Origin of the sequence: Microbacterium sp. MYb64 (assembly GCF_002979495.1) — a bacterium.
In the GTDB taxonomy this organism is placed as follows: Bacteria; Actinomycetota; Actinomycetes; order Actinomycetales; family Microbacteriaceae; genus Microbacterium; species Microbacterium azadirachtae_A.
Window position 1 is genome coordinate 109,572 of record NZ_PCOW01000007.1, and the last position, 56,521, is coordinate 166,092.

Annotated in this window: 51 protein-coding genes (2 of these 51 only partly in view); 31 read left to right on the forward strand and 20 right to left on the reverse strand. The window is 70.6% G+C overall.

Features of this window, described 5'->3' with window-relative positions; all coding sequences use genetic code 11:
- A protein-coding gene (locus CQ044_RS08790; protein WP_105688121.1) for a dihydrolipoamide acetyltransferase family protein crosses the window boundary here: on the forward strand, positions 1-760 show its 3' portion. Its footprint begins 644 nt before the window's first position; only the last 760 of its 1,404 coding nucleotides appear in the window; its start codon lies beyond the left edge, outside the window; the stop codon is at positions 758-760.
- 47 nt (positions 761-807) lie between these two features.
- Here CQ044_RS08790 and CQ044_RS08795 read toward each other — a convergent pair whose 3' ends face one another.
- The 3 genes from CQ044_RS08795 to CQ044_RS08805 all read right to left on the reverse strand — a co-directional run bounded on the left by CQ044_RS08795 (position 808) and on the right by CQ044_RS08805 (position 3,852).
- A complete protein-coding gene (locus CQ044_RS08795) occupies positions 808-2,148 on the reverse strand; it encodes a type II toxin-antitoxin system HipA family toxin (RefSeq protein ID WP_105688122.1) in 1,341 nt (446 codons plus the stop codon).
- Positions 2,148-2,567, reverse strand: a complete 420-nt coding sequence (locus CQ044_RS19820) for a helix-turn-helix domain-containing protein (protein WP_258133221.1) — start codon at positions 2,565-2,567, stop codon at positions 2,148-2,150. Before CQ044_RS19820 ends, CQ044_RS08795 begins: the two co-directional genes overlap by 1 nt.
- Positions 2,568-2,640: 73 nt before the next feature.
- Positions 2,641-3,852, reverse strand: coding sequence for an ROK family protein (locus tag CQ044_RS08805; RefSeq protein WP_105688123.1), 1,212 nt, complete (start codon positions 3,850-3,852; stop codon positions 2,641-2,643).
- A gap of 149 nt (positions 3,853-4,001) precedes the next feature.
- Here CQ044_RS08805 and CQ044_RS08810 point away from each other — a divergent pair, with 149 nt between their 5' ends.
- From CQ044_RS08810 to CQ044_RS08825, 4 genes are all read left to right on the forward strand, one after another.
- A complete protein-coding gene (locus tag CQ044_RS08810; RefSeq protein ID WP_258133222.1) occupies positions 4,002-5,306 on the forward strand; it encodes an ABC transporter substrate-binding protein in 1,305 nt (434 codons plus the stop codon).
- A complete protein-coding gene (locus CQ044_RS08815) occupies positions 5,303-6,214 on the forward strand; it encodes a carbohydrate ABC transporter permease (protein ID WP_105688124.1) in 912 nt (303 codons plus the stop codon). The genes CQ044_RS08810 and CQ044_RS08815 overlap by 4 nt, the downstream gene beginning before the upstream one ends.
- Positions 6,214-7,125: a carbohydrate ABC transporter permease gene (locus CQ044_RS08820; protein WP_045271455.1), complete on the forward strand. Its 912-nt coding sequence runs from the start codon at positions 6,214-6,216 to the stop codon at positions 7,123-7,125. Before CQ044_RS08815 ends, CQ044_RS08820 begins: the two co-directional genes overlap by 1 nt.
- A 64-nt stretch (positions 7,126-7,189) precedes the next feature.
- Positions 7,190-8,866, forward strand: a complete 1,677-nt coding sequence (locus CQ044_RS08825; protein ID WP_105688125.1) for a glycoside hydrolase family 13 protein — start codon at positions 7,190-7,192, stop codon at positions 8,864-8,866.
- A gap of 104 nt (positions 8,867-8,970) precedes the next feature.
- Here CQ044_RS08825 and CQ044_RS08830 read toward each other — a convergent pair whose 3' ends face one another.
- The 8 genes from CQ044_RS08830 to mshB all read right to left on the reverse strand — a co-directional run bounded on the left by CQ044_RS08830 (position 8,971) and on the right by mshB (position 20,395).
- Positions 8,971-11,763, reverse strand: coding sequence for a sugar-binding protein (locus CQ044_RS08830; protein WP_105688126.1), 2,793 nt, complete (start codon positions 11,761-11,763; stop codon positions 8,971-8,973).
- 184 nt (positions 11,764-11,947) lie between these two features.
- Positions 11,948-12,826 (reverse strand): ROK family protein, encoded by an 879-nt coding sequence (locus CQ044_RS08835; RefSeq protein ID WP_181158242.1) that lies wholly within the window; start codon positions 12,824-12,826, stop codon positions 11,948-11,950.
- 20 nt (positions 12,827-12,846) lie between these two features.
- Positions 12,847-14,352, reverse strand: a complete 1,506-nt coding sequence (argH, locus tag CQ044_RS08840; RefSeq protein WP_105688128.1) for an argininosuccinate lyase — start codon at positions 14,350-14,352, stop codon at positions 12,847-12,849.
- Positions 14,353-14,387: 35 nt separating this feature from the next.
- On the reverse strand, positions 14,388-16,130 hold the full coding sequence (locus tag CQ044_RS08845; RefSeq protein WP_045271459.1) for an iron ABC transporter permease: 1,743 nt from the start codon (positions 16,128-16,130) through the stop codon (positions 14,388-14,390).
- Positions 16,130-17,215: an ABC transporter ATP-binding protein gene (locus CQ044_RS08850; RefSeq protein ID WP_105688129.1), complete on the reverse strand. Its 1,086-nt coding sequence runs from the start codon at positions 17,213-17,215 to the stop codon at positions 16,130-16,132. The genes CQ044_RS08845 and CQ044_RS08850 overlap by 1 nt, the downstream gene beginning before the upstream one ends.
- 8 nt (positions 17,216-17,223) lie before the next feature.
- Positions 17,224-18,321, reverse strand: coding sequence for an extracellular solute-binding protein (locus tag CQ044_RS08855; protein ID WP_052680119.1), 1,098 nt, complete (start codon positions 18,319-18,321; stop codon positions 17,224-17,226).
- 71 nt (positions 18,322-18,392) lie between these two features.
- A complete protein-coding gene (locus CQ044_RS08860) occupies positions 18,393-19,511 on the reverse strand; it encodes an ROK family transcriptional regulator (protein WP_181158243.1) in 1,119 nt (372 codons plus the stop codon).
- Positions 19,511-20,395, reverse strand: a complete 885-nt coding sequence (gene mshB / locus CQ044_RS08865) for an N-acetyl-1-D-myo-inositol-2-amino-2-deoxy-alpha-D-glucopyranoside deacetylase (RefSeq protein WP_181158244.1) — start codon at positions 20,393-20,395, stop codon at positions 19,511-19,513. Before mshB ends, CQ044_RS08860 begins: the two co-directional genes overlap by 1 nt.
- A gap of 154 nt (positions 20,396-20,549) precedes the next feature.
- Between mshB and CQ044_RS08870 the strand changes: the two genes are divergently transcribed.
- The 3 genes from CQ044_RS08870 (at position 20,550) to CQ044_RS08880 (ending at position 23,235) form a co-directional block, all read left to right on the forward strand.
- On the forward strand, positions 20,550-21,482 hold the full coding sequence (locus CQ044_RS08870) for a metal ABC transporter solute-binding protein, Zn/Mn family (protein WP_105688132.1): 933 nt from the start codon (positions 20,550-20,552) through the stop codon (positions 21,480-21,482).
- Between the two features lie 62 nt (positions 21,483-21,544).
- The gene (locus CQ044_RS08875; RefSeq protein WP_258133225.1) at positions 21,545-22,351 is read left to right on the forward strand and encodes a metal ABC transporter ATP-binding protein; all 807 of its coding nucleotides are present in this window, start codon (positions 21,545-21,547) and stop codon (positions 22,349-22,351) included.
- Positions 22,348-23,235: a metal ABC transporter permease gene (locus tag CQ044_RS08880; protein WP_045271465.1), complete on the forward strand. Its 888-nt coding sequence runs from the start codon at positions 22,348-22,350 to the stop codon at positions 23,233-23,235. Before CQ044_RS08875 ends, CQ044_RS08880 begins: the two co-directional genes overlap by 4 nt.
- A 30-nt stretch (positions 23,236-23,265) precedes the next feature.
- Here CQ044_RS08880 and CQ044_RS08885 read toward each other — a convergent pair whose 3' ends face one another.
- On the reverse strand, positions 23,266-23,952 hold the full coding sequence (locus CQ044_RS08885) for a DUF899 family protein (RefSeq protein WP_105688134.1): 687 nt from the start codon (positions 23,950-23,952) through the stop codon (positions 23,266-23,268).
- 113 nt (positions 23,953-24,065) lie between these two features.
- Between CQ044_RS08885 and CQ044_RS08890 the strand changes: the two genes are divergently transcribed.
- The 12 genes from CQ044_RS08890 to CQ044_RS08945 all read left to right on the forward strand — a co-directional run bounded on the left by CQ044_RS08890 (position 24,066) and on the right by CQ044_RS08945 (position 35,103).
- Entirely contained in the window at positions 24,066-24,647 is a 582-nt protein-coding gene (locus CQ044_RS08890) for a TetR/AcrR family transcriptional regulator (protein ID WP_105688135.1), read from the forward strand.
- Between the two features lie 253 nt (positions 24,648-24,900).
- Positions 24,901-26,217: a cell division initiation protein gene (locus tag CQ044_RS08895; RefSeq protein ID WP_181158245.1), complete on the forward strand. Its 1,317-nt coding sequence runs from the start codon at positions 24,901-24,903 to the stop codon at positions 26,215-26,217.
- 110 nt (positions 26,218-26,327) lie between these two features.
- Entirely contained in the window at positions 26,328-26,729 is a 402-nt protein-coding gene (locus tag CQ044_RS08900) for a Fur family transcriptional regulator (protein WP_045271468.1), read from the forward strand.
- Positions 26,730-26,823: 94 nt separating this feature from the next.
- On the forward strand, positions 26,824-27,810 hold the full coding sequence (locus CQ044_RS08905) for a permease (RefSeq protein ID WP_105688169.1): 987 nt from the start codon (positions 26,824-26,826) through the stop codon (positions 27,808-27,810).
- A complete protein-coding gene (locus CQ044_RS08910) occupies positions 27,803-28,618 on the forward strand; it encodes a TIGR03943 family putative permease subunit (RefSeq protein ID WP_105688136.1) in 816 nt (271 codons plus the stop codon). The genes CQ044_RS08905 and CQ044_RS08910 overlap by 8 nt, the downstream gene beginning before the upstream one ends.
- A complete protein-coding gene (locus tag CQ044_RS08915; RefSeq protein WP_105688137.1) occupies positions 28,608-30,389 on the forward strand; it encodes a hypothetical protein in 1,782 nt (593 codons plus the stop codon). Before CQ044_RS08910 ends, CQ044_RS08915 begins: the two co-directional genes overlap by 11 nt.
- Positions 30,389-31,222, forward strand: a complete 834-nt coding sequence (locus tag CQ044_RS08920) for a DNA-3-methyladenine glycosylase (protein WP_105688170.1) — start codon at positions 30,389-30,391, stop codon at positions 31,220-31,222. Before CQ044_RS08915 ends, CQ044_RS08920 begins: the two co-directional genes overlap by 1 nt.
- 136 nt (positions 31,223-31,358) lie before the next feature.
- Positions 31,359-31,595 carry a 50S ribosomal protein L28 gene (gene rpmB / locus CQ044_RS08925; protein ID WP_045271470.1) on the forward strand — a complete coding sequence of 79 codons (237 nt, stop codon included), beginning with the start codon at positions 31,359-31,361 and terminating at the stop codon, positions 31,593-31,595.
- Positions 31,595-31,765 carry a 50S ribosomal protein L33 gene (gene rpmG / locus CQ044_RS08930; RefSeq protein ID WP_045250846.1) on the forward strand — a complete coding sequence of 57 codons (171 nt, stop codon included), beginning with the start codon at positions 31,595-31,597 and terminating at the stop codon, positions 31,763-31,765. The genes rpmB and rpmG overlap by 1 nt, the downstream gene beginning before the upstream one ends.
- A 3-nt stretch (positions 31,766-31,768) precedes the next feature.
- Positions 31,769-32,074 (forward strand): 30S ribosomal protein S14, encoded by a 306-nt coding sequence (gene rpsN, locus CQ044_RS08935; RefSeq protein ID WP_045250847.1) that lies wholly within the window; start codon positions 31,769-31,771, stop codon positions 32,072-32,074.
- A 321-nt stretch (positions 32,075-32,395) separates the two neighbouring features.
- On the forward strand, positions 32,396-32,683 hold the full coding sequence (locus CQ044_RS08940) for an HU family DNA-binding protein (RefSeq protein WP_045250850.1): 288 nt from the start codon (positions 32,396-32,398) through the stop codon (positions 32,681-32,683).
- Between the two features lie 263 nt (positions 32,684-32,946).
- Complete coding sequence (locus CQ044_RS08945) at positions 32,947-35,103, forward strand: cytochrome c oxidase assembly protein (protein ID WP_374954852.1); 2,157 nt, start codon at positions 32,947-32,949, stop codon at positions 35,101-35,103.
- Between the two features lie 85 nt (positions 35,104-35,188).
- On the opposite strand, the gene CQ044_RS08950 is transcribed toward CQ044_RS08945, so the two are convergent.
- The gene (locus tag CQ044_RS08950; RefSeq protein ID WP_105688138.1) at positions 35,189-36,307 is read right to left on the reverse strand and encodes a hypothetical protein; all 1,119 of its coding nucleotides are present in this window, start codon (positions 36,305-36,307) and stop codon (positions 35,189-35,191) included.
- Between the two features lie 188 nt (positions 36,308-36,495).
- Here CQ044_RS08950 and CQ044_RS08955 point away from each other — a divergent pair, with 188 nt between their 5' ends.
- The gene (locus CQ044_RS08955; protein ID WP_105688139.1) at positions 36,496-37,878 is read left to right on the forward strand and encodes an ATP-dependent RecD-like DNA helicase; all 1,383 of its coding nucleotides are present in this window, start codon (positions 36,496-36,498) and stop codon (positions 37,876-37,878) included.
- Between the two features lie 46 nt (positions 37,879-37,924).
- Positions 37,925-38,950, forward strand: coding sequence for an endonuclease/exonuclease/phosphatase family protein (locus CQ044_RS08960; protein WP_105688140.1), 1,026 nt, complete (start codon positions 37,925-37,927; stop codon positions 38,948-38,950).
- Between the two features lie 10 nt (positions 38,951-38,960).
- On the opposite strand, the gene CQ044_RS08965 is transcribed toward CQ044_RS08960, so the two are convergent.
- Both CQ044_RS08965 and CQ044_RS08970 read right to left on the reverse strand, forming a co-directional pair.
- Positions 38,961-39,332 (reverse strand): type II toxin-antitoxin system death-on-curing family toxin, encoded by a 372-nt coding sequence (locus tag CQ044_RS08965; RefSeq protein ID WP_219844943.1) that lies wholly within the window; start codon positions 39,330-39,332, stop codon positions 38,961-38,963.
- Positions 39,329-39,535 carry a ribbon-helix-helix protein, CopG family gene (locus CQ044_RS08970; protein WP_105688141.1) on the reverse strand — a complete coding sequence of 69 codons (207 nt, stop codon included), beginning with the start codon at positions 39,533-39,535 and terminating at the stop codon, positions 39,329-39,331. Before CQ044_RS08970 ends, CQ044_RS08965 begins: the two co-directional genes overlap by 4 nt.
- Before the next feature lie 93 nt (positions 39,536-39,628).
- Between CQ044_RS08970 and CQ044_RS08975 the strand changes: the two genes are divergently transcribed.
- The gene (locus CQ044_RS08975; protein ID WP_181158247.1) at positions 39,629-41,494 is read left to right on the forward strand and encodes a sensor histidine kinase; all 1,866 of its coding nucleotides are present in this window, start codon (positions 39,629-39,631) and stop codon (positions 41,492-41,494) included.
- Here the strand turns inward: CQ044_RS08975 and CQ044_RS08980 are convergent.
- Positions 41,412-42,065 carry a response regulator transcription factor gene (locus tag CQ044_RS08980; RefSeq protein WP_105688143.1) on the reverse strand — a complete coding sequence of 218 codons (654 nt, stop codon included), beginning with the start codon at positions 42,063-42,065 and terminating at the stop codon, positions 41,412-41,414. The two genes, CQ044_RS08975 and CQ044_RS08980, sit on opposite strands and share 83 nt — an antisense overlap.
- A 127-nt stretch (positions 42,066-42,192) precedes the next feature.
- On the reverse strand, positions 42,193-43,233 hold the full coding sequence (locus CQ044_RS08985; protein WP_105688144.1) for a hypothetical protein: 1,041 nt from the start codon (positions 43,231-43,233) through the stop codon (positions 42,193-42,195).
- Positions 43,234-43,569: 336 nt separating this feature from the next.
- Between CQ044_RS08985 and CQ044_RS08990 the strand changes: the two genes are divergently transcribed.
- The 6 genes from CQ044_RS08990 to CQ044_RS09010 all read left to right on the forward strand — a co-directional run bounded on the left by CQ044_RS08990 (position 43,570) and on the right by CQ044_RS09010 (position 50,241).
- Complete coding sequence (locus CQ044_RS08990; RefSeq protein ID WP_181158248.1) at positions 43,570-45,078, forward strand: HNH endonuclease signature motif containing protein; 1,509 nt, start codon at positions 43,570-43,572, stop codon at positions 45,076-45,078.
- 77 nt (positions 45,079-45,155) lie between these two features.
- A complete protein-coding gene (locus CQ044_RS19550) occupies positions 45,156-45,728 on the forward strand; it encodes a hypothetical protein (protein WP_181158249.1) in 573 nt (190 codons plus the stop codon).
- Positions 45,725-47,014: a sensor histidine kinase gene (locus tag CQ044_RS08995; RefSeq protein ID WP_181158250.1), complete on the forward strand. Its 1,290-nt coding sequence runs from the start codon at positions 45,725-45,727 to the stop codon at positions 47,012-47,014. Before CQ044_RS19550 ends, CQ044_RS08995 begins: the two co-directional genes overlap by 4 nt.
- The gene (locus tag CQ044_RS09000; protein ID WP_105688147.1) at positions 47,011-47,748 is read left to right on the forward strand and encodes a response regulator transcription factor; all 738 of its coding nucleotides are present in this window, start codon (positions 47,011-47,013) and stop codon (positions 47,746-47,748) included. The genes CQ044_RS08995 and CQ044_RS09000 overlap by 4 nt, the downstream gene beginning before the upstream one ends.
- A 120-nt stretch (positions 47,749-47,868) precedes the next feature.
- Positions 47,869-49,149, forward strand: a complete 1,281-nt coding sequence (locus tag CQ044_RS09005; protein ID WP_105688148.1) for a serine hydrolase — start codon at positions 47,869-47,871, stop codon at positions 49,147-49,149.
- Positions 49,150-49,224: 75 nt separating this feature from the next.
- Complete coding sequence (locus tag CQ044_RS09010; protein ID WP_105688149.1) at positions 49,225-50,241, forward strand: magnesium and cobalt transport protein CorA; 1,017 nt, start codon at positions 49,225-49,227, stop codon at positions 50,239-50,241.
- 6 nt (positions 50,242-50,247) lie between these two features.
- On the opposite strand, the gene CQ044_RS09015 is transcribed toward CQ044_RS09010, so the two are convergent.
- Positions 50,248-51,288, reverse strand: a complete 1,041-nt coding sequence (locus tag CQ044_RS09015) for a YeiH family protein (RefSeq protein ID WP_258133223.1) — start codon at positions 51,286-51,288, stop codon at positions 50,248-50,250.
- Between the two features lie 97 nt (positions 51,289-51,385).
- On the opposite strand from CQ044_RS09015, the gene CQ044_RS09020 reads away from it, so the two are divergent.
- Positions 51,386-52,378, forward strand: coding sequence for a LysR family transcriptional regulator (locus tag CQ044_RS09020; RefSeq protein WP_181158251.1), 993 nt, complete (start codon positions 51,386-51,388; stop codon positions 52,376-52,378).
- Positions 52,379-52,405: 27 nt separating this feature from the next.
- Positions 52,406-53,698 (forward strand): cation:proton antiporter, encoded by a 1,293-nt coding sequence (locus CQ044_RS09025; protein WP_105688152.1) that lies wholly within the window; start codon positions 52,406-52,408, stop codon positions 53,696-53,698.
- A gap of 17 nt (positions 53,699-53,715) precedes the next feature.
- On the opposite strand, the gene CQ044_RS09030 is transcribed toward CQ044_RS09025, so the two are convergent.
- Both CQ044_RS09030 and CQ044_RS09035 read right to left on the reverse strand, forming a co-directional pair.
- Positions 53,716-54,036, reverse strand: coding sequence for a hypothetical protein (locus CQ044_RS09030; protein ID WP_105688153.1), 321 nt, complete (start codon positions 54,034-54,036; stop codon positions 53,716-53,718).
- Positions 54,036-56,521 carry the 3' portion of a bifunctional lysylphosphatidylglycerol flippase/synthetase MprF gene (locus CQ044_RS09035; RefSeq protein WP_105688154.1) on the reverse strand. 58 nt of this gene lie beyond the right edge of the window, so the window shows 2,486 of its 2,544 coding nt (coding positions 59-2,544); its start codon lies beyond the right edge, outside the window — the gene reads right to left on this strand; its stop codon occupies positions 54,036-54,038. Before CQ044_RS09035 ends, CQ044_RS09030 begins: the two co-directional genes overlap by 1 nt.

Below are 56,521 nucleotides of genomic sequence, written 5' to 3' on the forward strand. Positions count from 1 at the left end.
CGCCCGCGGACTCGCGCCCGCCCGCCCTTCGACAGGCTCAGGGGCCGGCGCCGACGAGAGCCGCACCGAGTCCATCCCGGTCAAGGGCGTCCGCAAGGCGACGTCCTCCGCGATGGTGCAGAGCGCCTACTCCGCGCCGCACGTGACCGTGTGGAAGGAGGTCGACGCCTCGCGCACGATGGAGCTCGTCAAGCGGCTCAAGGCCTCGCCCGACTTCGCCGACGTCAAGGTGTCCCCGCTGCTGATCATGGCGCGCGCCGTGATCTGGGCCGTGCGCCGCACCCCGATGGTCAACGCCGCCTGGATCGACACCGCCGACGGCGCCGAGATCGCGGTGCGCCACTACGTGAACCTCGGGATCGCCGCGGCCACGCCGCGCGGCCTGCTCGTGCCGAACATCAAGGACGCGCAGGACCTCGGCATGCGCGACCTTGCCCGTGCCCTGAACCGCCTCACCGCCACCGCGCGCGAGGGCAAGACCACTCCCGCCGAGCAGCAGGGCGGCACCATCACGATCACCAACATCGGCGTGTTCGGGATGGATGCGGGCACCCCGATCATCAACCCGGGTGAGGCCGGCATCGTCGCCATGGGCACGATCAGCCAGAAGCCGTGGGTCGTTGACGGCGAGGTGCGCCCGCGCTGGGTCACGACCGTGGCCGGATCCTTCGACCACCGCGTCGTGGACGGCGACGGCATGAGCCGCTTCATCGCCGACGTCGCCGCCGTGCTCGAGGAGCCCGCGCTGCTGGTCGACTGATTGACGGATATAGTCGCCAAAGTGGCACAATTTGACGACTGTATCCGTCATTCTGGGTCCGACGATATGACCTCCGGTGCTGATGGATGCTTCCGAGCGAACCGACCATCTGCTCCCCTTGGCCGGTGTTCCGAGTTGAAGGCAAGGGGGGAGGGGCTACCCGAGGTGCCGCGGGGCAGCGCACGTGCACGCTGACGGTTGGGCCCGTCGAACGCGTCGGTCATGGTGCTCAGTGCTTCCGGTGCTACGCCGAAGCTCAGAGCGACGTCCCGCCAGTCCGCCGTCGCCACCTCAACGGCAGTGATGATGTCGGATGCGGCGGATTCCGTCAGCCTGAAAGCATCATGGTTCTCCAGCAGCAGGCGGATGTCCCGGTCGCTGGGGTCGTCGCGGCGGCTCACGGGCGTGGATTCCAACGTCCCGAGCTTGTAGAACGGGTTGATGTCGAATGCCGGCGCCAATCGCCATCCGTTGCGTTCTCGGAGGAATCCGTGGTTGCGCATGTGGTCGTCGACGTTGTTGACGAGAAGAGTGACGGCGACCCGCCGGAACAGTTCCGCCGAGTCAGCGTCCGCGCCCGCGGAGTTCCTCTGCAGGGTGCTCACCAGGCGGACGTAGTCGACATATTCCCCACCGGACTTGTTCAACATCCCGTCCGCACTGAGGTATCCCTGGCGTCGTTCGGCCTCGCGGTCGAAACGCTCGACGACCAAGACGGAGTTGTACTCGAAGCGGTGGTGCTCGAAACGGGGGACTCTCACGCCTGAGCGTCGCGCGAGTTCCAGGCAAGTGGCCTCCCACGCCATTGCATCACCGAAGTCGTCGCGTGCTGGCAATTTCGCAATCGCGAGCTGACCATGGGAGTTGAGGACGGTGGCCTTTGGCCGCGCCCCGCCCAGGGATGTTCCAGCCTGCAGAAGCGTGAGCTTGTCGGCGGGGACTTCCTCCCCCCGCTCAAAGGCTTTCGCTGCCTCGACGAGCGCCGGGAGATCGGCCAGTCGCGCAGTCTTGCCGTCGGGCGGCGACTGGTACTCGCCATCCTTGCGTACTCGCAGCGCGCCGAGGCGCTCTGCATTGCCGACGCGTTTGAGAACCTCGAGCTCAGTGAGGTGTTGGTACCGGCCGGTGGCGCGACGTTCGATGGACTGCATGAGACGGCGTCCCCATGTGTCCGGCTGCGCGTCGGCAAGGCCAGCGAGCATCGGTCGTGTGCCGGCGGGGATGAACTCCCCTCTGCCTAGGCGCAGAGAAGGCGCCAGCGGGTAGGCCTCCGGGTGGGAGAGGTAGTCGTCGGCGTACTCGAATGCGACAATCCCGCCGGTGTCGTCAGCGGTTCCGGCGTGCGTCTCTTCCCCCGAAGGGAGCACGACGGATATTTCCAGCCTCATCAGCGACCTCCCTCGATGCGGCGGCGGAGTAGCGCGCGGCCGCGCTCATCCGATGCGGGGTCGAGAACGTCTCGCACTTTGCCGTCGAGACCAAGCGCCTCAAGCACAGCGAAGACATTCTCGAGCTTGACCGAGCCCGCTCCGCCCTCGAGTGATCGGAGGGTGTCCCGGGTGATTCCGGCGCGTTCGGCGACCACAGTGGCGGACAGTCGGGAGAGCGTGCGCCATGCTCTGATGTTCTGTCCGAAGTCGACGAGATTCTGGTTGTTGCTCATTCTTGCTCCGTTTTGACGGTTGTAGTCGTCAATCTTGGTGAATATGACGATTGTATCCGTCAGAATCTGCGCTGTGATGCTTCGCGCGGAGGTCGAGGGCCGCGGCGTGCCGTCGCGCCCCGGCAGTGGCCGGAGCTGACACAACGTGCATCTCTTCGTCTTCCAACGTGCAGGCCGCCAGGCTCGTCGATGGAGGTCAGACCCCGGGGAGCCGTCCTCAGCCGTGCAGCCGCTGCGCCACGAGCCGCGGCAGGCCGACGGTCCTGGCTGAGGCCAGGGCCGTGGAGACCGCGCCGGCGAGCACGATGTCGGCGCCGAGGTGCGAGCGCAGGATCGTCGGCGCCGGGAGGTCGAGCAGCGGGCGCAGCACGTCGCGGGCCGCGTCCAGGACGGGCTGGATGCTCTCGGCGATCGCGCCGCAGACGATCACGCGCTCCGGGTCGTAGGTGCTGCCGAGCACTGCCACGACGCGCGCCAGGTACTCGCCGGCGCCGCGCACGACCTGCGCCGCGTCGGGGTCCCCGGCGGCGGAGAGGGCGAGCACGCGATCCGCGCGCAGGCCGTTCGCGACGAGCGCGGCCAGGGCGCCGCCGGCCGCGACCCTCCCGGAGGCCAGCAGCTCCTGGGCGATCCGCGTGATCGCCGGGCCGAGCCCCTCGGCCGAGCCGACGCCGCGCACGTGGTCCAGCAGCACCATCTCGCCCACGCCGCCGTGCGCGCCGTGCAGGATGTGCCCGTCCACCACAGCGCCGGCGCCGAACCGCTCGCCGGCGATCAGCGCGATGTAGTCGCGGCAACCCGCGGCCTGACCGAGGTCGCCCTCGGCCGCGGCGGCGAGCACGGCGTCGTTCTTGATCTCGACCACCGGCGCCCAGCCGGCCAGCACCTCGGCGAGGCCGGGGTTGGTGCGCTCCCAGAAGCCGTCGGGGTGCGGCGGGGACGAGCCGTCCCGCGCCACGGGGGCCGCGACGCCCGCGCACAGGGCGAGAACGCGGTCGCGGGGCACTCCGCTCGAGGTCAGGGCCGCGTCGAGGTGGCGCAGGATCGCTGCGCGGCGCTGACCCACGGTGTGCAGCGGATCCAGGTCGGCGCGCGCCTGCGCGAGCGGGGTGCGCGCGAGGTCGGTGACGGTCACGCCCAGGTGCGTGTCGCCCGCGTCCAGCGCGATCACGGCGCCGAGGTCGGCCGGCAGCTCGAAGCGCCGGGCCGGGCGTCCGGCCGAATACTCGCCGGCGTCCCGGGCGTTCGCGAGCTCGCGCACCACGCCCGTCTCGACGAGCGTGTCGATCGCATCGATCGTGGTCGACCGCGTGAGCGAGGCGCCCGCCATGGCCTCCGTGGCGGTGAACGGACCGCGGCCCCAGGCGAAGTCCAGCACCTGGCCCAGGCTCGGCCTGGTGGCGCCGACGTCGGCGGCGGATGTCGACATGATGCTTGACCTCTCGGGTGGACCTCTGTCAGAGTAACCCTTGTCCGAGTTGATTCGGGCACAAAATCTAATCTCCGAAACAAGGATCCGCCGGCCGTGCCGAGATGCGCACGAAGACCCGGAGCCCGTCGGAAGGGATGAGGACGAAGGTGTCTGCACCACGCACGCGGATCGCGAGGGCGCTCGCCGGCCTCGCCGCGCTCGCCGTCGCCGGGGGAGCCCTCGCCGGCTGCGCCCCGGCCGACGGGCGCGAGACGATCCGCTTCACGTTCAGCAAACGCGAGGCGATCGACTTCATGACGAAGAAGGTCGCGGAGTACAACGCCTCGCAGTCGAAGGTCAGGGTCGTGATCGACACCTCGGGCGTCGACGTCGTCTCGGCGAGCTTCGTGCGGGGCAACCCGCCGGACCTCATGCTCGCGAACTACAACATGGAGGTCGCGCGCTTCGTCTCGCGCTGCGCGCTCAGCGACCTGAGCGGCACGAAGGCCGCCGGCGAGATCGCCGCCACCTACCAGCCGCTGCTCGATCAGTACGGCACCTGCGCGGGCCGCACCAGCGCGCTGCCGTACTCGGTCATGGCGGCGTCGGTCATCTACAACACGCAGATCTTCGCCGAGCACCGCATCGCCGTGCCGAAGACGTGGGACGAGCTGATCGCGGCATGCGACGAGCTGAAGGCCGCCGGCGTCACGCCGTTCTACGCGACGCTCAAGGACGACTGGACCGTCGGTCAGGGCTGGTACGACTACGCGGCGGGCGGATCCCTCGACGTGCTCGACGTGTTCCAGAGGCTGAACGCCGAAGGGGCGAAGGTCGGACCGGACTCGGCGACCTCGTTCTCCAAGGACTTCGCCGCGCCGATGGCGAAGATGCAGCAGCTGCTCGGCGCCTACGTCAACAAGGACGCGGCCAGCCGCGGCTACGGCGACGGCAACCTGGCCTTCTCGAAGGGACAGGCCGCGATGTACCTCCAGGGCCCCTGGGCGTTCAGCGAGATCGCGAAGACCGCGCCCGATCTGAAACTCGGCACCTTCCCGCTGCCGATGACGGACAGCGCCTCCGACCTCAAGGTGCGCGTCAACCTCGACCTCGCCGCGATGATCCCCGAGGGCTCGCACCACAAGGCCGCCGCGAGGGACTTCCTCGAGTACCTGTACCAGCCGCAGAACATCGAGGCGTACAACGCGTCGCAGCTCGGGTTCACCCCCACCACCTCGGCGCCGGCGCCGGACGACCCCCGCGTGGCCGGGATGATCCCCTACGTCGACGAGGGACACATCTACCAGGGGCCGTCCGTGCTCGTGCCCAAGACCATCCCCGTCTTCAACTACGCGCAGGCCATGGCCCTGGGGGCGAAGCCGCAGACCACCCTCGCGACCATGGACGCCGACTGGGCGCGACTCGCGTTCCGCGCCCCGGCCGCCCGCGACACGAAGGGAGCGGCGCAGTGAGCACCACGACCACGATCGTCACCCAGGGCGACCGCACGGTGCGTCGCAGCGCGCGGCGCGTCGAGCCGATCTACTACCTCTTCCTGCTGCCGAGCCTGATCCTGTTCACGCTCGCGATCACGGTCCCCGCGGCCATCGGGATCTTCTTCAGCTTCACCGACTCGATCGGCATCGGTGACTGGAGCTTCAACGGGGTGACCAACTACCTCGCGGCGTTCAGCGATCCGGCCATCCTGCAGAGCTACCTGTTCACGTTCGGCTTCTCCCTCGCCACGGTGATCGTGGTGAACGTGATCGGCTTCCTGCTCGCGGTCGGCCTCACCTCGCGGATCCGGTTCAAGACGGGTCTGCGCACGATCTTCGTGATCCCGATGGTGATCTCGGGCATCATCATCGCCTACGTCTTCAACTTCCTGTTCTCGAACTCGATCCCCGGGCTCGGGAACGCGACAGGGCTGGAGTGGCTGCAGACCAGCATCCTCGCCAACCCCGACCTCGCCTGGGTCGCGATCGTGATCGTGACGGCCTGGCAGGCGATCCCCGGCACGCTGCTCATCTACATCGCCGGCCTGCTCTCGGTGCCCGGCGAGGTGTACGAGGCCGCCGCGATCGACGGGGCGTCGAAGACCCAGCAGCTCACCCGGATCACGGTGCCGCTCGTGTTCGGCTACGTGGTCATCAACGTGATCCTCGGGTTCAAGGGCTTCCTCAACGCCTACGACATCATCATCGGCCTCACCAACGGCGGTCCAGGCACCGCGACGCGCAGCGTCGCGATGACGATCATCGCCGGTTTCAACGGCGGCGACTACGCCTACCAGATGGCGAACGCGACCATCTTCTTCGTCGTCGCCATCCTCATCTCCCTCCTCCAGCTCTCGCTGACGCGCGGAAGGAACGCCCTCTGATGTCGACCCAGACCCTGCTCGCGACCGAAGCACTCACGACCGAGTCCCTCACCACCGGATCCGCCCGCGGCCGCCGCCGGCGCGTCCGCATGGAGCGCGTCAACTGGTCGGGCACGATCATCCTGATCCTGTGCGCGATCACCGTGCTGCTGCCGCTCTACGTCACGATCTCGATGGCGTTCAAGACCACGAATCAGGCGGTCGACGGCAATGCCTTCTCGCTGCCCGCACCGTTCTCGATCGACGGCTTCGTGCAGGCATGGAACCTCACGACGTTCCCGGTCGGGGCCGGCATCTCGCTGTTCGTGACCGCCGGCACCGTGGTGCTCACGATCGTGCTCGCAGCGTTCGCGTCGTACGCGATCGTGCGCAACTGGGACCGGAAGCTGTTCCGGTACTCGTTCTTCTACCTGCTCGCCGCGATGTTCATCCCGTTCCCCGTGGTCGCGCTGCCGCAGATCCAGCTCACCGGGCTCGTGCACCTGGACAACCCGTTCGGCGTGGTCATCCTCGCCACGATGTTCCAGCTGAGCTTCAGCGTGCTGCTGTTCACCGCGTTCCTGCGCTCGATCCCGCTCGAACTCGAGGAGAGCGCCCGCATCGACGGTGCGAGCACCTGGCAGACGTTCTGGCGGATCATCTTCCCGCTGCTCGGTCCCATGAGCGCCACGGTCGGCATCTTCGCCTTCCTCTACGCCTGGAACGACTTCATGATGCCGTCGCTGATCATCTCGGATCCGGCCTTGCAGACCCTGCCGGTGAGGCAGAACCTGTTCCAGACGCAGTTCAGCAACAACTACAACGTGTCCTTCGCCTCGTACCTGATGGCCATGGCCCCCGCGATCGTCGCCTACCTGTTCACGCAGCGCTGGGTGATGGAGGGCGTGACCCAGGGCGCCGTCAAGGGCTGACCCCGAGCCTGTCGACGGTCCGGCGCCGAGACCACCCGAACCGCAAACCCCAGAAGGGAACCCCATGACCGATGCAGTCCTCACGACCGACACCCTCGTGACCGGATCCGCCGCCGCCTGGTGGCGCCAGGCCGTCGTCTACCAGGTCTATCCGCGCAGCTTCTCCGACACGAACGGCGACGGCCTCGGCGACATCCGCGGTGTCGTCGAGAAGGCCGACTACCTCGCAGGCCTCGGTGTCGACGCCGTGTGGCTGAGCCCGTTCTACCCGTCGGAGCTGGCCGACGGCGGCTACGACGTCGCCGACTACCGCGACGTGGATCCGCGTCTGGGCACCCTCGCCGACTTCGACGACATGATCGCCGCCCTGCACGCCCGCGGCATCAAGGTGATCGTCGACATCGTGCCGAACCACTCGTCGGACCAGCACGCGATGTTCCAGGCCGCGCTCGCCGCGCCCAAGGGCTCGCCGGAGCGCGACCGCTACATCTTCCGCGACGGGCTGGGCGAGAACGGCGAGCTGCCGCCCGCGGACTGGACGAGCGTCTTCGGCGGCGCCGGCTGGGAGCCGGTCGGCGACGGCCAGTGGTACTTCCACTTCTTCGCCACCGAGCAGCCCGACTTCAACTGGGACAACCCCGACGTGCACGCGGAGTTCCTGAGCACGCTGCGGTTCTGGTCGGACCGCGGGGTCGACGGCTTCCGCATCGACGTCGCGCACGGGCTGAGCAAGGACCTGCCGGACGTGCTGCCGAGCCAGGCCGAGCTCGACGCGATGGACACCACCGACGGTCAGCACCCGATGTGGGACCGCGACGCCGTGCACGACATCTACCGCGAGTGGCGGCAGGTGTTCGACGAGTACGACCCGCCGCGAATCGCGGTGGCCGAGGCGTGGGTGGCCACGGCCGAGCGCCGCGCGAAGTACGCGACCCCGGACGGGCTCGGCCAGGCGTTCAACTTCGACCTGCTCGAGGCGGACTTCGACGCCGCGCAGTTCCGGCACATCGTGACCGACAACCTCGCGCAGAGCGAGGCGACCGGATCCAGTTCCACCTGGGTGCTCTCGAACCACGACGTGGTCCGTCACGCGACCCGCTACGGCCTGGCGCCGCTGAACGGACGCGACGTCAAGCAGGGGTCCGCGTGGATCCTCGCCGGCGGTCCCGCGGACCAGGTCGACCTGGAGCGGGGCGGACGCCGCGCGCTCGCCGCGTCGCTGTTCCTCCTCGGCCTGCCCGGCAGCACCTACCTGTACCAGGGCGAGGAGCTCGGCCTGCACGAGGTCGCCGACATCAAGGCCGAGGACCGGCAGGACCCTGCGTTCTTCCGCGGCGCCGACCCGGACCGCGACGGGCTGGGCCGCGACGGATGCCGCGTGCCGCTGCCCTGGACGCGCTCCGGATCCTCGTACGGTTTCGGCCCCGCCGGCGCCCACATCCCGCAGCCGGCCTGGTTCGCGGACTACGCGGTCGAGGCCGAGGACGCGGATCCGGCGTCCTCGCTGAACGCCTACCGGCGCGCACTCGCCCTGCGCCACGAGCTGCAGACCGGCGAGAGCCTGGACTGGATCGAGACGGGCCGCGACGACGTGCTCCGCTTCGTGCGCCCGAACGGCTGGCAGGTCGTGACGAACTTCGGCACCGAGCCGTTCCCGCTCGCCGCCGGCGAGGAGCCGGTGCTCGGCGCGCTCGTCGACGGCGCGGTGGCCGGCGAGAGCACGGTCTGGCTGCGCGGCTGAGCGGATCCGCCTCCGGAGGACCCCGCGCTGCGGGATGAGCCACCGGCGCCGGGCGGACAAGAGGAGGGGCCGACGCGAATGATCGCGTCGGCCCCTCCGTCCGTTCAGCGGGAGCGCCCGCCCAGCGGCGCGCGGGCGGCGGAGACGCCGCTCTGCGACTCGAAGGACACGGCCAGCACCGGAGACGCCGGCGTGCCGGTGAGGCTGTCGCCCGTGCCGCTCGCGGTGGTGCTGACCGGGAAGCCGACGTCGGTCCGTCCAGAGCCCACGGCCTTCTCGGTGCTGCCCAGGACCTTGGCGCCGTCCCAGAGGAACACCCGGGCCGTGCCCGCCCGCGGGGTCTGCAGCGCGACCTTCGCGATGCCGCCGGAGACGGAGGAGGAGAGCACCTTGAGCGCGTGGTCCGCCTTCGACGATCCGCCGAGGGGCACCTGGTCGCCGGCGGACTGCAGGATCGACTGCGGTGAGGCGACCGACCGCGCCGCGGTGTCGGGCAGCGTCGGATCCTTGGGGGCGGCACCCGCGTCGGCGATGCCGTCGAGCGTGATGATGCCCCAGCGCCACGGATCCGCCCGCATGCCGGGGAACGTCGACCAGCCGACGCGGTTCTGCGCGGCCTTGTTCTGGGTGTCCGAGTCGTTCACGACCACGTTGAACCCGACGTGGGCAGGGTCGAGGTTGTCGGGCAGCACCGAGAACGGGATCTTCACCTCGAGGTCGTAGCCGGTGTACTCGGCGGCGGTCGGCGCCATCCGGACCGCCACCTCCATACCGGGGGCCGTCACGGCCGCCTCGCCCTGCCAGTTGTCCCTGTCGCGGCCCACTCCGGGTGCGCCCGTCATGGTGTCCATCGAGGGCATGATGCCGCCGATGAAGGTGTGCGCGGTGTTGGGCGCGTCCCCGCGGGGGTCGACGTAGATCTCGACCGAATCGGTGCGGCGCTGGCGCTTGTTGTCCGCGGCCGGGAGGATCGTCCCGCGGACGTCGTCGGCGACCGAGATGAACAGGTAGAGGTTCGCGTCGTCGTGGGTGATCCAGGTCTTCGCGCTGATCGAGGCGGTGGTGCCGCCCATCGGGGATCCGTCCCAGATCGTCTCCACCGGGATCGGATCGCCGGGGTACTCCTCGTCCCGGCGGACGCCGTCCAGCACGGGGGCGACGTCGGCGCGCTGCACCGCATAGGCGGGCACGAGGTTCATGGTGACCGATCGGGCGGCCGTGCCGGCATCGCTCACCGCGCGGACGGTCACGGGCCAGTTGCCGCCGTTGCTCGCACGGTTCGCGGTGGGGATCGCGGTGTCGGTGTTGGCGACGTCGAAGGTGAGCGTGGCGGTCGCCCCTGCCGCGAGCCCCGCATAGGGCAGTTCGGCCGGCGATGCGGAGAACCCGGCGGGGAGCTCCAGCGAGACCGAGCCGGAGCGGACCTGGTCGGAGAAGTTCTGCACGACCACGTCCAGCGGACGCGTGCGGCCCTGTCCGACGGGGAACAGCTCGGGGACGAGCACGTCGAGGTGCTTCATCCCGAGTCCGGCGGTCCACTCCCGGAACAGGCGGATCTCGGGCAGCGGGCTGATGGTCGCCTCCACCGCCCCAGCCACGCGGAGCTGGGCGAACGTGGTGCCGGAGGCGCCGCCCGCGGTGAGCGTCGCCTCGACGCGCGCCTGGGTGCCCACCGGGTCGGATCCGGCGGTGACCTGGAACGTGAGGCGCTGGGATCCGCCCTTCTTGAGCGCGCGCACGGACTGGGATCCGCTCACCGACCACCCGCTCGGGACCGCCAGCGTCACGGCGCCGCCCGCGAGCTTCGCGTCGTCCGGCGCGGTGATCGTCACGTCGACGGCGAGGCTCTGACCCGCGACCGCCTCGAATCGCGAGGGGCGCACGTCGATGAGGGTGCCGAAGGGGAGGCCGCCGTCGATCGGCAGCGCCGCACCGCGCAGGGCGGCGTCGCCGCCGGAACGGGGATCCGCGAGCGGGGTGCGGGAGTGGATGACCGTGAACCACGAGGTGGAGATCTTGGCAGGGTCGGTGGGGCTCGCGGCCATCTCGGCCCAGCCCTGCGTGACATAGGCCCAGCGTGCGAGGTCGAGCATCTCCGACCAGCGGCGGCCGTTGCGGGCGCTGGGGGTGCCGTTCCAGCAGCCGAAGACGACGTCGGATGCGACGGACGGGGTGTAGCCCGCGGCGACGCCGCCCTCGCCGTTCGCGCCCGAGCCGTTCGCACCGGCGCGGAGGATGCGCCGCGGCTGCCAGGCGGCGAAGCCCTCGGCGAGATGCTCGGGGAAGCGGCTGGGGTCGCCGGCCGCGAGGTAGGCCTCGACGGCGAACATCGCCGCCTGCTGGTGGTTGCCGTGGTTGCCCTCGACGGCCGACGGGTTCATCGTGACGATGACATCCGGCCGGGTCGCGCGCACCACGCGCACGATGCGGCCGAGGACCGCGTCACCGCCCCAGACCTGATGCGACAGCGGGGCGCTCGCGGTGTAGTAGAAATCCAGGCCATCCAGGTTGAAGACGTGCTCGATGCCCGCGTAGCCGACGGCCTTGCGCTCCTCGGCCTCGCGCATCATGCCCAGCGGCGGTCCCTCCTCGAGCCCGACGGCGTTGCCGCCGCCCTCGCCGCGGGTGACCGTGATCACGCCGGCCTTCATGTCGAAGAACTCGTTCCACTGACCGAACACGCCGAGGTTGCCCGCCTCGTCGTCCGGGTGCGCGCCGATGAACAGCACGTTGAGCTTGACGGCGCCGCCCGGAGCCGCGAGCGCCTGTTCCGCGGCGCTCAGCGGCGAGACCTGGAAGGCGGCGCCGGCCGCGGCGGCGACGCCGAGCACGCCTCCGGCCTTGAAGAGGGTGCGGCGGGACATCGCGCGCTGGGACAGGGGGAGTCGATCGTCCATGAGTCGTCCTTCCGCGCGAGCGGACGTCGACGTCACGCCCCGCGCATTCGGTGGAGAGGGGAAGCGGTACTTTCTTTCTGTGTAGAAATAACCGCTAACAGCAATTCCACAGGTGCCGGGGATGGGCGTCAACGCCGGAAAATATCTCCGCTGCCGCGTCCCTTTAGGAACGGGGCGGCGGAGTTCACGCCTCGACGGCGTCGTCCGCGAGCATCACCGCGCCGCGCAGCGACGCATCGGGCCCGAACTCGGACAGCAGCAGTTCCGGCGCATAGGGGAGGGCGGTGCCGAGGCGCTCCGACAGCGGCTGGAACAGGGCGGATCCCGCCCGGGTCATCCCCCCGCCCACGACGATCCGCGACGGATCGCAGGTGAGCGCCGCGGTGATGAGATGCCGGGCGATCTCGTCGATCGTGCCCGACCACATCTCGTCGGCTGCGGGGCTCGTGCCGCGCGCCGCGATTAATCCAGGGACGTCGGAGGCGGGTACGTGACCGTCGGCCGCGACCCGTCGCTCGAGACCGCTGCCGCCGGCGAACTCCTCCAGGGTCGGGACGCCCGCGCGCCACTCGGACACCGCGCCCACGATGCCGTATCCGATCTCGCCCGCGGCACCATGGGCGCCGCGGAGCACCCGGCCGTCCAGCACCGGGGCGATCGCGATGCCGGTGCCGAGATTGACGTAGAGCCCCACCCTCGTGCCCCGCAGCGCGCCTGCTCTGGCCTCCGCCAGGGCGGCGGCCTTCACATCGTTCTCGATCGCGACCGGGACGGCTCCGAAGGCGTCCCGGAAGCGGCCCGCGAGGTCGAGCTCGGACCACCCGACGACGTTCGGGGCGAGGTCGACCCTGTCGTCGAACACGATCCCCGGTGTCGACACCCCCACCGCGTCGACGACGCCTGGCTCCGCCAGGCGCGCGGCGGCCGCGAAGGTCCGCTCGAGCACGCTCACGGCGGGCTCATCCGCGCCGATCCGCAGGCGCTCGTCCCTGCGCGCGCCGTCCGCGGACTCCACGCGGAGCGCGACCTTGGTGCCGCCGAAGTCGATTCCGAGAACGCTCATCCGGCGCGACATCCGCCCGATCACGCCTGAAGGGCGGCCGTCGCATCGACCAGCCGGTCGGCGACGGCGTCGAGGTGATCGCGCTTGGCGTCGCGCCAGCGGCGCAGCTCCTGCTCGGTCTCCTCCCGGGCTGCGGCCATGCGGGCGACCTCGCTCGGGGCGGCGCCGCCGGTCGAGGTGCGCACGGCGACGAAGTTGTCGGCGTCGAGCGCGCGGGCGACGTCGTCGGTCGTCAGGGGGACCTCGCGACCCGTCACCTCCTGGGCGACCTCGCGCACGCGGTCGGTGGAGACGGAACGTACGTCGGTCATCCCCGCGGCGTCGGCCTCGCGGACGATCCGGGAGACGACGGTGTGCGCCTGGGTGAAGGTGAGCCCTCCGTCGCGCACGAGCGTGTCGGCCAGCTCGGTGGCGTTCGCGAACGACGCCAGTGCGCGCTCGCGCATCACGTCGGTGTTCACCTGGATCGTTCCGAGCACGCCGGTCAGCAGGTGCAGGACGTCGGTGAGGGTGTCGACGGCGCGCCACGCGTACGGCTGGAGGTCGTCCTCGGTGTCGACGATGTCGCCGAACGGGGTGTTGTGCATCATCGTGAGCACGGTCGCGGCGCTCGCCGAGGCCGCCGACAGCAGGGACCGGGAGTGCTCGATGGAGACCGGGTTGCGCTTCTGCGGCATGATCGAGGAGATCTGCACGTAGGGGGCCGCGACCCGGTACAGGCCGAACTCCGCCGTGCACCAGGTGAGGAAGTCGACGCAGCTGCGCCCGGTGTCGATCGCCATGAGCTGCAGCGCGATCGCGGAGTGCGCGATGTAGTCGGTCGCGGCGACGGCGTCGTAGGAGTTCTCCACCAGCCCGCCGAAGCCGAGCAGGCGCGCCATGTTCTCGCGGTCGATCGCGAAACCGGTGCCGGTGAGCGCCGCCCCGCCCATCGGCGAGAAGTCGAGGCTCTCGTACGCCTGCTCGACGCGGCGGATGTCCCGGCCGAGCACGTCGGCGATCGCCAGGAAGCGGTGCCCGAGCACGGAGGGCTGCGCCGGCTGCGTGTGGGTGTGCTCGAGGGTGAGCGTGTCGGCATGCTCGGCGCCGAGCCGGATCAGCGTCGCATAGAGCTCGCCGGCGGCGTCGAGCACCTTCAGCAGCTGGCGCCGCATGACCATGCGGTACAGGGTCATGCCCATGTCGTTCCGGCTGCGCGCCGTGTGCAGGCTGCCGGTGACCTCTCCGCCGATCCGCATGAGCTCGTGCTCGACGGTGAAGAACAGGTCCTCGAACTCGCCGGTGTACTCGCTGGCCGCGAGGGCGCCCAGGTCGAGCCCGTCGATGGCCGACGCGATGGTCGCGGCCTCCGCATCGCCGAGGATGCCGGCGTCGTGCAGCATCACCAGGTGCGCCCGGTGGATCTGGATCATGGACGGCAGCAGCATCCGCTTGGCCTCGTTGTACGCGGGGCGCAGCACGGCCGTGGTGTAGCTCTCGCCGGGGAAGGATGCGCCGTCGCGCTGGACGATCTCGTCGCGGTTCATTCTCTATCTCTCTCTGAAGGGTCTGTGGGCGGAGGTCAGAAGGCGGGCGTCGCCGCTTCCCTGGCTTCCATGCGCCGGGTGACGATCAGCACGACCAGCACCAGGAGGACCTGGATCATGCCGTACACCGAACCGGTGCCGATGTTGCCCTGGTAGTTCTCGTTGTTCACCGCGATCGACAGGGGGATCCACTCGGGGGTGTAGATCAGGATGCTCGCCACGAACTCGCCGACGCCGTCGACGAACGCCAGCAGCGCGCCGGCCATGATGCCGCGCGAGATGAGCGGCAGCACCACGCGGCGGAACGCGTACCACCAGCTCGCGCCGAGGCTGCGGGCCGCATCCTCCAGGTTCGGGTCGAGCTGTGAGAAGGACGCGACGGTGGATCGGAAGATCAGTGGGTTGAACCGCACGAAGTACGCGAGCGGGAGGATCGCGAACGTGCCGACCAGCACCTGCCCGAAGGCGAAGGGCGAGGGGCTCGAGAACGCGGTGATGAGGTTGATGGCGACCACCGTGCCCGGCAGTGCCCAGGGCAGCATGATCGCGATGTCGAGCGCGAGCTTGCCGCGGAACCGCATCCGGCTCATCACGTAGGCCGCGCCGGCGCCGAGGATCATGGCGCCGCCGACGGCGATCACGCTCATCAGCAGGGAGTTGGTCACAGGGCGCCAGAATTCGAAGCCGCTGAACAGCTGGCCCCACCACTCGAGCGTGTACTGCGTGGGCAGCGCGCTCATCCGCCAGCCGCCCTTCGCCGTGACCGAGAGCACCGCGATCATGAGGATCGGCAGCACCAGGAACAGCGTCACGGGGACGGCGACGACGAAGAGCAGCACCCGGAGCGGCGTGGAGGCCACGGTCGACCGCTTGCGCCCGCCGCCCTTGGACTGGGTGCGGTACACCTTGCGCTGCTCGTAGGAGCGGATGATCGCGAGGAACACGATCGAGATCACCGCGAGCGTGGTGGAGATGATCGACGCGAGTCTCATGTCGCCGTTGGTCTTGGCGATCACGATCTGCTGGGTCATCACGTCGGTGTACTGGAAGAGCAAGGGGGCGGTGTACGAGGACATCGCGGACATGAAGGTGATGAGCGAGCCCGCGACCAGCGCCGGCGTGAGCATGGGCAGCACGACCTTGGCCCAGATGCGCGCGGTGCGCGCCCCCATCGAGGCCGCCGCCTCTTCGAGCGACGCGTCCGAGTTCGCGAGCGCCGCCGAGACCGTGAGGAAGAAGTAGGGGTACATCGTCATGGCGTGCACGATGAGCACGCCGGCGACGCCCTGCAGCCAGAAGGCCTTCTGATCGACGCCGAAGAGCTCGTGCAGGGCGAACGGGATCCGTCCGCCGACGCCGAACAGGAGCTTGAACGACCACACGCCCATGAGCGGGGGCAGCGCGATCGGGAGCAGCGCCAGCACCTGGAACACGCGGCGGCCGGGGAACTCCCAGCGCGTGAGCAGGATCGCCACACCGGTGCCGAGCACTCCCGCGCACAGCACGGACAGCAGCGACAGCACGATCGATCCGCCGATCGCGGAGGTCTGCGTGGGGTTGGCGAAGAAGTCGCCCCAGGCCTTGAACGAGAACCCGAGGATCTCGGCCTTGTCCTGCGAGACGCTGCGTCGTGCGGTCGCGATCATCGGCCCGATGACGTAGCCGAGCAGGACGACGAGCAGGAGGGCGAGGGTGAGGGCCGTCGACCAGCGTCGGCGGATCCAGGACGGGCGCTTCGACGGCCCGACGACGCGCTGGGCGTTGGTGAGCGTGACCATCAGCTGTCCGCCGGCACGCAGTACGCGGCGTCCTCCGGCAGCACCACCCGCAGGGCGTCGCCGCGCGTGGGGCGCATGTGGGACCCGGTGAGGTCGACCTTGATCCGGCCCACCGCGGTGTCGAGCTCGCAGGAGAGCGAGTGCCCGATGAAGTCGACGTCCGCCACCGTGCCGGAGACGGCGTTGGCGTCGTCGGCGGCGCCGGCGAGGCGGACGTTCTCGGCGCGGACCGTCGCGATCACGTCCGATCCGACGGCGAAGTCGACGCCGGGGGCGGCCGAGCCGGTGCGCACCGCGAGAGTGCTGCCGTCGGACAGCGTGAGCTCGGCGCGGCCGCCGTCGTTCCGGCGCACGGTGGCGCGGAGCAGGTTGTTGCGTCCGAGGAATCCGGCGACGAACGCGGTGAGCGGCCGGCTGTAGACCTCGTCCGGGGTGCCCACCTGGTGCACGACGGCCGTGTTCATGACGGCGATGCGGGTGGACATCGCCAGCGCCTCCGCCTGATCGTGCGTGACATAGACCGAGGTGATCCCGGTCTCGGCGTGCAGGTCGCGCAGAGCGCTGCGCATCTCGAGCCGCAGCTTCGCGTCGAGGTTCGACATCGGCTCGTCGAGCAGCAGGAGCTGCGGACGGAAGACGAGCGCCCTGGCGAGCGCGACGCGCTGCTGCTGCCCGCCCGAGAGCTCGTCCACGCGTGCGTTCGCCTGGGCCGAGAGGCCCACCTGCTGCAGGACGTCGGAGATCCGACGGGCGGCCTCGGCCTTCTGCACCCCGCGCACGTCCAGTCCGAAGCCGACGTTGCGGCTCACGGACATGTGCGGGAAGAGGGCGTAGTTCTGGAACACCAGGCCCACGTCGCGCTTGTTCGCCGGAGCGTACGTCACATCACGATCGTCGAAGTGGATCGTGCCGCTGTCGGGTTCCTCGAACCCGGCGATCATGCGCAGCGTCGTCGACTTGCCGCAACCCGACGGGCCGAGGAGGGTGAAGAACTCCCCGTCGTCGATCGTCAGGTCGATGCCGTTCACGACGGTGCCGGAGCGGGCGAACGATTTGCGGAGCTGGTGCAGAGAGACCGAGACCATGCGTCAGATCAGCCCTTGTCCTTGATGTTGTCGGCCCAGTAGGTCATCCACTCGCTCTGGTGGTCGGCGAACACCTTCCAGTCGATCTTCATCTCGTTGATCTTGAAGTCCTTCATCCAGGTCGGCTGCTTGTCCTTCGGGATGTCCATCGCGGGGATCTGGTAGTAGTCGGTCGCGAGCTTCGCCTGCATCCCCGGCTCCATCAGGAAGTCCATGAACGACTTGGAGGCGGATGCCTGCTTCGCGTTCTTGATGATGCCGACGCCGTCGACGAGCACGGGAGCGCCCGACTTCGGCATGATGTAGCCCCAGGGGCGGTTGTTCTTGAGCGGCTGGATCAGCGCGTCCTGCATGTTCCAGACCGTGACCTGACCGGTGCCCTGGTCGAGCTGGGTGTACATGTCGTCGGGGTTGGCGGCGTACGAGACGGTGTTGGCGTCGATCTTCTTCAGGAGGTCGTAGCCGGCCTCTGGCTTGCCGTCCTTCGCGAACGCCGAGTAGACCATCGAGGCGTAGATCGTGCGCATCGTGCCGGAGGGCATGACGTCGCGGATGACGATCTTGTCCTTCCACTCGGGGCTGGCGAGATCCGCCCAGTCCTGCGGCGCGGTCTTCTCGGTGAGGAGGTCGGAGTTGTAGATGATGACCTCTGGCAGCAGCATCTCCGCCGTCCAGCGGTTCTCGGGGTCCTTGTACTTGTCCGGAACGCCCTTGTCGTTCTTCGGCGTGTACGCGTCGAGCAGCCCCTCGGAGGCGGCCTGCTCGAACTGCTGCTGGGTGCCGCCCCAGAGGAAGCCCGCCTGCGGGTTGCCCTTCTCGGCGCGGACCCGGTCGAGGTTGTCCTGTGCGCCGGCGATGACCGTCTGCACCTTGCCCTTGTACTCGGGGAACTTCTTCTCGAACTCGCCCACGACCCAGGCGACCTCGTCCTTGTCGCGCCCGGTGTAGATCGTGAGGCCTTCGCTGGGCGCATCCGTGGCGGACGCCTTGGTCTGGGTCGGCTTCGCAGCGCTGACGTCGCCGGCGCAGCCCGAGAGCAGCAGTGCTCCGGCGGAGGCGAGGCCCGCGGCGGCGAGCAGGGGTCGGGTGATCTTGTGTGCCTTCATTTGTCTTCCTCGTCGAAGTGGTGCGGCGGGTGCCGCGGATCGGGTGGGATTCGGGGGAATGGGAGATGCGATCAGAGGCCTCCCGTGAGCAGCTGCTGCCAGCAGCGGTTCACCGCCGAGTCGAGCACCGCGTTCGGATTCGCGCGGGCGGCTCTGACATCGGGGGCGAACGGGAGATTCCTGCGGACGGGCTCGAGCATCTCCGCGTGGTCCTCCGGACGGAAGGCCCGTGCGTGCCCGCCGAGCAGGATCACGTGCGGATCGAGGATGGCCGTGATGACCGCGATCGCGTGCGAGAACGAGGCGAGGATCTCCGTGCGGAGGGTCTGGGCCGCGGGGTCGCCGGCGTCCGCCAGTGCGAGCAGGCGGTCCACGGCCTGTCCGCCGACGTCGTGGCCGGCGGCCTCGAGCCGCGCCGCGATGGCGATCGTGGAGGTGGAGTCCTCGAAGTCGGTGCGATCGGTGGCGCTGAGCGGGAAGAGCCCGATCTCGCCCGCGGCGCCGTGGTCGCCCTCGATGAGACGGCCGCCCGCGATGATGCCCGCGCCGATGCCGCGCTCGCCGAGGTAGAGATAGACGGCGTTGCGGCCGGCGCGCAGGTCGAGGCTGCGGCGTTCGGACGCCATCATGAGGTTCACGTCGTTGTCGATCGTGACGACGGTCCCGAAGCGGTCGCGCAGCATGGCGCGCAGCGGCACCACCGACTCCCAGCCGAGATCGGGAGCCGCGCTCACGTCGCCGGTCTCCGCGTCGACCACGCCAGGCACCGCGACGCCGATGCCCAGGAGGTGCGGCGTGCGCTCGACCAGGCTCGCGACGAGTTCGATGATGGCGGCCGGGTCGACCCGGCCCGACGTCGCGGGGGCGACGGTCTCGGCGATCACGCCTCCGTGCAGGTTGATGCTGCGGGCCCGCAGCGAGTCCGAGGCGCAGGAGACGGACAGCAGCGCTCCGTAGTCGCGCACCACCTCGAGCTGCACGGGCGGGCGGCCGATGCTCTGGGCCTGGTTGCCGACCTCGCGCAACACGCCGTCATCCAGAAGGCTGCGCACGACGCGGGTGATGAGGGAGGAGCTGACGCCGAATTGCTCGACGAGGTCGGTGCGGCTCTTGCGCTGCTCGTGCAGGGCGCCCACGATGCGGGCGCGCTGGGTGCGGCGGTCGTCGAGCGCGAGGGTGGGGCGCGCCATCATCGCGCCGCCACGGGCAGCAGCTCGGTCTCGTAGTCCGTGGACGTGCGGTGCCCGCCCTTCACGCGGATGAACCACTCGCGGTCCTGGATCCGCATCCCGCGCCCGGAGGCGAGCACCCAGTACGGGCCCTTCACGGTGAGCTGCGTGCGGTGGCAGTTGAGGGCGGCCGCCTTCGCGTCGAGGTGCGCCGACACGTCGAACTCGACGTCGATCTCGTCGTCGTCGTGCACGCCGTCGGGGTACTCGGCCGGATCCGGGTCGACCCACAGCCCGAGTTCGTCCGCGTGCGCGGCGAGGGCGGTCAGCTCGTCGACGATCAGGCGACGGGGCACGGCCGTCCAGTAGACGGCAGGAACGTCCCACACCGGGCCGTCGAGCGCGGCATCGGGGTCCGCGGCGAGCTCGACGCCGCGCATCGCGACGCGGTGCGTCTGGATGTGATCGGGGTGCCCGTAGCCGCCGTTCGGGTCGTAGGTGATGACGACCTGAGGGCGGACCTCGCGGATGATCGCCGCCATGAGCAGACCCGCCTCGTCGAGGTCGGCCTGCCAGAAGGCGTCGGCGCGGTCGTTGGCGGCGATCCCCATCCGCCCGGAATCGCGGAAGCGGCCTGACCCGCCGAGGTAGCGGTGGTCCGTCACGCCGAGTGCGGACATCGCCGCGGCGAGCTCGTGCGCACGCTCCGGGCCGAGCGCGTCGTCCTGGTCGACGTGCAGGTGCGACAGCTCGGGGACGGCGATCCGGCCCTGCTCTCCCTGCGTCGACGTCACCACGGTCACGCCGTGCCCTTCGGCGACCAGCCGCGCGATCGTTCCCCCCGTCGCGCAGCTCTCATCGTCGGGATGAGCGTGCGCGAGCAGGACGTGGGATCCGTTCGCCATGGGTGATCTCCTCTGATCTTCGAGCCCGGCGCCGTCGGCGAGGCGAATTAGATTCTGACAGCAAGAATCAAAGTGGAGCCAGACCGGAAAATAAGTCGGATCCCGCGGGTGGCCCGTTTTGATAATGATTCTCATTTAACGTAGGGTCGGAGACATGACCAAGCCCCTCGCCGCCCTCGCCCTCGCCGCCGCCTCGCTCCTCGCGCTCGCGGGATGCTCCGCAACGACGGCGGCGGGATCGCCCACCGGGGGCTCCGCGGACCGGATCCCGGTGACGGCTTCGACGAACGTCTGGGGCGATGTGGCGAAGCAGATCGGCGGCGACCACGTCGAGGTCACGTCGGTCATCGACTCGCTCGCGAAGGATCCGCACGAGTACGAGGTGACCGCCGCCGACCAGCTCACGGTGAGCAAGGCGAAGCTCGTCCTGGAGAACGGCGGAGGGTACGACGCGTTCATGGGGGACCTCGTCGCGAAGGCCGCCGATTCGGTTCCGGTCGTCTCCGCCGTCACGTTCGCCCCGAGCTGGCCGAAGGGCGAGGACGGCGCCAAGACGGTCGAGGGCTTCAACGAGCACGTCTGGTACTCGACCGCGGTCGTGGACGACGTGGCCAAGAGGATCGCCGACGAACTGGGCTCGATCGCTCCCGCGCACAAGGCCGACTTCGAGAAGAACCTCGGCTCCTTCGAGGAGGGCCTGAAGGGCCTGGATGCGAAGCTCGCCACGATCAAGGGCGCGCACGACGGCTCCAAGATCTTCGTGACGGAGCCCGTGCCGCTCTACCTCACCGAGGCGGCAGGGCTGGTGAACGTCACGCCCGACGCGTTCAGCCACGCGGTCGAGGAGGGCCAGGACGTGCCGCCGGCGACCCTGCTCGAGGCCACGAAGCTCATCGACTCCGGCGACGTGAAGGTGCTCTTCGCCAACGCGCAGACCGGCGGCGCCGAGACCACGCGCGTGATCGATGCGGCCAAGGGCAAGAGCATCCCCGTGCAGGAGGTCACCGAACTCGTCCCGGACGGCAAGACCTACCTGACCTGGATGCAGGACAACATCGAGACTCTGACCCGTAATCTCGACAAGTGACCTTTTCCTCCGACGCCACGCGGGCCGGGACGGCGTCCGACGGGACGTCCGCTCCGGCGCCCGTGCTGCAGATCCGCGGCGCCGCGATCCACCGCGGCGACCGGGAGCTCTGGAGCGGACTCGACCTCGACGTCGCCCCCGGCGAGCTCGTCGCCGTGCTCGGGCCGAGCGGCACAGGGAAGACCACGCTGCTGCGGGCGATCCTGGGGCTCCAGCCGCTGTCCGCGGGGACCGTGGTCGCGCTCGGAGAACCTGTGCGTCGCCGCGGCAGCCGCCGCATCGGGTACCTGCCGCAGGCCAGGCCCCTGCCCGCCGAGACCTCGATGCGGGGGCGGGATCTCGTCGCGCTCGGCGTGGACGGGCACCGCTTCGGCCTTCCGTTCCCGCGCCGCGGCGACAGGGCCCACGTCGATGCGCTCATCGACGCGGTCGGCGCCCGCGCCTTCGCAGACCGTCCGGTCGGCGTGCTCTCCGGCGGCGAGCAGCAGCGGCTGCGCGTCGGACAGGCGCTCGCGGACGATCCGCGCCTGCTGCTCTGCGACGAGCCCCTCACGAGTCTCGACCTCGCGAATCAGCAGGCGGTGACCGGGCTCATCGACGCGCATCGCCGCACGGGGGCCGGCGTCCTGCTCGTGACCCACGACGTCAACCCTGTGCTCGACATCGTCGACAGGATCCTCTACATCGCGAACGGGCGGTTCACGCTCGGCACCCCGCGCGAGGTGCTGACCACACGGGTGCTGAGCGCGCTCTACGGCGCGCCCGTGTTCGTGCAGGAGGTCGGCGGCCGGCTCGTGGTCGTCGGCGCCCCCGACGCGGAGATCGCCGCGCACCACCACGAGCACGACGACCACGAGGAGGGCGCATGAACATCGACGACATCGGCCAGGCGATGTTCGGCGGCCTCTCGCAGTACGGCGAGATCCTCGGGCTCGTCTCGAACTCGGTGTGGGCCGGCGCGATCCTCGGCCTCGTCGGCGGGCTCATCGGGGTCTTCGTGATGCAGCGCGACATGGCCTTCGCGGTGCACGGGATCAGCGAGCTCTCGTTCGCGGGTGCCGCCGCAGCGCTGCTGTTCGGGGTCGACGTGATCGCCGGATCGATCGTGGGATCGCTCCTCGCCGCGGCGATCATCGGATGGCTGGGCGCCCGCGCCCGCGACCGCAACTCGATCATCGGCGTGCTGATGCCTTTCGGGCTGGGCCTCGGGATCCTCTGCCTCTCGCTCTACAGCGGCCGCGCGGCCGGACGGTTCAGCCTGCTCACCGGGCAGATCGTCTCGGTGCAGTCGACCCAGCTCGGCTGGCTGGCCGCGATCTGCGCCGTCGTGCTCGTCGGGCTGCTCCTCATCTGGCGGCCGCTGCGCTTCGAGTCGCTCGATCCGCAGTCCGCGGCCGCGCGCGGCGTGCCCACGGTCGGCGTCTCGTTCGCGTTCATGCTGCTGCTCGGGCTCGTCGTCGCCGTCGCCGTGCACATCATCGGCGCCCTGCTCGTGATGGCGCTCGTGGTGACGCCCGCGGCCGCCGCGATGCGGATCCGTTCCGGCCCCATCGCGGTGCCGCTGCTCGCGGCGCTCTTCGGCCTGGTCTCGGCCGTCGGCGGAATTCTGCTCGCCGTCATGGGCACGCTCCCGGTGAGCCCGTACATCACGACGATCTCGTTCGCGATCTACCTCGTCTGCCGCATCGTGGGCGCCCGCCAGGAGCGGGTCGTCCGGCTCTCCCCCCGCGTCTCGGAGGGGGCCGTCGCGTGACCTGCGTGCCCTCCGCGCCGCGGCGCTGAGTCAGGCGCGGGTGTCGCCGTACATCGCGGCCACGTCCTGCGAGCTCAGCCAGCGCGAGTAGGTCGGATCCTGCGGCCAGCCGTCCGGCACGTCCTGCCACTGCTCCTGCCGTCCGTACGGGAGCACGTCGGAGATCGCGAACGCGACGCTGAACCGCTCGGCGCCCCTGCCGTTCGTGTGCCAGGTGCGGTAGACGTCATCGCCGTCGCGCAGGAAGACGTTGAAGCCGAAGCCCTCGCCGGGGCCCGAGTCCATGTCGGCGCCGAAGGCCGACTCCGCGGACGAGTACCAGGTCATCCGATTGCCGACGCGCTTCTTGTACGCGAGGACCTCGTCGATGGGTCCGTTCGTGATGAGGACGAAGCGGGCGTCCTGCGCCTCGACGTGGCCCGTGCGGGTCCACTGCGAGGTGAGGCCGGTGCAGCCGGGGCACTGCCAGCCGGCGCCGTCGGTCCACATGTGGTGGTACGTGACGAGCTGGCTCTTGCCCTCGAAGACGTCGGCCAGGCTCACTCGGCTGCCGTCCTCGGCGATCAGGGTGTACTCCGGGAGCTTCACGGCGGGCAGACGGCGTCGCGCGGCGGCGATCGCATCCTGTTCCCTGGTCGCCGCCTTCTCGCGCACGCGCAGCTTCGCGAGCTCCTCGCGCCAGGTCTGCTCGTCGACGACAGGGGGCAGAGCGGTCATGACATCCTCCGATGGTCGGTTCCGGTCGATATCGTGGCGCCGATGTTCACGACGTCCACATCTGCTATGTTCACACCGTACACATCGGGCGGAGTCGCGACAAGGGGGATCCGATGGCCTATCACCACGGGGATCTCGCGTCGGCGCTCGTCCAGGCCGCGGTCGAGCTCGCGAGGGAGGGCGGCCTCGCCGCGGTGACGATCCGCGAGGCGACCCGCCGGGCCGGGGTCTCGCCGAACGCCGCCTACCGGCACTTCCCGAACCGCGCCGCACTGCTCGACGCGACCGCCGCGGCGATCCAGCAGGGGCTGGCCGCCGCGATGACCGACGCCCCTGACCGCTCGCCGGCCGAGCGGCTGCACCGGATCGGCGCCGCCTACGTCGACTTCGCCCTGGATGAGCCGGGCTGGTTCGCGGTGGTCTTCTTCGGAATCCGCCCGCCCGATCCCGCGACGGTGCGGGAGGCCCCTGCGTTCGTCGCGCTGACCGCCGCGCTCGATGATCTCGTGGTCGCCGGCGACCTCGCCGCGGACGGCCGGGATGACGCCGCCTGGGCGTGCTGGGCCACCGTGCACGGCTTCGCGGAGCTCTGCGTGCGCGGACCGCTCGCGGGTGTGGAACGGGGGGAGCAGCGCCGTCGGGGAGATGTCGCGATCCGTGCCGTGATCGCCGGGATCGGATCCGGCCACGCCTGAGGCGCAGGTGCGCGCCCGGCCCGCCGACGCGGTGCCGACGGCGCATTCGATCCACGACGCGATCGTTCCGCGCCCTGCCTCGTCTCCGCCCTGTCGGCAGGGCGGAACCGCGGGTTAGGATCGTCAGGACTCGCGCGGATCGCGGCCCCCGCACCCAGGGATGCCGGACGACGCGATTCCCCCTCCGCATCCATCCCTCCCGGCGCATCCCCCCTGCCTGGGAGCAGGAGGGGCGAACAGAAAGGCGCCGCACGTGGCCGAGGCAACCGAGGATCGAGCAACCGAGGACAAGGCGCAGCAGGGCGATTTCTTCGATCAGTTGCTGGACAACCCGACGACGCAGCAGTCCTTCACGATCGGCTTCCGCGGCTATGACAAGACCGAGGTCGATGCGCATCTGACCGCCCTCAAGGAGGAGCTGCGCCGCGCCACCGAGTCCGGTGCGAAGACCGACGCGCACCTGCGCAGCGAGCTCGACAAGGCGGCCGAGAAGCACCGCCAGGAGCTGGCGAAGGCCGCGGCCGCGCACGACAAGCGCGCGACGAAGCTCGAGTCCGACCTCGCGACGGCGAACGCGAAGGTCACCGAGTCGGCGCAGCAGATCCAGTCGCTGAGCACGGCGCTCGCGGGATCTCAGGAGGACATCGACGAGGCCACGTCCCGTTCGCAGTTCGAGACCGTGCTGCGCGTGGCGGAGGAGCAGGCGAGCGTCCTGATCCAGAACGCCGCGGTGCAGGCCGAGCGGCTGCTCGAGGCCGCGCGTGACGAGGCGGCCGCGAAGCGCGCCGAGCTGGACGCGGATGTGGCCAGGATCACGGCGCAGGCCGAGCGCGACGCGGATCAGGTGCGGCTGAAGATGGAGACCGAGTTCACCGCGCACACCGCGCAGGTCGAGCGCGAGGCCGCGCATGCGGCCGAGAAGGTGAACCACGCCGAGCAGGAGGCGCACTCGATCCGCACCGAGGCGGAGAAGGGTGCGGCGGCGCTGCGTGCGATGGTCACCAGGGAGACGACGGATCTGCGTGTCTCGGCCGAGCGCGAGGTGCGCGAGATGAACGCGCGCGTGCTCGAGATGGAGGAGTCCCTCACGCGTCGTCAGGACGATGCGCAGCAGGAGTTCCTGGTGCTGCACAACCAGGCCGTCGCGCACGCGGAGCGGATCACCGCCGATGCGAACGAGCAGGTCTCCTCGTCGCTCGCGCACGCGGAGCGGATCTCGGCGAAGGCCGAGGACTACGAGCGCCTGATGCGCTCCCAGGCGAGCGCGATCGAGGCCGAGGCGCAGGTCCGCGCCAGGGAGACCCTTGACCGCGCCCGCACGAAGTCGCAGAAGATCGTCGACATGGTGACCGCGCACACCGGGAACGTGGTCCGTGATGCGGACGATCGTGCCCGTCAGCTGCGCTGGCAGCAGCAGCAGCTCACGAGCTTCATGGCCGAGGTGCGCGAGCTGATCCGCCCCGACGGCGCTCTCGGCAGCGAGGCATCCGGATCCGCTCCGGCCGCCGACGATGCCCCCTCCGCCGAGACCGAGCCTTCCGGAGACGCTGAGGTCACCTCCGCCGAGTGACCCTGCCCCCGGGCGTGGTCGGCCGGCGCGGGGTCCGACCGGGCGTGGCGTCCAGCGTCCGGAACGACTGCTCCCAGCCGTGGACCAGGGGGCGGCTCTAGACTCGGGGCATGGCCCAGCGGAACACGTGGCAGCGCGAACGCGTGCGCGAGGAGCTCTCCGACGTGCGCGGATTCGTGAGCGCGCAGTCCCTGCACCAGGCTCTGCGCGAGGCCAACACCGGCATCGGCCTGGCCACCGTCTACCGCGCCCTGGCCGGGCTCGCGGCCTCCGGCGAGGCCGACTCGCTGCAGAGCCCCGAGGGGGAGGCGCTGTACCGCGCGTGCAGCAGCGAAGGTCACCACCATCACCTGATCTGCCGTTCCTGCGGGATGACCGTCGAGATCGAGGCCACCGACGTCGAGCAGTGGGCGCAGCGCACCGCGGCCCTGCACGGCTTCCGCGATGCAGAGCACGTGGTCGACATCTTCGGACTGTGCGCGAGCTGCGCCAACGCCGCCGCCCAGGAGTGATCGTCGCGTGACCCTGACGACCCCTGGCCGCCGCGCGACCGCCGCGCGAGAAGGAGCGGAGACGCCGCACGCCCTGCGCGCCCCGAAGCCGCGGCTGTCCGGCCGCACGGCGCTCATCGGCGCGGTGATCGGCGCGGCCGTGGTCGCCGTCCTCGTCGCGATCGACGTCTTCGCGCCGCACCTGTTCTCCGCGAGGCTGCCCAACCGGCTGCAGGACGGGCTCACCCTCTCCCTGAGCGTGCTGTTCGAGGCGCTGCCGTTCGTGATCCTCGGCGTCCTGCTCTCGATCGTGGTTCAGGTGTGGCTGCCGGCGGGCGTGATCGAGCGGATCCTGCCGACGCGCGGCTGGGCGCGGCGGGCCGTGCTGTCGCTGCTGGGCATGCTCATCCCCGTGTGCGAGTGCGGCAACGTGCCGTTCGCGCGCGGGCTCATGATGCGGGGCCTGGGCCCTGCGGAGGCGCTGACCTTCCTCATGGCGGCGCCCATCGTCAACCCGATCGTGATCCTCACGACGCATGCGGCCTTCGGCTTCGACGGCGGAATCCTCGTGGCCCGTCTCGTCGGCGGCTACCTCGTGGCCAACCTGATCGGCTGGGTGTACAGCCGGCACCCGGATCCCGACGCGCTCCTCACCGCGCGGTTCCGCGACACCTGCGAGGTCGTCGTCCACGAGCAGGGATCCGGGATCCGCCGGAGCCTGGCCCAGTTCCTCATCGAGCTGCGCGCCGTGATGCCCGCGCTGATCGTCGGATCCGCGCTCGCGGGCGCCGTGCAGGTGCTCGTCCCGCGTGACGTGCTGCTCGCGATCGGCTCGAACCCGCTGCTCTCGGTGGTCGCGATGATCGCGCTGGCCATCTCGGTGGCGATCTGCTCGAACGTCGACTCGTTCTTCGCTCTCTCCTTCGCCTCGACGTTCTCGCCGGGCGCGATCGTCGCCTTCCTCCTGGTCGGCCCGCTGGTCGACATCAAGATGATGGCGCTGCTGCGCACGACCTTCACCGCGCGCACCCTCGCCGGGATCGTCGGCATCGTGATCCTGTTCGGCTTCGCCCTGGGGATCGGGGTGAACGTCTTTGCCTGAGTCCACGACCGCGCACCGGCCCTCCCGCGCGCAGGCGCTCGGCGCCCGCTGGCTCGGCGCCGGCCTGGCCGCCGCGCTCGCCGTCACGACGCTGGTGCTCGCCTTCGCCGGGCAGCTCACGCTCTACATCAGCCCGGAGACGGTGTGGTTCGCGGTCGCGGCGGCGATCGTGACGCTCATCGGCGCCGTGTGGTCGTGCATGCTGCCTCTCGGTGCGGAGCAGGACCACGGGCACGATCACGGGGACGCGGGACACGACGACCACGACCACGCGCCCGCCGCGTCCGGCCGCCGTGTGCTGGGCGCCGTGGTGGGCGCGACCGGCGGAGTGATCGCGACGGGCGTCGTCGCGGGGGCGCTGCTGCTGCCGCCCGCCTCCCTCTCGGTCGACATGGCGATGCAGCGCGCGCCCGTGGGCAACGTGCTGTTCGCCGGTGCGGACAACGTCGCGCTCGGGGCGAACACCGACACCAGCACGTTCGGCGTGGGCGGCTGGGCCAGCGTGTTCGCCACGGGCAGCCGGCCGGAGAAGTACGACGGCTCCACGGTGACGCTCACGGGCTTCCTCACCCCCAGCGGATCCGCCAAGGATCAGGCGCATCTGACCCGCATGGTCATCACGCACTGCGTGCTCGACGCGCAGCCGGCGTCGGTGCCGGTGCAGATCGGCGGGTGGCAGGGCCAGTACGCTGTGGGCGACTGGGTTCAGGTGAAGGGGACGGTCCGCGCGACGGCGGACGGCAAGCTCTCGATCGTGCCGGCCAGTGTGTCGAAGATCTCGGAGCCGAAGGACCCCTATGAGCACTGACGACGCGGATCGCCCCCTCACCCGCGCCGAGCTGCGCGCCCGCCGCGCGGCCGAAGAGGCCGCGGCTGCCGCGCCCGCCGTGCCGGAGGTTCCTCCCGCGGACGAGCCCGTCACGCGCTCCGCCGCGCCCGCGGACGTCTTCGACCGGGCGCCGGGGCCTCGTCGCACGCCGAACGGCGGATCCGATCCGTCGACCGCATCCGAGAGCGTCCCCGAGGCCGACGTCGACCTGAGCCCCGTGCCGGCCGCGGAAGCGGTCACGAGCCCGGAACGACCACCCGCCGAGGCCGCGGACGCCGAGATCTTCGATGCCGCCCCGGTCGCGGACGCCACGGATGGTTCCTCGGATCCGCGGCTCGAGACGCCGGAGTGGCAGCCGCACCCCACGCCCGCGCCGGCCACGCGCCGCCGCCGGTTCCCGCTGATCCTCGGCGCCGTGATCGGGGTGCTCGTCGTCGTGGTCGCCGGGTTCGGCGTGATCACGCTCCTGCAGGGGCCGCGCATCAGCGGCGTCAAGATCGACGCGCAGTCCGCGATCGACGCCTCCGGCACGCGCATGATCATCACGGCCAGCCAGCCGCTCGCGAAGGTGGATCCGAAGCAGGTCTCGGTGAGCCCCCAGGCGCCGTTCACGGTCGACACGTCGGGGCGCAACCTCGGGATCCGCTTCACCGTCCCGCTCGACGACGATACGAACTACACGGTGACCGTGAAGGACGCGACGGGTACGGACAAGCAGCGTCAGAGCACGCTGCAGGCGAGCTTCCAGACGCCGAAGTCCACGATCTTCCTGCTGCAGCGCAACGCCAAGGGCGACGACACCATCTTCCTCACGGACCTCGGCGGCAAGAACGCCGTCCCGGTCGTGCAGCACGAGAAGATCGACGACTTCCGCGCGACCGCGGACCATCTCGTGGTGGCGACCGAGAAGGACGGGATCTCCGAGCTGCTCGTGATGGACCGGAAGGGCAAGAATCAGCGCGGGCTCAAGCTCCCCGGCCCTGGGTTCCTCTCGAACCTGCAGGTGTCGGAGCGCGGCAATCTCGTCGGCTACACCTTCACGGACAAGGGCATCAGCGCCACCAGCGGCCGGGCGAGCATCCTGGTGACGCAGTCGCTCACCGGCGACGGGGATCCGCAGATCGTCAAGATCGGCGACAAGATGCCGAGCATCTCGCAGTGGGCGTTCGTGCCCGACTCGTCGTCCGTCCTGTTCATCGACTTCAGCGGCGCCCTGTTCGTCCAAGACCGTGCCGATGCGAAGACGGCCCCGACCGCGCTCGGCTCCGCGCAGACCGTCGAGGGCATCTCCCGGGGCACCTACACGGCGATCGTCAGCCGCGGCAACGACCTCGTCGAACTGAACCTCGCCGACGGATCGGAGAAGCCGCTGGCCGCGTCGACCCCCGACTTCGGCGTGCCGGGGACCATCGCCCCGTTCCCCGGAGGAACGCTGCGCCAGGTCGCCACCCGCGATGCGAGCGGCCTGCCGACCGGGCAGATCGTCACGCGCGTGGACGACGGCGGCAAGGCCACGAAGCTGTTCAGCGTCACCGGATCCGACGCGATCATGCAGGCCTGCCCCTCGCCGAGCGGGCAGTACAGCGCGATCGTGGTGGCGCCGAAGCTCGTGAACAACCCGTACGACCAGTCGCTGCTGCCGCTGCCGACCACGATGCAGACGCACATCGTCGATACGAAGACCGGCAAGGAGCTCGTGGTGCTGGCCGGCTTCGACCCGTCGTGGTGCGCGCAGGCGCCGCACCGCTGATGACGGGCACCAGGCTCCCCTCCGTCGGCGACGGGCTGCGTCCCGCTCGCCGGGAGGACCTGCTGGCCCTGCCGCTCGAGGTGGCGCCGCGCCTGCTCGGCGCCCGGCTGCGCACGATCGTGGACGGCGCTGCGGTGCAGTTGCGGATCACCGAGGTCGAGGCCTATCACGGCAAGGGCGCGGGTCCCGTCCCCGACCCCGGCTCGCATGCCCGGATGGGCCGCACCGCGCGCAACGCCACGATGTGGGGAGAACCGGGGCACCTGTACGTGTACCTCAGTCACGGCATCCACTCCTGCGTGAACGTGGTGTGCGGGCCCGACGGGGTGGCCGGCGGTGTGCTGCTCCGGGCCGGCGCGGTGGAGCTCGGTGTCGACCTGGCGGCGGAGCGGCGGGGGATCCGTCCTGCTGCGCAGCCCGCCGCTCGTCCCGTCGTCAGTCGATTCGGCAGTGAGCGGCCGGGAGCGAGCACGAGCGACCGCGTATCGACTGAGTTCGGAACGCTGTCCGGCCGTGAGCTGCGCGACCTCGCCCGCGGTCCCGGCCGATTCGGCCAGGCCTCGGGGCTGCGGCACCCCCGCCACGACGGCATCGACGCGCTCACGGGCGCCGAGTGGGAGGGAGCCCGCGCCGAGCTGTGGCTCGCGGATCCGCTCGCCGAGGTCGCATCCGGTCCGCGGGTGGGGGTCGCGGGGCATGCGGGCACCGACGCCTTCCCGTGGCGGTTCTGGATCCCCGGGGATCCGACGGTGTCCCCGTTCCGCTGGGGGCGGGGTGCCGCAGAGGCCGCCGCTGCGGCCGACACGCCCGGCGTCGGATCCGTGCTAAAGTAGCTCTTTGTCTGCGCACACTCCTGTGCGCAGTTCGTATGCCTCCCTTCCTGCGGCCGACCGATCGGCGAGGGGAGAGGTGTGCAGACAAGGGATCTTGGGTGAGGCCGTCCGGCCTCACGGTAGAGAAGGAGTCATCATGGCAGCAGTGTGCCAGGTGACCGGTGCTGTTCCCGGCTTCGGTCACAACATTTCGCACTCGCACCGCCGGACGAAGCGCCGCTTCGACCCGAACGTGCAGAAGAAGACGTATTTTGTTCCGTCGCTCGGTCGCAAGATCACGCTGAACGTGTCCGCCAAGGGCATCAAGGTGATCGACGCCCGGGGCATCGAGAAGGTTGTCGCTGACCTCCAGGCGAAGGGTGTGAAGCTCTAATGGCCAAGAAGGCACAGGACATCCGTCCGATCATCAAGCTGCGTTCGACGGCAGGTACCGGTTACACCTACGTGACCAAGAAGAACCGTCGCAACACCCCCGACCGCCTCGTGCTGAAGAAGTACGACCCGGTGGTTCGCAAGCACGTCGAATTCCGAGAGGAGCGTTGATCCATGGCTAAGAAGAGCAAGATCGCGCGCAACGAGCAGCGCAAGGTCGTCGTCGAGCGTTACGCCGAGCGTCGCGCCGAGCTGAAGAAGACCCTGGTCGACCCGAACGCGACCGACGAGGCCCGCGAGGCCGCCCGCGTCGGCTTGCAGAAGCTTCCGCGCAACGCGTCGCCGGCGCGCGTCCGTTCGCGCGACGCCATCGACGGCCGCCCCCGCGGTGTCCTCACGAAGTTCGGCATCTCGCGTGTCCGCTTCCGTGACATGGCGCACCGCGGCGAGCTGCCCGGCGTGACCAAGTCGAGCTGGTAAGTCTTTCCAGACCCTGAGCCTGTCGAAGGGTTCAGGGAATCAGGGGCGGGGATCTTCGGATCCTCGCCCCTTCTGCTTGCCCGGATTCGGGGACCTTCCCGCCCGGATCCGAGGAGTCCGATCGGCGGACAGTGGATCCGACGTGTGACTGGAGTGACGGATGAGACGCGACACGCCGCCGTAAAACGTCAAAACCCGCGAAATGACGCGGAAAACCAGGGTTTGGTTGATACATTCAAGGCGGTCGTTCGACCAACGGGGGGCATCCGCCCATCCGGAACTCTGATACGAAGCGACGGGATCCCGTCGCTGGAGGATGAAATGGCTGACAAGTCCATCACCAAGACCGAGCTCGTCGCGAGCATCGCCAGCGCCACCGGCCAGAGCCAGGCTGCCGTCTCCGGCGTTCTCGACGCCCTGTTCGCCACGGTCTCGGACGCTGTTGCCAAGGGCAGCAAGGTCTCGATCCCGGGCTGGATCTCCTTCGAGCAGGTCGCGACCGCTGCCCGCACGGGCCGCAACCCGCAGACCGGCGCCGAGATCAAGATCCCGGCCGGCAAGCGCGTCAAGGTGACCGCTGGTTCCAAGCTCAAGGCCGCCGTCAAGTAATTCGGCTTCGCCTCGCAGGGCCGTCCCTCCTCGGAGGGGCGGCCTTTCGCGTGCCCTGCCTCCGGTTCCGGGCGCACCTCTCCGGTTCGGGGCGCACTTCTCCGTTTTGGGGCGCACGGCGGCCGCGGAATCGGGCGTGCTGCGCCCCAAAACGTGGGAACGCGCCCCGAACCTGCGGTGCCCAGCCCGGGTCCAGCGGCTCCGGCCATCCAGCGGGGGCCGCTCCCGGCAGACCCCGAGCGGGACCGGAATAGGGTGGAGGGGTGAATCGCCCCGCCACCGGGGTCCGCCCCGAGACCGGGTCGGATGCCGCCCGCTCTGCCCTGCCCACCGGATCCCCGACCCTGCGCATCGCGGGTCCCGTGATCCTCGTCGGAGCCGGGATCCTCGCGGTCGTCGCCGGGCTCGCGTTCGGCGGGGGCGCGGCCCCGAACCTGCTGCTCGACCCCGGTCCCGTCGTGCGCTGGGGCCTCCCCGTCGTGAAGACGATCAGCAATCTGGGCGCGGCGGCGATGCTCGGATCCCTCGTGCTCGCGCTCTTCTCGCTGCGCAGCGGGGCCCGCTCGTTCGAGATCGCGCTGGACACCGCGTCGATCGGCGCCGCCGTCTACACGGTCGCGAGCGCCGTGGCGGGCCTGTTCACGTTCCTGCAGACCCTCGGCGTGAAGCTGAGCGCGGGGCCCGAGTTCGGCGCACAGCTGGGCCGGTTCCTGCTCGAACTCCCGCTCGGTCAGGCGTGGCTGATGACCGTGCTCGCGGGAGCCGTCATCACGATCGCCGCCTTCGCCTTCCGCGGCTGGACCGCCACGCTGCTCACCGCGATCCTCGCCGCCGCCTCGTTCGTCCCGCTCGCCACGCAGGGCCACGCGGGCGAGCTCAGCGGTCATGACGCCGCTGTGAACTCGCTGTTGCTGCACACGATCGGTGCGGCCGTGTGGATCGGCGGCCTCGTGCTGCTGATCGTGCTGCGCGGATCCCGCAGCGAGCTCGCCGACACCGGACGGGCGACCGCGAGCACGGCCGGAGCGACGGCGGCGAAGACCACGAAGGGTGCGGCGAAACCCGCGAAGCCCGCGAAGAAGACCAAGGGCACGGCCCGCTTCGCCGACGTCGTGCGCCGCTACTCCTCCCTCGCCCTCGCCGCCTACATCGTGGTCGCCGTCTCCGGTGTCGCCCGCTCGATCGTCGCGGTGGGCGACTGGCCCGGCATGCTCACGCCGTACGGCGGCCTCATCATCGCGAAGGCGGTCGTGCTGATCCTGCTCGGCGCGCTCGGCGCCCGCTATCGCACCCGCTTGATCCCGAAGCTCGAGGCGGGGGGATCCGGCCCGTTCTGGACGCTGGTGCTGCTGGAGCTCGCGCTCATGGGCATCGCCTCGGGCCTCGCCGCCGCGCTCTCGCGCACGGCTCCGCCCACCGGGCTCGAGGTGGCGACCGTGCGCACGCCAGCGGAGATCCTCACCGGATCCCCGCTGCCGCCCGAGCTCACGCCGATCCGCTGGATCACGGCGTGGAACATCGATCTCATCTGGGCGACCGCCGCGGCGTTCGGCATCGCGCTGTACGCGATCGGCGTGCTGCGGCTCCGCAAGCGCGGCGACTCGTGGCCGATCCACCGCACGGTGTTCTGGATCCTCGGCCTGCTGGGGCTGGTGTGGGTCACCGGCGGCGCGATCAACGCGTACCAGGAGACCCTGTTCAGCGTGCACATGCTCGGGCACATGATGCTGTCGATGGCGATCCCGCTGCTGCTCGTCGCGGGTGCGCCTGTCACTCTCGCACTGCGTGCGATCGACAAGCGCGACGACGGCACCCGCGGAGGCCGGGAGTGGATCCTGTGGGCCGTGCACTCGCCGTTCTCGCGCGTGGTCACCAACCCGTTCGTGGCGGCGGCGATCTTCGTCCTGTCGCTGTGGGCGTTCTACTTCACCGACCTCGTGCGCTGGGCGATGACCGACCACATCGGGCACGAGTGGATGACGATGCACTTCCTCATCTCGGGGTACCTGTTCGTGCTGACCCTGGTCGGGGTGGATCCCGTTCCGCGCCGGCTCCCGTACGCGGGCCGGCTCATCACGCTCATCGCGGTGATGGCCACGCACGCGTTCTTCGGCATGGCGATCATGATGCAGTCGGGTCTGATGGTCGCCGAGTGGTTCGGCGCGATGGGGCGCACGTGGGGTGCGACGCCGCTGCAGGATCAGTACGTCGGCGGTGGCGTGGCCTGGTCGGTGGGGGAGATCCCGACCCTGATCCTGGCCATCACGGTCGCGATCCAGTGGAGCCGCAGCGACGCGAAGGTGCAGAAGCGTCAGGACCGGGCCGCCGATCGCTCGGGCGACGCCGAACTCGCGGACTACAACGCGCGGCTCGCCGAGCTCGCGGAGAAGGACCGTCGCGCCGCCACTCGCGGGCGCTGAACGGGCGGATCAGCCCTCGGAGCCGGCGGTCGCAGGCCGCGGGTACGGCGCTGAGCGGGCGGATCAGCCCTCGGAGCCGGGCGGATCAGCCCTCGGAGCCGGGCGGGGGTGCCGACTGCTCGGGCGACGTGATGCTGATCGAGGCGGATCCGTCGGGCAGGAACCGGATCGTGCCGTCCACGTCGAAAGGCACGTCCTGGTCGACGTGCGACACGGATCCGTCGTACAGCGACTTCACCTCGAGCTGCACGTGCGCGGTGGCCGGGGTGGGTGCGATCTTCCAGCCCTCGGCGTCCGGCTGCAGGGTGATGTCGGGGTTCGTGACCATGCTCCACGTCGGACCGTCGATGACCCTGTTCGGCACCGCGTAGCCGAAGGGGCAGCCCGTGGGCTGCAGCACCTGCTGCGTCGTGCACTTGCTGAGGAACTCGTTGACGCGCTGCTGCACGATCTTGACGAAGGCCTCGGTGGGCGTGGCCTGCACATCCAGCGGCACGTCGGCGAGCGGCTTGTCGGCGAGCACACCCATGCCCTTCGCGGTCGCCGTCGACGTCTTCACCGACACCGAGTAGAGCCCGGGGGAGAACACGAGCATCGGCACCGGGTCGAGCGCCGACGAGTCCGCGCCCTGCGCCGCGACCTGGCGGCGATCGAGATCGAAGCCGTTCACCGAGAACCGGTCGGATCCGCGCACCGTGAGGGAGATGACGGCGAGCGGGCTCTGCGCGAACTCCCACGCGGGGGCGACGCCGATCCAGCCGTCCTGGGCGACGCGGAACGTGGAGGTTCCGAGGTGGCCCCCGGCCTTGTACTGGACGGTGACCGAGGTGACGTCGCCGTCGGGGTGCTCATCGGTCACGGCGATGTCGGTGAGCGTGCCGAGCGCGTCACGGCGCAGCAGCGCGTCGGAGGCGGAGCGGAAGGAGTCGCTGTCGAGGTCGCCGTGCGAGAGCGCGACGCCGGGCAGCTGCAGCGCGTCGGCCGCTCGTCCTTCGCTGAGCAGCGTCAGATAGCGGGTGACGAACGCGGACGGGCTGTAGAACTCGCGGTACGCGGTGAGTCCGCCGGCCGCGAGCGCGCCGACCAGCACGACGCCCACGATCGAGAGCAGGGCGAGGTCGGACCAGAGCGGGGCACGGCGTCGCGCAGCCCGCGCCCGGCGCGACCGCGCGCCTGGCGCCTGCACCCCCGCCGACTGCACCATGGCGCAAGTCTACGAAGAGCAGCCTGCAGGAACCCCGAGTGGCCCGCGCGCCCTCCCAGTCCGCCCTCTACCGCGAGACTCCAACTGGGCGACGAGACTGCAGCCCACGCGCGCAGTCTCGTCGCCCAGTTGGAGTCTCGCGGTCAGAGAGGGGGGTGGGGAAAGCGGCGCGGTAGACTCCGTAGACCGTGAGCACGCCGACCCTCTCCGCCGAACAGGAAGAACTGTTCCGGCTGATCGAGGACACCCGCGAGCACGTGTTCATCACCGGCCGCGCCGGCACGGGCAAGTCGACTCTGCTGCAGCACTTCGCCTACAACACGCGGAAGCAGATCGCCGTCTGCGCGCCGACCGGCGTCGCGGCGCTCAACGTCGAGGGGCAGACGATCCACTCGCTGTTCCGGCTGCCGATCGGCCTCATCGCCGACAGCGAGATCGACCAGTCGGATGCCACCCGCAAGATCCTGAACGCGATCGACACGCTCGTGATCGACGAGGTGTCGATGGTCAACGCGGATCTGATGGACGCGATCGACCGGTCGCTGCGTCAGGCGCGAGGACGCAGGGCCGAGGCGTTCGGCGGCGTGCAGGTCGTGATGTTCGGGGATCCGTATCAGCTGGCCCCCGTGCCGCCGCGCGGCGACGAGCTGCGGTACATCCAGGACCACTACCGCTCGTTCTGGTTCTTCGACGCGAAGGTCTGGACCGGGGGCGAGGCCACCGACGGGCTGCTGGACATCGGCACGCACGGTGCGACGCTGCACGTGCGAGAGCTCGTGCATATCCACCGGCAGTCCGACGCCGGGTTCAAGGCGATGCTGAACGCCGTACGCTACGGGCGCGTGACCGCGGAGATCGCCGGCGCCCTCAACGATGCGGGAGCGCGGACGCCGCCGGATCCGGCCCCGGGCGAGATCCCCATGATCACGCTCGCGACGCGCAACGACATCGTGAACGGCATCAACGCCCGCCATCTCGCGGCCCTGCCCGGCAAGGTGCAGAAGGCCAGGGCGGACATCTCCGGCGACTTCGGCAGGGGTGACGCCAACTACCCGGCGGACCAGGAGCTGCAGCTCAAGGAGGGCGCGCAGGTGATGTTCCTGCGCAACGACATCTCCGCGATGCCGGATCCGCCGCGCTGGGTGAACGGCACGATCGGGACGGTCGTGCGGATCCTCGGCGACGCCGTGCGCGTGGAGATCGACGGCGAGGAGGTCGACGTCGAGCCGGCGGTCTGGGAGCGCTACCGCTACATCTACAACCCCGGCACGAAGACGCTCTCGCGCGAGGTGGTCGCCGAGTTCACCCAGTTCCCGCTGCGACTGGCATGGGCGGTCACGATCCACAAGTCCCAGGGCAAGACGTACGAGCGGGCGGTCGTGGATCTCGGATCCGGGGCGTTCGCCCCGGGGCAGACCTACGTCGCGCTGTCGCGGCTGACCTCGATCGACGGGCTGTATCTCTCCCGCCCGCTGCGCCCCCGCGACATCCGCGTCGACGAGGACGTGCGCCGCTTCATGCGGGCCGCGTGGGAGGCGCGTCAGGGCGATTCCACGCCACAGCTGCCGTAGCGTCGCTGATGGACGGGCGGGATCCGCCTCGTCGAAGGGGGCAGCCATGACCGATCGACCACCGACCCGCGGTCGCGTCGTCGCCGCGATCGTCATCGTGATCGGCGTGCTGGCCGCCGTGCTGCTGGTCTGGCCCCAGGCGTTCGGTGCGCAGCGCCTCTTCGGCGTCGCGCAGCTCATCGCGTTCCGTGTGCCACTCGCGCTCGGGCTCGCACTGGTCGCGTTCGTGGTCGGATCCATCGTCCTGCTGCTGCGCCGCCGCGCGGCACGCGTGCGGCGCGTGCTCGTGGTGTTCGCGATCATCGTGGCGCTCGCCGCGGGCGGGGACCTTGCCGTGCTCCTGGCCCGTGGACAGGCCCAGACCGGGACCGCCAGGCTGCGCGATGGCGATCTCACCGTGCTCGTCTGGAACACGCAGGGCGGCGCGACCGCGCCCGCCCAGGTCGCCGAGCTCGTGCTCGCCGTCCGCGCCGACGTGGTCAGCCTGCCCGAGATGGACGACACCGCCGCCGCGGAGGTCGCGAGGCGGGTGGGCGCCGGCGGCATCCGCATGACGGCGGCCACGACCAGAGCCGTCGCGGAGACGTCGACCCCGTCATGGATCCCGACCTCGCTGCTCGTCGCCGATCGCCTGGGCGCCTATCGTCTCGACGCCTCCGCGGGCACGACCAGAGGGCTGCCGAGCGGCGTCTGGCGTCCGGTCGACGGGACGGGGCCGACGATCATCGCCGCCCACCCCGCCGCGCCGCTGACCGACGGCATGGACGACTGGCGCGCGGGGCTCGACTGGGTGCGCGCCCAGTGCCGCTCGCCGCATCCGGACCTGATCCTCGCCGGCGATCTCAACGCCACCGTCGACCACCTGGACCTCGGCGGATGCCGGGATGCGGCGGTCGAGGCGCGCGCAGCGGCGACGGGAACGTGGCCGTCCACGGTCCCGGCCTGGTTCGCGGCGCCGATCGATCATGTTCTCGTCGGCCCGGCATGGGTCGTCCGCGAAGTGCGGGTGGTCGACGCGACGGGCGGCACCGACCATCGTGCGCTCGTCGCGGTGCTGGCGGCGAAGGGCTGAGGCGATCGACTCAGCCGCGGGCCGTGACGTGCACGGCGAGGATCTCGGCGATCTCGTGGAGGTCGAGGCGGCTCTGGGCGGTCCCGAGGACGAGGCCGAACGCGGTGTCGGTGTCCATGTCGATCCGGATGCCGTTGAGCTCGAGAAACGTCAGCGTGAGGATCCAGGAGAACCGCTTGTTGCCGTCGTAGAGCGGATGGTTCTGCGCGAGAGAAGACATCAGCGCGGCGGCCTTCACCTCGATCTCGGGGTACGCCTCGACGCCGAACATCGAGCTCGCCGGACGGGAGAGAGCGGAGGACAGCAGCCCGATATCGCGGATCTTCAGGCCCAGCGCGTCGAGGACTCCCACGGCCTGAGGGAGCTCGACGTATCGGATCACGCGTCCTCGAGCTTCGTGATCAGCTCGGCGTAGCGGTCGGCGACGCCGAGCGCGATCGATACGGCCTCCGTGGTCGTGACCTCCTCGCGCACGAACCTGTCGGCCGCCTCGATGAGCAGCGCGTGCTTGGAGGTGTGCCGCTGTGCCGCGAGCTCGTTCAGCTGCGCGTCCAGCTCCGCCGGGATCCGCACCGTCATTGCCATACCAGAATGGTATCATCGGCCGCTTGCCCCGGCCTTCTCGCCCGGTTCCGACTACCCGTTCCGCTCCGCGCACGGTCCTGGGATCCTGGTGCGATGACACCGCTCCACGGTTCGGCGGAGGGGCGCCCCGCAGCGGACGGGCGCCCCGTTGCGGCGGGCGCGTCCGGAGCACCGAGCCTGCGCGCGGCGCTGATCGGCATCGGGATCCTGATGGCCGCCCTCTGCCTGGTCGAGCTCGCGATCCCCTCCCGGTCGAGAGGGCTCGGCGGATCGCTCCTCGACGGCGCATTGGTCGCGATCTTCACCGTCACGGGCCTGGCCGCGTGGCACCGTCGTCCGCACAACGCCACCGGGCGGCTGATGCTGCTCGCGGCACTGGCCCTCTGGGCGTCCGGGACGTACGACGACAGCATCCCGGCCCTGCGCGTCCTGGGCACGCTGACCTCCAGCCTCCCGCTCGCGCTGCTGCTGCACCTGCTGCTCGCGTTCCCGTCGGGCCGGCTGGGGAGCAGAGCCGCCCGCGCGATCGTTGCGGTCTCCTATCTCGTCTCCGTGGCGCCGCAGATCGTCGTCGTCCTGCGGCCTGGCGCCACCGAGGTCGCCTGGACCCTGCAGGCCGCGGTGGGGATGGCCGCGCTGGCGGCGACGGTCGTCCTCTGGGGTGTTCGGCTCTCGCGGATGCCCGCGCTCCCGCGCCGCCAGCTGCTGCCGTTCATCGGCTACGGGTGCGCGGCCATCGCCGTGATCGGCGTGACGGTCGTGGTGCTGCACGTCGACCCGCGCCCCGGGGCGCAGCAGGCGGCCACCGTCGTCCAGCTCCTGATGCTGGGCGGCCTTCCCGTGGCCTTCCTCGTGGGGCTGACGTTCGGCGCGTTCGGCCATGCCGGCGAGGTCGCGGAGGTGGCTGCGGGCGTCTCGGCGGCATCCGTGGAGCCTGCGCTCCTCGATGCGCTCGCGGTCAGGGCGCTCGGGGATCCCAGCGCCCGCGTCCTGTGGGCATCGGAGGCGGCGGATCCCGCTCGGTTCGTCGACAGCGCGGGGCAGGCGCTCGCCGTGCCTCCTGAGCGCGGCTGGTGGCCGATCGGCCCGCCCGAGGCGCCCGCGGGCGGGCTCCTGTACGACCGCGAGCTGATCGCGGACCGCGGCCTGGTCGCGACCGTGAGCGCGCAGCTGGGACTCGCGATGGAGAAGCAGCGGCTGATCGTCGAGCTGCGCTCCGCGGTGCAGCAGCTGCACGTGGCCGCGGAGGAGCTGCAGACCTCCCGGCGCCGGATCGTCGTGGCCGCGGATACCGAACGCCGGCGCATCGCGCAGGATCTCCACGACGGCGCCCAGCAGCGGATCGTCCTGGTCGGCATCGACGTGCAGCGGATGGCGCGGCAGGCCGACGACCCCTCGTTCGTCCGGTCGGAGGCGGCGCGGATCGCGGAGCGCTGCGGATCCCTCCTCGACGAGCTGCGCAGCCTCGTCGAAGGGCTCATGCCGAGCCGGCTCAAGGACCACGGCCTGGAGGCCGCCGTCGCCGCGCTCGCCGATCAGATCCGGATCCCGGTGCGGATCGAGGTCGCAGCTCCCCTCGGCCGCATGGCCGCCGAAGTCGAATCGACGGGCTACTTCGTGATCGCGGAGGCCCTGACGAACGCCGTGAAGCACGCGGGCTCCCGGGAGATCGTCGTGGTCCTGACCGTCTCGGACGGCCGCCTGCGGATCGCCGTGAGCGACGACGGGAAGGGCCCGGCCGGGGCGGTCCCGGGATTCGGCATGCGCAGTCTCAGAGACCGGGTCGAGACCCTGGGCGGGACGATGACGCTCGAGCCGGCGAGGGACGGCGGGACGACGTTGCGCGCGCAGCTGCCTCTCGGGGAGCGGGCGGACCTCACCGGTCCAGGAAGCGCATCACCGCCAGGACCCGGCGATGGTCGTCGGGATCCGGAGGCAGGTCGAGAGACACGAAGATGAGCGCGATGCTCCGTGCGATCGCCTTCTCCGTCACGAAGAGCTCGCGGGCGATCCGCGCGTTGCTGTAGCCCTGCGCCATCAGCTGCAGCACCTCCAGACGCCGCGGAGTGAGCTGGGCGATGCCGCCGTCCTTGTGGTCGCGGACCTCGCGGCGCACCATCGAGGAGATGACGTCCGAGTCGATGCTCGAGCCGCCGGCCGCGACCCGCTGCACGGAATCGAGGAAGTCCTCGAGATTGAGGATGCGGCGCTTCAGCAGATAGCCGATGCCGTTCGCGCCGTCCGCCAGCAGCTCCATCGCACCGGTGGCGTCCACGTACTGGGAGAGCACGACGACGGCGGTCCCTGGGAACTCCTGACGGATCCGCTTCGCCGCCCGCAGGCCGTCGTCGGTGAAGTCCGGGGGCATCCGGATGTCGGTGAGCACGAGGTCGGGGCGATAGGCGCCGACCTTGCCGACCAGGTCCTCGGCGTCTCCGGCCGTCGCGACGATCTCGTGGCCCTCGTCCGCGAGGATGCGGGAGATGCCCTCCCGCAGCAGGAACTCGTCCTCGGCGATGACGACGCGCATACGTGCTCCTGCCTGACGGTGTGCGAACTCCCGGCGGTGACCCGACAGTACCGCGCGAGAACCGCCGCCCACACCCTTCCGGGGTGGACGGCGGTTCGGATGCTGCAGGCGTCGGCGGTTCGACGGATCAGTTGACCGGCTTGATGTCGACGATCTTCGGCAGGTTGGCCTTCTCCTGCTCGGTCAGCGCGCGCTCGGCGCTGTCGTAGAGCACGTCGGCGTCCGCCCGCGGGATGTCGAAGTGCACGCCGGACAGCTTCCAGGTGGTCTTGCCGAGCTTCACCGTGAAGTCGCCGGTCACCCGCTCGGTCAGCACCCGGGACCACATGTTGAAGTTCTTGTAGGCGCCCACCTGGTACGGCTGGACCTTGGTCTCCTCCTTGGTGTTGGACCACGTGCCGCCGTACTTGTGGGTCAGGCCGGCCTCCAGGATCCCGTTGATGGTCAGCTTGGCCGACCCGGTGGTCTCCACCGATGAGGTCGTGCCGGCCGAGACCTTGGTGGTGACGCTTCCCTCACGCGCCTTCTCCGTGTTGTTCGCGCCCCCGGCGACGAGGCGGATCTGGGCCTTGCCCTCCTCCTTCGTGACGGGCGTGAACGTGCACGACGCCAAGCCGGAGATGCAGGTCTGGTTGAGCAGCTCGGCCTGTCGCTGGGCGTCCGAAGCCGGCACCGTGATCTCGGAGAAGTCCTTCTCAGAGATGGTCAGCTGTCCGGAGAGGCCCTGATTGTGGATGGTGAAGGCGTCACCGGCGTCGGTGCGGATGCTCGTGCCGCTGACGGCGTCGACCACGAGCGAGACCTGGAAGGCGGCGATCCGTTCGGACCCGTTGCCCAGGGCCTCGCGATAGTTGAACGTGAGGGTGGTCTCGCCGCGCTTGAGGAGGTAGTAGACCTTCTCGTAGTGGTAGGACTGCCCCGGCGCGATCTTCGTGCCGGTCGGCGCGTAGCCGTCCCGGTCGCCCGCGCCGTCGATCCCCTGCAGCTCGAGGGTGTGCTTGGTCGTGTTGACGATGTCGAACCCGCGGGTGACGTCGGCGGTGGCGGCCGCGGCCCGCGGTGTCGCGGCGGTCGCCGGTGCCGCGGTGATGGCGCCGACCGCGATCGAGCCGAGCACGGTGGCGCCGATCAGCCCGGCTCCGACGAGGCGATGAGTCGTGGTGTTCATGGTGTTCGTTCTCCTCCTGCCCGTGAGGGCGTCTGTGAAATCCCGACCTGGGAAGTTCTTCTTCCTGAAGGCTAGAAATCACCGGTGCGCGGGCCGATGGCGGTACCACCACAGCGATGTGGTGCCTGCACCACATCGCTCGGGGCAGCGCCTGGTCGCTCCCGGGCCTGCGGGGGTCGGTCGCGCCGGTTCCGGCAGGTCGGCCAGGCGGGGTCTGACAGGTCGGCCGGGGTGGATCCTCCTCCCCAAGCGCCCGATCCGAGGAGTTGTGCACAGTTCTGGAAATCCCTTGTGATCGGGGGTTCGAATGTCGGTGGCTCGGTGTTGGATCGAGGTATGACATCGACCACGGCGCACGTACTGGAGCAGCTCGACAAGCTGCTCCAAGCGGTGTGCGCGTCGGAGGAGATCGAGGCGCAGCTCGAGACGCTTTCAGCGGCCGACCTGACCGACGTGCTGCAGGCGGCGGGGCGCGTGCAGCGCCGGCTCGACGCGATCATCACGACGGCCACCGGTGCCGTTGATGAGCGTGATGGCCGCCCGGCGGATGATCGTGTCTCGCCGCGTGCGGGCTGCAGGGATGCGACCGAGCTGCTGCGGCGCGCTCTGCGGGTCGACGTAGGCGCCGCGCGACGGTTCGTGCACGCGGCTCGGCTCATCCACCGCGACCGGGCGCTGTCCACGGGGGAGCTGCTCCCGTCTGAGTTCGAAGAGCTCGGCGCGACGCTGCGGGACGGGGTCGTGTCGGTGTCGGGGCTCCTTGCGGCGACGACGCCGCTGGCGAAGAGCGGCAACCGGATCGGGGGCGAGGAACGGGCGGCGATCGATCGGCTGCTGGCGGACATGGCCCGTGGGCGGGATCTTCCTGACGCGCAGGGGCGCCCGGGCCCGGCGCCGACGACCGACGAGTTGGCAGACTTCGCGGCGGCACTCGCGCTCGCGGTGGATCCCGACGGCAAGGAACCCGATGACGCAACGGCGAACCGACGTCGGGGGTTCACGCTGGGGCGGCTGAGGGACGGCGTGGTGCCGGTGTCGGGTGGGCTGCTGCCCGAGGTCGCGGGCGCGGTGCAGCGTCTGATCGACGCGCTGAACAACCCGGCCGCATCCGATGCGCCGCCGCCGGCGGCGGGACGGGTGGCGTTCGCGCCAGAAGACGGGGCGGATCAGGGGTCGAGTGATCGGCCGGACGCGCATGCGCAGCCGGATCCTCCTGACGACCGGACGCCGGCGCAGAAGCGGCATGATGCGTTCGCGATGATCGTGAACGTCGCCGCCGCCTCTGAGGGGTTTCCCGAGCTGGGCGGCGCCGCGCCGACCCTCGTCGTCTCGGTGACCGCCGAGGACTACGCGCGCGGCGCGGGGCGGTCGCACATCGAGGGTACGGAATGGGACACCTCGATCGGGGTGGCCCGCCACACGGCCTGCGCGGGCGGGATCCAGCGGGTGCTGTTCGACGATCGGGGGCAGATCGTGTCCATCGGCACCAGTGCCCGGCTGTTCAACGCTGTGCAGCGCCGAGCGATCGTGCTCCGCGATCGGGAATGCGTGATCCCGGGCTGCCGGATCCCGGCGACGTGGTGCGAGATCCACCACGTCCGCGAATGGGCGCAGGGCGGAACGACGCACACGAGCAACGGCGTCGCGCTCTGCTGGCATCACCATCGCACGCTGGAATCGTCGGGGTGGCGGATTCGGATGGGTGGCGGGGCCCCTGAGATCCGCGGACCGCACTGGTGGGACCCCTACGGCGGTTGGCATCGACCGCGATCCCGCGGCGGGACCCCGTTCGACCGTCGCCGGATCATGGCCGGCGCCTCCGCGCCGCCCGGAAGCGGCGGGTGAGATCTCCACCCGTCCACCCGCGGATCTCCACCCGTGGGCGGTGCCGGCGGATCCGGGATCCGAGGAGCATCGAGGACATGAACCTCTCGCTCCTCTCCAACGTCCTGCTGATCCTCGTCGCCGTCGGCGTGATCGCCGTGCGGCAGATGACCTGGCGGCCCGTGCTCGGCGGCCGCGACTGGATGCTGCCCGCGATCATCGCGGTGATCGGAGTGGTGCTGCCGCTGCAGACGCTGAGCGGGCAGGTGATCGGGGTGATGGACGTGGTCGCCCTCGTGGTCGAGCTCGTCGTGGCCTTCGCGCTCGGCTCGGTCATGGGCGCGATGGCGCACATCCGCCGCATCGCCCGTCCCGCCGGCTACCAGCCCGCCGGGGGGCTCTCCGACCGGGCCGCTGCGCAGGCGGCCGCCGAGTTCGAGACCCGCACCGGACCATGGGGGCTCGCGCTCTGGGTCGTGCTCATCGGCGTCCGGGTCGGCCTCATGTTCGGCTTCGAGCAGCTCGGCTCGCACATCGGAGTCGCAACCGGACTCATCCTCATCGTGCTCGCCGCGAACCGTGCGGCGCGGGTGCTCGTGCTGCACCGCCGGGTGGACGCGCTGCGCCGCGCGAGCGCGCAGAGCGGATCCGCGCGCATCATTGTTCCGTGAGCCGAATCCCGCTGCGCATCCAGCCGATGACGCGCTGGAGCGCCGCCGTCAACACCGTGGGCCTGCTCGCGGTCGGCTGGGTGCTGTGGCGCGTCGCGCCGGAGACCGCGCCATGGGTGGTCTGGCTGTTCGGCGCCGGGCTCGCCGCGTGGGCCGTGCGCATGATGCTCGCGGTGCGGATCGCCGCAGACAGCGGAGACCTGGCGCCGCAGCCCGACTGGGAAGCCGTGCCGGCTGGTCGACCCGCCGCGGGAAGTCGCGGTGCACAGGCCTGGGCGGCCGCCATCCTGCTGGCCGTGATGGGGATCGCCGGTTCGCTCACGGCGGTCCCGACGCAGGGGCTCGGTACGGCCCTTCTCGTCGTGGCGATGATCATGCTCACGGGCGACCCCGCGGTGCCGTCGGGTCTCTGGCTCCCGGCGGCGATCCTGGGCGCGCTGGGCGTCACGGCCGGGGCGCTGCTCACCGCGGCGGGATTCGCCGGTTCGGTCACCCCGTCGGCGCTCGGGCTGATCACCATCCTCGCGGCCCTCGCGCTCGCCGTGTTCGTGGGTCTGGGGCGACGGGCGCAACGCGTGCTGCTGGCGGAGCGGGAGCGCGCGAGCGCCGAGGCGCTGCGGGCGCAGGCCGCGGCCCACCGCATCGCGATCGCGCGCGACCTGCACGACGTGCTCGCGCACAGCCTGGGCGGCCTCGTGGTGCAGCTGGATGCGGTCGAGGCCCTGCTCGACGCGGGCGACACCGAGAAGGCCGCCGCGCGGGTGGCGGTGGCGCGCGGTCTCGCGGTCGAGGGGCTGGGCGAGGCCCGCGAGGCGGTGCGGGCGCTGCGCGAACCGGAGCCGGAGCGCGGATCAGGATCCGCGGATCCGGTCCCGCCGGCCGTGGTCGAATCGCGCATCCGGGCGCTGATCGCTGCGGAGCAGGGCGTCCGGCTCGGCGTCACCGGCTTCTCGCGTCCCGTGTCCGCTGCGCTCGCCGAGGCGCTGGTCCGCGCGGTGCAGGAGGGGCTCAGCAACGCGCGCAAGCACGCGCCCGGCGCCGCGGTGCAGGTCGGCCTCGTCTGGCATCCTGACCGTGTGGAGTGCACGATCGAGAACCCGGTCTCCGCGGCGCCGGCGCAGGACCGCGCTCTCGCCGCGACCGGGGGCGGCTACGGGCTGCGCGGCGTGCGCGAGCGCTTCGCGGTGCTCGGCGGAACCGTCCAGGCGGGTGTGGAGCCTGGCGCCTCGCAAGGACAGGAGCGCGACGCCGACCGCTTCGTGCTGCGGGCGGAGGCCCCGGCATGACCGCACGGATCCGCATCGTGCTCGCCGATGACCAGGCGATCATCCGCGACGGGCTGGAGACGGTGCTGAACCTCGTCGAGGACTTCGAGGTCGTCGGCACCGCCGCGGACGGGGCCGAGGCCGTCGCGCTCATCGCCGCGGAGCACCCCGATGTCGCCCTCATGGATCTGCGGATGCCGGTGCTCGACGGCGCGGCCGCCACGCGGCGGGTCACCGCGGAGACGCCGGAGACCGCGGTGCTGGTGCTCACGACCTTCGCCGACGACGCCGACATCGTCGCCGCGCTGCGCGCGGGCGCGCGCGGGTACCTCACCAAGGACGCGGGGCGCGCGGAGCTCGCCGCCGCGATCCGCGCCGTCGCCGCCGGGCAGTCCACGTTCTCCGCGCCGGTGCGCGACGTGCTGCTGGGCCGAATCGGAGCCCCGGAACCGGCGGAGGACGCGGCCGAGCCCGAGGCGCCCGGCACACCCGGCACGGAGCCCGGAACGGCCGCCGACGCGGCCGCGGATGCGGATCCCGCCTCGGCGAACGCTCTGGCTGTGCGTTTCCCCGCACTCACCGCGAGGGAGCGCGAGGTCTACGCCCTCATCCTGCAGGGGCGCTCGAACGGCGAGATCGCCCAGGCGCTCTACGTCGGGGTCGCCACCGTGAAGACGCACGTCAACGCGGTCTTCGCCAAGCTCGGTGTGCGCGACCGCGCGCAGGCGATCGCGAAGGGGCTGGGACGCGCCTGAGCCGTCGTGCGCTCGCCGATCCGAACATCACGATCTCCACCCGAAATCAGGGATCATCCTTCGGGATGACGGCGCCCTGAGAAGGGCCGCTTACAATCGTGAGGAATGTCAGGGGGGCGAATGAGTGGGATCACACGGCGTCGAGTGGGGGCGCTGGTCGCCGGTGTCGTTGCGGCGACGCTGGCGCTGAGCGGCTGCTCGGGCAGCGCGCAGGCCCCGTCGTACACCCCGAAGCCGCAGGTGCAGGGCGAGCTGCCGTCCGAGATGAAGGACGAGATCAAGGCCGCGGTCACGCGTGCCATGGCGCAGAGCGGTTCGAGCGGCGCGATCGTGGGCGTATGGGCCCCGTGGGGCGGCTCCTACGTCACCGGCCTCGGCACGGTGTCCGTCGAGGACAAGACGCCGGTGAGCACCGACATGTCGTTCCGCATCGGCGACGTCACCCGGCTGATGACGTGCGACGTGCTGTACGCGATGGCCGACGCGGACAAGATCAAGCTCGACGCGTCGATCACCGAATACGTCTCCGGAGTGCCGGATCTGCAGGACGTCACCCTCCTCGACCTGTGCAACGGAACCGGCGGGATCGGGTCGTCTCAGGCGACGGCGATGCCGATGCTGCTGAACAACCCCGCGCGCCAGTGGGATCCGAAGGAGCTCGCGTCGTACGGCCTCGCGCAGAACCGCACCCCTCCGCATACCGGCTACCGCGATTCCGACGCGGGCTACCTGCTGCTCGGTCAGGCGCTCGAGCGCGCCTCGGGCCAGACCGCCGCACAGCTCATCCGGCAGTACGTGACCGCCCCGCTCGGGCTGAACTCGACGTCGCTGCCGGGACCCGGCGCCGCGGCGCCCACTCCGTCGCCCGCTCTGGACGGGTCCTACCTGGCCCAGATCGACGGCGCCTACCAGTGCGCGAAGCCCTCCGACATCACGGTGAGCTCGTCGAGCAACGGCTACACCGACTCGGGAGTGGTCTCCACGATCGAGGATCTCGGCCGGTACGTGCAGGCCGAGGCCGCGCAGGCGCTGCGCCTGAAGAAGACGCCGAAGCGCTTCGGGGCACCGCTCCCGATCGCCGACGGCGCACCGAGCTGGTACCAGACCACGGGCGGGGCCAAGCTGGTCGGATCCATGATCGGCCAGCACGGCGGCACGCCCGGCTACCTGACGGCGGCCTACTCGGATCCTGCGACCGGATTCACCGTCGCCGTGGTGCTGAACGACTCCACGGCCGGCGAGGCGTTCATCGGCGACCTCGCGTTCGAACTCGCCGCGATCGCCTCCAAGGCGCCCGCCGGCAAGGGCGGGACCGCACCGGAGTTCGCGCTGCCGTTCACCGCGGGCGACTACGCTAAGGCGGTCGACGGCGCGGCCATCTGCCCGCTGCCGCAGGGCTGACCGGTCCGCTCGACGCCTCCCCGCGCTTCGGCAGGGCCTGCAGGCCGACGTACGCGCACGACCCGAGGAGCAGCCATGGCGATCGTCGACAACGGCATCTATGTGGACGGCGTCCGCACCGACACCCCGCACACGCTGGACGAGACGTTCCAGCTCATGCATGCCCGCGAGGGCATGGGCTGGATCGGCCTGTACCGCCCCAGCGAGGAGGAGGTGCGACAGGTCGCCGCGGAGTTCGGGCTGCACGAGCTCGCGGTCGAGGACGCGCTGACCGGGCATCAGCGCTCCAAGCTCGAGCGCTACGGGGAAACTCTCTTCATCGTCCTGCGCCCCGCCCGCTACCTCGATGTCGCGGAGGAGGTCGAGTTCGGGGAGCTGCACGTGTTCGTGGGCCCCAACTTCGTCGTCACCATCCGGCACGCCGAGACCCCGAGCCTGAGCCGGGTCCGCGGACGGATGGAGCACGATCCTGAGCTGCTCGCCCGGGGTCCGGAGGCCGTGCTCTATGCGATCCTCGACGAGCTCGTCGACGAGTACTCGCCGGTGCTCGCGGGCCTCGAGAACGACATCGACGAGATCGAGGCGCAGCTATTCCTCGAGGAGTCCGACGTGACCCAGCGCATCTACGAGCTCTCCAGCGAGGTGATCGACTTCCAGAAGGCGACCCAGCCGCTGCAGCCGATGCTGGAGAACCTGCTGCGCGGATCCGCGAAGTACGCCGTCGACCTGGAGCTGCAGCGCTATCTGCGCGACGTGCTGGACCACATCCTGACCCTGTCCGAGCGCGTCTCGACGTTCCGCGCGAATCTCGACAACGCGCTCACCGTGGAGGCGACCATCGTCGCCCGGCGACAGAACGAGGAGATGCGCCGGATGACGGAGGAGAGCATCCGTCAGGGCGAAGAGGTCAAGAAGATCTCCAGTTGGGCGGCCATCTTCTTCGCTCCGACGATCGTGGCCGGCATCTACGGCATGAACTTCGAGGTGATGCCGGAGCTGAAATGGGCCGCCGGCTATCCGATGGCGATCGGCCTCATGGTCGGCGGCGCGTTCGTGCTCTACCTGGTGTTCAAGAAGCGCGGCTGGCTGTAGGCGGCGTCAGCGTCCGAAGCCCGTCAGCGCGATCACCGTGAGGGCGGTGGCGGTGACCAGGATCCACAGGATCGCGCCGAGCGCGAGCGGTCGCCAGCCGGCGCGGCGCAGCGCGGCGACGTCGGTGGACAGCCCGATGCCGGCCATCGCCGTGGCGATGAGGAAGCCGCTCGCGTGCACCATGGCCTCACGCGGGCCCGCCGGGATCACCCCGAGGGATCCGATCACCGCGACGGCGAGGAAGCCGACGAGGAACCAGGGGACGAGCCCGATCGCGCCGCGCAGCGTCATCCGTCGCCCCTCGGCGGAACGGCGCGACTCGATCACGGAGAGCCCGATCGAGATCGGGATGATCATGAGGGTGCGCACGAGCTTGACCACGACCGCATAGCCGAGTGCCGCCGCGCCGAAGACCCCGGCCGCCGCGACGACCGAGCTGGTGTCGTTCACGGCGGTGCCGGCGAGCAGCCCGAAGGTGTGCGGATCCATGCCCAGCGCGTGGCCGAGCAGCGGGAAGAGCACCACGGCGAGGATGTTGAAGACGAAGATCGTCGACACCGCGTAGGAGACCTCGGCGCTCAGCGCCCCGATCACGGGCGAGACCGCCGCGATCGCGGAGGCGCCGCAGATCCCCGTGCCCACGCCGATCAGGGTGCGCAGCCGCTGCGGCACGCGCAGGGCCCGGCCGATGACCCACGTGCCGAGCAGGCACACGGCGAGGGTCGACAGCATCACCGGCAGCGACTCCGCCCCCACGCGCAGGATCGCGTCGAGCGAGAGCTGCGCCCCCAGGAGCACCACCGCCACCTGCAGTAGGAACTTCCCCGAATACTCCACCCCGGGCTGGAAGCGCGCGCCGGGGCGGCGGATCACGGCGGCCACCACGCCGATCACGATCGCGGGCAGGGCGGATCCGAGCACGGGGACGGCCGTGCCGATCAGGGTGGCGACGATCGCGATCGGCACGGTGAGCGCCAGCCCCGGCAGCACCTCCGCCCCTCGTCGAGCGAGGCGGAGCGGGAAAGTGCTGGCAGGGCGGAACATCATGGATCCAGGCTCGTCCGCCCTCGGCACGCCCGGTATCCCGCGGCACTCGATAGGGGTACAGTCATGGACTGTGGCGAATGGAGTGACAGACGGATCGATGCCGGACATCGGATCGCTCGAACTGCTGGTCGCGGTCGTGCGCACGGGCTCGATCTCGGGCGCGGCGCGGGAGACCGGGGTGACCCAGCAGTCGGCGTCCGCCCGGCTGCGCGCGGTCGAGCGCCAGCTCGGGCTGTCTCTGTTCCACCGTGCGCCCTCGGGCACGCGGCCCACGCTCGAGGGCGAGGTCGTCGCCTCCTGGGCGGACGACGTGCTGGCGGCGGCGGGACGCTTCCGCGCGGCGACCCGCACCCTGCGCGGCGAGAGCACGGCACGGCTCACGATCGCCGCGAGCCAGACCGTCTCGGCGCGCCTGCTGCCGCTGTGGCTGGTCGCGCTGCGCCGGCGGCAGGTCGAGGCAGGGCGCACCCCGACGGCCGTGCAGCTGCTGTCCGGAAACAGCACGGACGCCGAGGCCCTGGTGCGCGACGGGCAGGCCGACCTGGCGTTCATCGAGTCGTCGGAGGTGCCCGCGGATCTCGGCACCTCGACCGTGGACCACGATGAGCTCGTGCTGGTCGTCGCGCCGGAGCGGGCCTGGGGCCAGGACGGACCCGTGCCCTTCGCAGAGGCCGCGGACGAGGCGCTCGTCGCGCGCGAACAGGGCAGCGGAACCAGGCGCGCCTGGGAGGACGAGGTGCGTCGCAGGCTCGGCAGGGATGCGGCGGAGCCCGCGGTGGTGCTGCCGACCTCGGCCGCGGTGCGTTCGGCGGTCGCCGGCGGGCTGGGCGCCGCCGTGATGTCCCGCCGCGAAGCCGCCGACGACATCCGACTCGGCCGGCTGCGCGCGGTGCGGACGACCGGGGAGCCGGTGATTCGCCCGATCACGGCCCTCTGGCGCGGGAGAGCGCGGGACCTCTCCGCCGCGGGCCGGGAACTGATCGAGGTGGCCGTGGCCACCGCACGGGAACAGGCGGTGCCCTTCGTCTCGCCTTCGGCTCGCTCAGGGACCGGCCCGGCGCCATCGGCTGGCGGCCGCTCGGCGCGATAGTCTCACCTCGTACTCGGGAGGAATCGGATGCCGCCGTTCGTGCTCATCGGCCTTGCGGCCGTGATGCTGTGGTCCGTGGTCTCGCACCGCTTCGAGCGCTGGGGTGTGGCGGGTCCCGCCATGCTGCTCGTGCTGGGGGCCGCGACCACGGTCTGGAACATCGACGCCTACGGGGCGGCGATCGACTCGCCGGCCACCGAGAAGGTCGTCGAGATCATTCTCGCGATCCTGCTGTTCTCCGATGCCACAGAAGTGCGCGGCGGGATCTTCGGCGGCGAGGGCCGGGTCACCGCGCGCCTCGTGCTGATCGCCCTGCCGCTGTCTCTCATCCTCACCGCGATCGCGAGCGGCTGGCTCATGCCGGAGTCGTTCGCGGTCGTCGGCCTGATCGCCTGCGTGATCATGCCGACGGACTTCGCGCCCGCGACCCGGCTCCTGCGCTCGAAGCTGCTGCCAGAACGCATCCGGGCGATCCTGAACGTGGAGAGCGGCTACAACGACGGTCTCGTCTCGCCCATCTTCGGCATGGCGCTCCCGATCGCCGTCGTGCTCTCGCCGATCGTCCGTCAGTTCATCGCGACGGGATCCGACACGCTCACGATCGACGACGAGGATTTCGGGCACAACTTCGACAAGTTCTTAGAGGCGTTCCTCAATGCGGTCCCGGCCACGGCCGTGGCCGTGGCGATCGGCGTGGTGCTCGGAGGCCTGGTCGGATTGGCCCTCCGCGCCGCCCGCCGTCGGGGGATCGCGGACGAGGGCGGGGCGCGCTTCGCGATGGTGCTGCTGCCGCTCATCGCCTACGGCATCGCGACGATCCATGACCTCGAGGCGAACGGCTTCGTGGCGGCGTTCGTGGCGGGGCTCATCTACCGCGTCACCCGCACGCGCGGTATGGAGGAGCGCGTGATCCCGCATGCCGAACTGCTTCTCGTGGAGGAGGTCGGCACCCTCACCGCGAACTTCGTCTGGTTCATGCTCGGCGGCGCGGCCCTCATCGTCTTCACGACGCCCTTCGACTGGCAGGTGCTGGTGCTCGTCCTGCTCGCCCTCACGGTGCTGCGCCTCGGGCCGGTGTACCTGTCGCTCCTGCGCAGCACGGTGTCGCGCGCCGACCGCGTGAAGATCGGCCTGCTCGGTCCGCGTGGCACCGCCACGATCGTGTTCGGCCTGCTCGCGTACAACGCGCTCCCCGACGAGGATGGCAACCTCGTGCTCACGATCATGGTCGTCACCGTGGTCGGTAGCATTCTGCTGCACGGCGTCGCCGCGCCGTTCGCCCTGCGTGCGCTCGAGAAGAAGCGCACGGTTCCGGCCTGACCGGCACGGCGGGCTCGTCAGCCGAGTCCGCGGAGGCCGAAGACCTGCACGTAACCGACGACGGCGACGCCCACGGCGATCAGACTCAGGACGATGCCCATGACGGCCCAGCGCCGGCGGCTGTCGCGGAGGATGGCCACAGCGCTCAGGATGATCGCGACGATGGCGAGGACCCCGACCACGATCCCGCCGAGCAGTGTCGTGCTGAGCAGAGCCATGCCCATCGACGGCACGATGAAGAGCGCCACGGTGAGGATCGCGACGGCACAGGCCGCGGCTCCGAAGATGAACCCCGCGGTCGCCATGCGCGAGGGCCGGGCGGATGCTGTCTTCGACATCAGTGCTCCCCGCCGCGTCCCGTGATGGTCTGCACGAGCGCCAGGTACTCCTTCGGCGTGGCGTGCGGAAGGTAGGCCTCGCCGATCGCGAGCCCGATGTTCGCGAGCTGCGCGGGATCCGCGTAGGCCATGTGGATGGTCTCGTAGCGCGGGTTGAACTTGCTCTTGAACCGGAACAACGACGTGAAGCCGTACGCCGGCTCCAGCATCCGGCCGAGCCACTCCAGCAGCCGGCTCATGACCGTCGGGTCCCCGGGATCCTCCCCGGGCTTGGTGGCGAGCGGGGCGCCGGAGAGGCTCATGACCTGAGCGCCCTGCTCCTTCATGTGCAGGGCCGCCGACGCGATGACGAACTCCATGATGCCGGGCATGGATCCGTCGCCTCGGCGCATGAAGTCGATGGTCCAGCCGGTGACCCTGCCGTCGGTCCAGCTCGGCAGCCAGCTGGTCGTGGCCTCGATCCCGCCGTCCTTGTTGATCGCGAGGAAGATCCCGACCTCCGGATCCTTGAGCTCGTCCATCCCGCCGAGCGTGAAGCCCATCTCGGGGAGCTTCTTGTTCGCGACCCATTCCTCGCTGACGGCCTCGATCTCGGCGGTGTACTGCGCCGGAAGCGCGTCCCAGGTCGACCACAGCGTGGTGATGCCCTCGCGCTGGCCGCGGTTCAGCGGCTGGCGGATCTTTTGCCACGGCTTGCCGGCCAGCTCGAGTCCGGGGAGGTCGAGCACCGTCTCCTCGCCCACGGACATGTGCTGCCACCCGAAGGACTGGAAGATCGGCAGGTACTTCTCGTGGAAGCTGTAGAAGCACGCCGACCAGCCCTGCGCCTCGCAGTACGCGACGAATCCCTCGACCGTCTTGCGCTCGGCCCCTTCGACACAGACCGGATCCGACATCGTCAGCGCCACGCCCTTGATCACGCGGTAGGCGACCGCTCCCCGCCCGTCGTCGGTGAACCAGTAGGCGTTGCCGGGCCACGTGCCCATGAAGCCGAGGGTGCCGCCGCCTCCTTCGCGCAGGAGCGTGCGGAAGCGCGCCTCCTCCGTGGTGTCGCGCTGCACCCGGGTGGCCCGGTAGAGCTGGATCGTCGCGAACACGAACACGGCCCAGAAGGCGACGCCCGCCCACTGGTAGACGAACAGCGCCGGGCCGTCGAGCGGAATCGCGTCCAGGGTCACATCGGGCAGGAATCCAGCCGGCACGAACGGCCGCAGCACGTCGCCCAGCAGCGCGGCGATCTCCGGCGGTCCCGCCAGGTAGTCGTCGCCGTCGACGAGACCCGTCACGACGTATCCGGCGGCGAACACCGCGAACGCCCCCACGACGACGACCGCGAAGCGGACGGCGGCACGACGCGGAGCGGCCACCCGGAAGCGGCGCCGGGTGAGGAGCAGGAGCGCGACGAGAGCCAGAGGCACGCAGGTCGCGAGCACGATGGCGATCATGAACTCGGGGCCCACGACGTCGCGCACACCTGCATCGAGCAGGTCGGTGAAGCCCAGCACGGTGCCGGTCAGCACCGCGACCGCGAGGTTCGAGACGATCGCGAGGATCCAGGCCGCGCGCCGGCCGGTGCGCAGACCCCAGGCGGCGAGCAGCGCGAGCAGCAACGGCACGAGGCTGATCAGGAACGGCCCTGGCCCGCCCGTCAGCACGGCGTCGGCCTGCTTGATGCACTCCGCGGTGAAATCCTGCGCGCACTCGGGGGAGACCTCGCCGGTCGTGTCGGGGGCGAAGCCGGACACGACGAGGCCCAGGGGGGAATCCAGTGAGTCGGAGATCAGCACGATGAGCGGACCCAGCCCGACCGCGGCCACGATCGCGGCGACGAGGGTGCGCACCTCGCGGTACGAGCTGCGATGCCAGGAGCCGCGCGGGGTGTCCCGTGCCAGCAGGATGCCGGCGAGCAGGCCGAGCACCGCGGCGATGAGCCGGAAGACGCTGTTGCTGTCAGCGGCGTAGAGGGCGAACATCAGGAGCAGCGTGAAGCCGATGACCCTGATCCGGCGGCGCCACAGCGCGGGCGCCAGTGCCGTCGCCGCCATGATCGTGCCGATGAGGCCGATCGACGGATCCGTGACGAGGTCGATGCTCTTCGACAGCCCCCAGTCCGCGCCCCAGGCCGCGGTGAGCGTCTGCAGGCCGAGGCCGAGCAGTATCGCGACAACGCCCGTGACGATGAACACGCCCACGGCGCGCCAGGTCCCGAGCCGGCGCTCGGCGTAGGCGCCCACCGTGAGCACGAGCGCGAGGACGAGGATCCCGGCGATCAGCGAGTCCGGGATGAGCAGCGCGGTGAGCGGGGTCCACCAGTAGCGGAGGTCGCCCGTGGTCACGACCCCCGCGGCGAACTCCTGCGGGAAGCGCCCCCAGAAGGTGCCGAAGCCGAGACCCGTGCCGAGCACGATCAGGGCGAGCGCGACGCTGAAGGGGTTGGCGCGCAGGTACGCGACGAATGCGCCCTCCTTCCTCGGCGTCGGGGGAG

Excerpts from the sequence above, each read along its gene's own strand:
- CQ044_RS08795 (WP_105688122.1), bottom strand. The coding sequence starts at position 2,148 with ATGAGGCTGGAAATATCCGTCGTGCTCCCTTCGGGGGAAGAGACGCAC.
- CQ044_RS08805 (WP_105688123.1), bottom strand. The coding sequence starts at position 3,852 with ATGTCGACATCCGCCGCCGACGTCGGCGCCACCAGGCCGAGCCTGGGC.
- CQ044_RS08820 (WP_045271455.1), top strand. The coding sequence starts at position 6,214 with ATGTCGACCCAGACCCTGCTCGCGACCGAAGCACTCACGACCGAGTCC.
- CQ044_RS08825 (WP_105688125.1), top strand. The coding sequence starts at position 7,190 with ATGACCGATGCAGTCCTCACGACCGACACCCTCGTGACCGGATCCGCC.
- CQ044_RS08830 (WP_105688126.1), bottom strand. The coding sequence starts at position 11,763 with ATGGACGATCGACTCCCCCTGTCCCAGCGCGCGATGTCCCGCCGCACC.
- CQ044_RS08835 (WP_181158242.1), bottom strand. The coding sequence starts at position 12,826 with ATGAGCGTTCTCGGAATCGACTTCGGCGGCACCAAGGTCGCGCTCCGC.
- argH (WP_105688128.1), bottom strand. The coding sequence starts at position 14,352 with ATGAACCGCGACGAGATCGTCCAGCGCGACGGCGCATCCTTCCCCGGC.
- CQ044_RS08845 (WP_045271459.1), bottom strand. The coding sequence starts at position 16,130 with ATGGTCACGCTCACCAACGCCCAGCGCGTCGTCGGGCCGTCGAAGCGC.
- CQ044_RS08850 (WP_105688129.1), bottom strand. The coding sequence starts at position 17,215 with ATGGTCTCGGTCTCTCTGCACCAGCTCCGCAAATCGTTCGCCCGCTCC.
- CQ044_RS08855 (WP_052680119.1), bottom strand. The coding sequence starts at position 18,321 with ATGAAGGCACACAAGATCACCCGACCCCTGCTCGCCGCCGCGGGCCTC.
- CQ044_RS08860 (WP_181158243.1), bottom strand. The coding sequence starts at position 19,511 with ATGGCGCGCCCCACCCTCGCGCTCGACGACCGCCGCACCCAGCGCGCC.
- mshB (WP_181158244.1), bottom strand. The coding sequence starts at position 20,395 with ATGGCGAACGGATCCCACGTCCTGCTCGCGCACGCTCATCCCGACGAT.
- CQ044_RS08870 (WP_105688132.1), top strand. The coding sequence starts at position 20,550 with ATGACCAAGCCCCTCGCCGCCCTCGCCCTCGCCGCCGCCTCGCTCCTC.
- CQ044_RS08880 (WP_045271465.1), top strand. The coding sequence starts at position 22,348 with ATGAACATCGACGACATCGGCCAGGCGATGTTCGGCGGCCTCTCGCAG.
- CQ044_RS08885 (WP_105688134.1), bottom strand. The coding sequence starts at position 23,952 with ATGACCGCTCTGCCCCCTGTCGTCGACGAGCAGACCTGGCGCGAGGAG.
- CQ044_RS08890 (WP_105688135.1), top strand. The coding sequence starts at position 24,066 with ATGGCCTATCACCACGGGGATCTCGCGTCGGCGCTCGTCCAGGCCGCG.
- CQ044_RS08900 (WP_045271468.1), top strand. The coding sequence starts at position 26,328 with ATGGCCCAGCGGAACACGTGGCAGCGCGAACGCGTGCGCGAGGAGCTC.
- CQ044_RS08915 (WP_105688137.1), top strand. The coding sequence starts at position 28,608 with ATGAGCACTGACGACGCGGATCGCCCCCTCACCCGCGCCGAGCTGCGC.
- CQ044_RS08920 (WP_105688170.1), top strand. The coding sequence starts at position 30,389 with ATGACGGGCACCAGGCTCCCCTCCGTCGGCGACGGGCTGCGTCCCGCT.
- rpmB (WP_045271470.1), top strand. The coding sequence starts at position 31,359 with ATGGCAGCAGTGTGCCAGGTGACCGGTGCTGTTCCCGGCTTCGGTCAC.
- rpmG (WP_045250846.1), top strand. The coding sequence starts at position 31,595 with ATGGCCAAGAAGGCACAGGACATCCGTCCGATCATCAAGCTGCGTTCG.
- rpsN (WP_045250847.1), top strand. The coding sequence starts at position 31,769 with ATGGCTAAGAAGAGCAAGATCGCGCGCAACGAGCAGCGCAAGGTCGTC.
- CQ044_RS08940 (WP_045250850.1), top strand. The coding sequence starts at position 32,396 with ATGGCTGACAAGTCCATCACCAAGACCGAGCTCGTCGCGAGCATCGCC.
- CQ044_RS08950 (WP_105688138.1), bottom strand. The coding sequence starts at position 36,307 with ATGGTGCAGTCGGCGGGGGTGCAGGCGCCAGGCGCGCGGTCGCGCCGG.
- CQ044_RS08960 (WP_105688140.1), top strand. The coding sequence starts at position 37,925 with ATGACCGATCGACCACCGACCCGCGGTCGCGTCGTCGCCGCGATCGTC.
- CQ044_RS08970 (WP_105688141.1), bottom strand. The coding sequence starts at position 39,535 with ATGGCAATGACGGTGCGGATCCCGGCGGAGCTGGACGCGCAGCTGAAC.
- CQ044_RS08975 (WP_181158247.1), top strand. The coding sequence starts at position 39,629 with ATGACACCGCTCCACGGTTCGGCGGAGGGGCGCCCCGCAGCGGACGGG.
- CQ044_RS08980 (WP_105688143.1), bottom strand. The coding sequence starts at position 42,065 with ATGCGCGTCGTCATCGCCGAGGACGAGTTCCTGCTGCGGGAGGGCATC.
- CQ044_RS08985 (WP_105688144.1), bottom strand. The coding sequence starts at position 43,233 with ATGAACACCACGACTCATCGCCTCGTCGGAGCCGGGCTGATCGGCGCC.
- CQ044_RS08990 (WP_181158248.1), top strand. The coding sequence starts at position 43,570 with ATGACATCGACCACGGCGCACGTACTGGAGCAGCTCGACAAGCTGCTC.
- CQ044_RS19550 (WP_181158249.1), top strand. The coding sequence starts at position 45,156 with ATGAACCTCTCGCTCCTCTCCAACGTCCTGCTGATCCTCGTCGCCGTC.
- CQ044_RS09000 (WP_105688147.1), top strand. The coding sequence starts at position 47,011 with ATGACCGCACGGATCCGCATCGTGCTCGCCGATGACCAGGCGATCATC.
- CQ044_RS09005 (WP_105688148.1), top strand. The coding sequence starts at position 47,869 with ATGAGTGGGATCACACGGCGTCGAGTGGGGGCGCTGGTCGCCGGTGTC.
- CQ044_RS09010 (WP_105688149.1), top strand. The coding sequence starts at position 49,225 with ATGGCGATCGTCGACAACGGCATCTATGTGGACGGCGTCCGCACCGAC.
- CQ044_RS09015 (WP_258133223.1), bottom strand. The coding sequence starts at position 51,288 with ATGATGTTCCGCCCTGCCAGCACTTTCCCGCTCCGCCTCGCTCGACGA.
- CQ044_RS09020 (WP_181158251.1), top strand. The coding sequence starts at position 51,386 with ATGCCGGACATCGGATCGCTCGAACTGCTGGTCGCGGTCGTGCGCACG.
- CQ044_RS09025 (WP_105688152.1), top strand. The coding sequence starts at position 52,406 with ATGCCGCCGTTCGTGCTCATCGGCCTTGCGGCCGTGATGCTGTGGTCC.
- CQ044_RS09030 (WP_105688153.1), bottom strand. The coding sequence starts at position 54,036 with ATGTCGAAGACAGCATCCGCCCGGCCCTCGCGCATGGCGACCGCGGGG.